Annotated in this window: 52 protein-coding genes and 1 tRNA gene (2 of these 53 cut by a window edge); 21 read left to right on the forward strand and 32 right to left on the reverse strand. The window is 58.8% G+C overall.

Annotated elements, in window-relative coordinates; all coding sequences use genetic code 11:
• From AC2FLZ_RS00280 to AC2FLZ_RS00295, 4 genes are all read left to right on the forward strand, one after another.
• On the forward strand, positions 1-225 hold the 3' portion of the coding sequence (locus tag AC2FLZ_RS00280; RefSeq protein ID WP_480516666.1) for an SCP2 sterol-binding domain-containing protein. The gene continues 66 nt to the left of window position 1, outside the view; the window shows 225 of its 291 coding nt (coding positions 67-291); the start codon falls outside the window, past its left edge; it ends in the stop codon at positions 223-225.
• Entirely contained in the window at positions 225-1,199 is a 975-nt protein-coding gene (locus tag AC2FLZ_RS00285; RefSeq protein ID WP_496715186.1) for an alpha/beta hydrolase, read from the forward strand. Before AC2FLZ_RS00280 ends, AC2FLZ_RS00285 begins: the two co-directional genes overlap by 1 nt.
• Positions 1,200-1,284: 85 nt before the next feature.
• A complete protein-coding gene (locus tag AC2FLZ_RS00290) occupies positions 1,285-3,105 on the forward strand; it encodes a M3 family oligoendopeptidase (protein WP_496881580.1) in 1,821 nt (606 codons plus the stop codon).
• Between the two features lie 186 nt (positions 3,106-3,291).
• Complete coding sequence (locus AC2FLZ_RS00295; RefSeq protein ID WP_496715183.1) at positions 3,292-4,104, forward strand: class I SAM-dependent methyltransferase; 813 nt, start codon at positions 3,292-3,294, stop codon at positions 4,102-4,104.
• Positions 4,105-4,147: 43 nt separating this feature from the next.
• Here the strand turns inward: AC2FLZ_RS00295 and AC2FLZ_RS00300 are convergent, their stop codons facing one another.
• From AC2FLZ_RS00300 to AC2FLZ_RS00315, 4 genes are all read right to left on the reverse strand, one after another.
• A complete protein-coding gene (locus tag AC2FLZ_RS00300) occupies positions 4,148-4,417 on the reverse strand; it encodes a DksA/TraR family C4-type zinc finger protein (protein WP_496881581.1) in 270 nt (89 codons plus the stop codon).
• Positions 4,418-4,474: 57 nt separating this feature from the next.
• A complete protein-coding gene (locus AC2FLZ_RS00305; protein ID WP_480554715.1) occupies positions 4,475-5,449 on the reverse strand; it encodes a Gfo/Idh/MocA family protein in 975 nt (324 codons plus the stop codon).
• Between the two features lie 277 nt (positions 5,450-5,726).
• Positions 5,727-6,623 (reverse strand): RNA polymerase sigma factor RpoH, encoded by an 897-nt coding sequence (rpoH, locus tag AC2FLZ_RS00310; RefSeq protein ID WP_480476596.1) that lies wholly within the window; start codon positions 6,621-6,623, stop codon positions 5,727-5,729.
• A gap of 142 nt (positions 6,624-6,765) precedes the next feature.
• Positions 6,766-7,803 carry an RluA family pseudouridine synthase gene (locus tag AC2FLZ_RS00315; protein ID WP_480624346.1) on the reverse strand — a complete coding sequence of 346 codons (1,038 nt, stop codon included), beginning with the start codon at positions 7,801-7,803 and terminating at the stop codon, positions 6,766-6,768.
• On the opposite strand from AC2FLZ_RS00315, the gene AC2FLZ_RS00320 reads away from it, so the two are divergent.
• The gene (locus AC2FLZ_RS00320; protein WP_480493405.1) at positions 7,802-8,104 is read left to right on the forward strand and encodes a DUF6476 family protein; all 303 of its coding nucleotides are present in this window, start codon (positions 7,802-7,804) and stop codon (positions 8,102-8,104) included. The genes AC2FLZ_RS00315 and AC2FLZ_RS00320 overlap by 2 nt on opposite strands.
• A 5-nt stretch (positions 8,105-8,109) precedes the next feature.
• Here AC2FLZ_RS00320 and AC2FLZ_RS00325 read toward each other — a convergent pair whose 3' ends face one another.
• From AC2FLZ_RS00325 to AC2FLZ_RS00345, 5 genes are all read right to left on the reverse strand, one after another.
• A complete protein-coding gene (locus AC2FLZ_RS00325; RefSeq protein WP_496881582.1) occupies positions 8,110-10,017 on the reverse strand; it encodes an ATP-grasp fold amidoligase family protein in 1,908 nt (635 codons plus the stop codon).
• A gap of 26 nt (positions 10,018-10,043) precedes the next feature.
• Positions 10,044-11,063 carry a glycosyltransferase family 2 protein gene (locus AC2FLZ_RS00330; protein WP_496881583.1) on the reverse strand — a complete coding sequence of 340 codons (1,020 nt, stop codon included), beginning with the start codon at positions 11,061-11,063 and terminating at the stop codon, positions 10,044-10,046.
• 55 nt (positions 11,064-11,118) lie between these two features.
• Positions 11,119-11,790, reverse strand: coding sequence for a class I SAM-dependent methyltransferase (locus tag AC2FLZ_RS00335; protein ID WP_480476586.1), 672 nt, complete (start codon positions 11,788-11,790; stop codon positions 11,119-11,121).
• Positions 11,791-11,884: 94 nt separating this feature from the next.
• Positions 11,885-13,765, reverse strand: coding sequence for a glycosyltransferase family 2 protein (locus AC2FLZ_RS00340; protein ID WP_496881584.1), 1,881 nt, complete (start codon positions 13,763-13,765; stop codon positions 11,885-11,887).
• A 190-nt stretch (positions 13,766-13,955) separates the two neighbouring features.
• Positions 13,956-14,042, reverse strand: a tRNA-Leu gene (locus AC2FLZ_RS00345).
• A 141-nt stretch (positions 14,043-14,183) separates the two neighbouring features.
• On the opposite strand from AC2FLZ_RS00345, the gene AC2FLZ_RS00350 reads away from it, so the two are divergent.
• Together AC2FLZ_RS00350 and lipB are read left to right on the forward strand one after the other, a co-directional pair.
• Positions 14,184-14,843 carry a DsbA family oxidoreductase gene (locus tag AC2FLZ_RS00350; protein WP_496811916.1) on the forward strand — a complete coding sequence of 220 codons (660 nt, stop codon included), beginning with the start codon at positions 14,184-14,186 and terminating at the stop codon, positions 14,841-14,843.
• 41 nt (positions 14,844-14,884) lie between these two features.
• Positions 14,885-15,541 carry a lipoyl(octanoyl) transferase LipB gene (gene lipB, locus AC2FLZ_RS00355; RefSeq protein WP_480554707.1) on the forward strand — a complete coding sequence of 219 codons (657 nt, stop codon included), beginning with the start codon at positions 14,885-14,887 and terminating at the stop codon, positions 15,539-15,541.
• A gap of 494 nt (positions 15,542-16,035) precedes the next feature.
• Here the strand turns inward: lipB and AC2FLZ_RS00360 are convergent, their stop codons facing one another.
• Positions 16,036-16,449 carry an HIT family protein gene (locus AC2FLZ_RS00360; protein ID WP_496881585.1) on the reverse strand — a complete coding sequence of 138 codons (414 nt, stop codon included), beginning with the start codon at positions 16,447-16,449 and terminating at the stop codon, positions 16,036-16,038.
• 469 nt (positions 16,450-16,918) lie between these two features.
• Here AC2FLZ_RS00360 and AC2FLZ_RS00365 point away from each other — a divergent pair, with 469 nt between their 5' ends.
• From AC2FLZ_RS00365 to AC2FLZ_RS00380, 4 genes are all read left to right on the forward strand, one after another.
• Positions 16,919-18,370 carry an amidase family protein gene (locus AC2FLZ_RS00365; RefSeq protein WP_480554704.1) on the forward strand — a complete coding sequence of 484 codons (1,452 nt, stop codon included), beginning with the start codon at positions 16,919-16,921 and terminating at the stop codon, positions 18,368-18,370.
• 386 nt (positions 18,371-18,756) lie between these two features.
• Positions 18,757-20,415 (forward strand): cytochrome c oxidase subunit I, encoded by a 1,659-nt coding sequence (gene ctaD, locus AC2FLZ_RS00370; RefSeq protein ID WP_267366169.1) that lies wholly within the window; start codon positions 18,757-18,759, stop codon positions 20,413-20,415.
• A 122-nt stretch (positions 20,416-20,537) separates the two neighbouring features.
• Positions 20,538-21,137 carry a 2-hydroxychromene-2-carboxylate isomerase gene (locus AC2FLZ_RS00375; RefSeq protein WP_480622418.1) on the forward strand — a complete coding sequence of 200 codons (600 nt, stop codon included), beginning with the start codon at positions 20,538-20,540 and terminating at the stop codon, positions 21,135-21,137.
• Positions 21,138-21,181: 44 nt separating this feature from the next.
• Positions 21,182-21,673 (forward strand): DUF2244 domain-containing protein, encoded by a 492-nt coding sequence (locus tag AC2FLZ_RS00380; protein WP_209504230.1) that lies wholly within the window; start codon positions 21,182-21,184, stop codon positions 21,671-21,673.
• A gap of 21 nt (positions 21,674-21,694) precedes the next feature.
• Here AC2FLZ_RS00380 and AC2FLZ_RS00385 read toward each other — a convergent pair whose 3' ends face one another.
• Positions 21,695-22,180, reverse strand: coding sequence for a GatB/YqeY domain-containing protein (locus tag AC2FLZ_RS00385; RefSeq protein ID WP_496881586.1), 486 nt, complete (start codon positions 22,178-22,180; stop codon positions 21,695-21,697).
• A gap of 183 nt (positions 22,181-22,363) precedes the next feature.
• Here AC2FLZ_RS00385 and carA point away from each other — a divergent pair, with 183 nt between their 5' ends.
• Together carA and AC2FLZ_RS00395 are read left to right on the forward strand one after the other, a co-directional pair.
• The gene (gene carA / locus AC2FLZ_RS00390) at positions 22,364-23,530 is read left to right on the forward strand and encodes a glutamine-hydrolyzing carbamoyl-phosphate synthase small subunit (protein WP_496881587.1); all 1,167 of its coding nucleotides are present in this window, start codon (positions 22,364-22,366) and stop codon (positions 23,528-23,530) included.
• Between the two features lie 81 nt (positions 23,531-23,611).
• Entirely contained in the window at positions 23,612-25,489 is a 1,878-nt protein-coding gene (locus AC2FLZ_RS00395; RefSeq protein WP_496881588.1) for a glycosyltransferase, read from the forward strand.
• A 3-nt stretch (positions 25,490-25,492) separates the two neighbouring features.
• On the opposite strand, the gene AC2FLZ_RS00400 is transcribed toward AC2FLZ_RS00395, so the two are convergent.
• A complete protein-coding gene (locus AC2FLZ_RS00400; protein WP_267363400.1) occupies positions 25,493-26,140 on the reverse strand; it encodes a GntR family transcriptional regulator in 648 nt (215 codons plus the stop codon).
• Positions 26,141-26,240: 100 nt separating this feature from the next.
• Here AC2FLZ_RS00400 and AC2FLZ_RS00405 point away from each other — a divergent pair, with 100 nt between their 5' ends.
• The 3 genes from AC2FLZ_RS00405 to AC2FLZ_RS00415 all read left to right on the forward strand — a co-directional run bounded on the left by AC2FLZ_RS00405 (position 26,241) and on the right by AC2FLZ_RS00415 (position 28,492).
• Positions 26,241-26,885: a pyrimidine 5'-nucleotidase gene (locus tag AC2FLZ_RS00405; protein WP_496881589.1), complete on the forward strand. Its 645-nt coding sequence runs from the start codon at positions 26,241-26,243 to the stop codon at positions 26,883-26,885.
• Positions 26,886-26,972: 87 nt separating this feature from the next.
• Positions 26,973-27,221 (forward strand): hypothetical protein, encoded by a 249-nt coding sequence (locus AC2FLZ_RS00410; protein WP_480554699.1) that lies wholly within the window; start codon positions 26,973-26,975, stop codon positions 27,219-27,221.
• Positions 27,222-27,295: 74 nt separating this feature from the next.
• A complete protein-coding gene (locus AC2FLZ_RS00415; RefSeq protein ID WP_480554698.1) occupies positions 27,296-28,492 on the forward strand; it encodes a UbiH/UbiF family hydroxylase in 1,197 nt (398 codons plus the stop codon).
• 12 nt (positions 28,493-28,504) lie between these two features.
• Here AC2FLZ_RS00415 and AC2FLZ_RS00420 read toward each other — a convergent pair whose 3' ends face one another.
• Positions 28,505-29,632 (reverse strand): aminotransferase class V-fold PLP-dependent enzyme, encoded by a 1,128-nt coding sequence (locus tag AC2FLZ_RS00420; protein ID WP_480624324.1) that lies wholly within the window; start codon positions 29,630-29,632, stop codon positions 28,505-28,507.
• A gap of 230 nt (positions 29,633-29,862) precedes the next feature.
• Between AC2FLZ_RS00420 and hutC the strand changes: the two genes are divergently transcribed.
• Positions 29,863-30,564, forward strand: a complete 702-nt coding sequence (gene hutC, locus AC2FLZ_RS00425) for a histidine utilization transcriptional repressor HutC (RefSeq protein WP_480493423.1) — start codon at positions 29,863-29,865, stop codon at positions 30,562-30,564.
• 6 nt (positions 30,565-30,570) lie between these two features.
• Here hutC and AC2FLZ_RS00430 read toward each other — a convergent pair whose 3' ends face one another.
• Together AC2FLZ_RS00430 and AC2FLZ_RS00435 are read right to left on the reverse strand one after the other, a co-directional pair.
• Positions 30,571-31,029 carry an Lrp/AsnC family transcriptional regulator gene (locus AC2FLZ_RS00430; RefSeq protein ID WP_209504239.1) on the reverse strand — a complete coding sequence of 153 codons (459 nt, stop codon included), beginning with the start codon at positions 31,027-31,029 and terminating at the stop codon, positions 30,571-30,573.
• A complete protein-coding gene (locus tag AC2FLZ_RS00435) occupies positions 31,026-31,481 on the reverse strand; it encodes an Lrp/AsnC family transcriptional regulator (RefSeq protein WP_480476554.1) in 456 nt (151 codons plus the stop codon). Before AC2FLZ_RS00435 ends, AC2FLZ_RS00430 begins: the two co-directional genes overlap by 4 nt.
• Before the next feature lie 131 nt (positions 31,482-31,612).
• On the opposite strand from AC2FLZ_RS00435, the gene ilvC reads away from it, so the two are divergent.
• Complete coding sequence (gene ilvC / locus AC2FLZ_RS00440) at positions 31,613-32,635, forward strand: ketol-acid reductoisomerase (RefSeq protein WP_480476552.1); 1,023 nt, start codon at positions 31,613-31,615, stop codon at positions 32,633-32,635.
• A gap of 46 nt (positions 32,636-32,681) precedes the next feature.
• Here the strand turns inward: ilvC and AC2FLZ_RS00445 are convergent, their stop codons facing one another.
• On the reverse strand, positions 32,682-33,137 hold the full coding sequence (locus AC2FLZ_RS00445) for an SRPBCC domain-containing protein (protein WP_496881590.1): 456 nt from the start codon (positions 33,135-33,137) through the stop codon (positions 32,682-32,684).
• Positions 33,134-33,445, reverse strand: a complete 312-nt coding sequence (locus AC2FLZ_RS00450) for an ArsR/SmtB family transcription factor (RefSeq protein WP_480476548.1) — start codon at positions 33,443-33,445, stop codon at positions 33,134-33,136. The genes AC2FLZ_RS00445 and AC2FLZ_RS00450 overlap by 4 nt, the downstream gene beginning before the upstream one ends.
• A 78-nt stretch (positions 33,446-33,523) precedes the next feature.
• Between AC2FLZ_RS00450 and AC2FLZ_RS00455 the strand changes: the two genes are divergently transcribed.
• Positions 33,524-34,426 (forward strand): DMT family transporter, encoded by a 903-nt coding sequence (locus tag AC2FLZ_RS00455; protein WP_480554694.1) that lies wholly within the window; start codon positions 33,524-33,526, stop codon positions 34,424-34,426.
• Here the strand turns inward: AC2FLZ_RS00455 and glmM are convergent.
• The 9 genes from glmM to AC2FLZ_RS00500 all read right to left on the reverse strand — a co-directional run bounded on the left by glmM (position 34,423) and on the right by AC2FLZ_RS00500 (position 46,695).
• Positions 34,423-35,766 (reverse strand): phosphoglucosamine mutase, encoded by a 1,344-nt coding sequence (gene glmM / locus AC2FLZ_RS00460; RefSeq protein ID WP_480554693.1) that lies wholly within the window; start codon positions 35,764-35,766, stop codon positions 34,423-34,425. The genes AC2FLZ_RS00455 and glmM overlap by 4 nt on opposite strands.
• 33 nt (positions 35,767-35,799) lie before the next feature.
• Positions 35,800-36,798, reverse strand: a complete 999-nt coding sequence (folP, locus tag AC2FLZ_RS00465; protein ID WP_496881591.1) for a dihydropteroate synthase — start codon at positions 36,796-36,798, stop codon at positions 35,800-35,802.
• Positions 36,795-37,715 carry a dihydroneopterin aldolase gene (locus tag AC2FLZ_RS00470; RefSeq protein WP_480476542.1) on the reverse strand — a complete coding sequence of 307 codons (921 nt, stop codon included), beginning with the start codon at positions 37,713-37,715 and terminating at the stop codon, positions 36,795-36,797. Before AC2FLZ_RS00470 ends, folP begins: the two co-directional genes overlap by 4 nt.
• Before the next feature lie 100 nt (positions 37,716-37,815).
• Positions 37,816-39,189: a multicopper oxidase family protein gene (locus AC2FLZ_RS00475; protein WP_480554688.1), complete on the reverse strand. Its 1,374-nt coding sequence runs from the start codon at positions 39,187-39,189 to the stop codon at positions 37,816-37,818.
• Positions 39,190-39,262: 73 nt separating this feature from the next.
• Positions 39,263-39,904: a cell wall hydrolase gene (locus AC2FLZ_RS00480; RefSeq protein ID WP_480476538.1), complete on the reverse strand. Its 642-nt coding sequence runs from the start codon at positions 39,902-39,904 to the stop codon at positions 39,263-39,265.
• 187 nt (positions 39,905-40,091) lie between these two features.
• Complete coding sequence (locus AC2FLZ_RS00485; RefSeq protein WP_496881612.1) at positions 40,092-42,632, reverse strand: putative PEP-binding protein; 2,541 nt, start codon at positions 42,630-42,632, stop codon at positions 40,092-40,094.
• A gap of 89 nt (positions 42,633-42,721) precedes the next feature.
• Positions 42,722-44,941: a glycine--tRNA ligase subunit beta gene (gene glyS / locus AC2FLZ_RS00490; protein ID WP_496881592.1), complete on the reverse strand. Its 2,220-nt coding sequence runs from the start codon at positions 44,939-44,941 to the stop codon at positions 42,722-42,724.
• A 9-nt stretch (positions 44,942-44,950) separates the two neighbouring features.
• Positions 44,951-46,198, reverse strand: a complete 1,248-nt coding sequence (gene gltS / locus AC2FLZ_RS00495; protein ID WP_480604170.1) for a sodium/glutamate symporter — start codon at positions 46,196-46,198, stop codon at positions 44,951-44,953.
• Positions 46,174-46,695: a DUF6446 family protein gene (locus AC2FLZ_RS00500; protein ID WP_480554683.1), complete on the reverse strand. Its 522-nt coding sequence runs from the start codon at positions 46,693-46,695 to the stop codon at positions 46,174-46,176. Before AC2FLZ_RS00500 ends, gltS begins: the two co-directional genes overlap by 25 nt.
• A gap of 78 nt (positions 46,696-46,773) precedes the next feature.
• Here AC2FLZ_RS00500 and AC2FLZ_RS00505 point away from each other — a divergent pair, with 78 nt between their 5' ends.
• Positions 46,774-47,406, forward strand: coding sequence for a MarC family protein (locus AC2FLZ_RS00505; RefSeq protein ID WP_480476530.1), 633 nt, complete (start codon positions 46,774-46,776; stop codon positions 47,404-47,406).
• A gap of 5 nt (positions 47,407-47,411) precedes the next feature.
• Here the strand turns inward: AC2FLZ_RS00505 and AC2FLZ_RS00510 are convergent, their stop codons facing one another.
• Positions 47,412-48,344: a glycine--tRNA ligase subunit alpha gene (locus tag AC2FLZ_RS00510; RefSeq protein WP_267363360.1), complete on the reverse strand. Its 933-nt coding sequence runs from the start codon at positions 48,342-48,344 to the stop codon at positions 47,412-47,414.
• A gap of 207 nt (positions 48,345-48,551) precedes the next feature.
• On the opposite strand from AC2FLZ_RS00510, the gene AC2FLZ_RS00515 reads away from it, so the two are divergent.
• Positions 48,552-50,291 (forward strand): serine protease, encoded by a 1,740-nt coding sequence (locus tag AC2FLZ_RS00515; protein ID WP_496808606.1) that lies wholly within the window; start codon positions 48,552-48,554, stop codon positions 50,289-50,291.
• A gap of 70 nt (positions 50,292-50,361) precedes the next feature.
• Here the strand turns inward: AC2FLZ_RS00515 and AC2FLZ_RS00520 are convergent, their stop codons facing one another.
• From AC2FLZ_RS00520 to metZ, 5 genes are all read right to left on the reverse strand, one after another.
• Positions 50,362-51,936, reverse strand: coding sequence for a 5-guanidino-2-oxopentanoate decarboxylase (locus AC2FLZ_RS00520; protein ID WP_480919427.1), 1,575 nt, complete (start codon positions 51,934-51,936; stop codon positions 50,362-50,364).
• Positions 51,936-53,384: a TrkH family potassium uptake protein gene (locus tag AC2FLZ_RS00525; RefSeq protein ID WP_480476522.1), complete on the reverse strand. Its 1,449-nt coding sequence runs from the start codon at positions 53,382-53,384 to the stop codon at positions 51,936-51,938. The genes AC2FLZ_RS00520 and AC2FLZ_RS00525 overlap by 1 nt, the downstream gene beginning before the upstream one ends.
• A 59-nt stretch (positions 53,385-53,443) precedes the next feature.
• Positions 53,444-54,082, reverse strand: a complete 639-nt coding sequence (locus AC2FLZ_RS00530) for a hypothetical protein (protein ID WP_480493441.1) — start codon at positions 54,080-54,082, stop codon at positions 53,444-53,446.
• A 283-nt stretch (positions 54,083-54,365) separates the two neighbouring features.
• Positions 54,366-55,469, reverse strand: coding sequence for a GTP cyclohydrolase FolE2 (gene folE2, locus AC2FLZ_RS00535; RefSeq protein ID WP_496808607.1), 1,104 nt, complete (start codon positions 55,467-55,469; stop codon positions 54,366-54,368).
• A gap of 247 nt (positions 55,470-55,716) precedes the next feature.
• Positions 55,717-56,884: the 3' portion of an O-succinylhomoserine sulfhydrylase gene (gene metZ / locus AC2FLZ_RS00540; protein ID WP_480476516.1), read on the reverse strand. 23 nt of this gene lie beyond the right edge of the window; 1,168 of the gene's 1,191 nt are visible here — the last part of the coding sequence; its start codon lies off the right edge, out of view; it ends in the stop codon at positions 55,717-55,719.

Below are 56,884 nucleotides of genomic sequence, written 5' to 3' on the forward strand. Positions count from 1 at the left end.
GCCTCGGCCAAGTTTGATATCGCCGATCTGGGTGCCATTGTCCTGGATTCCAACGGCGCGCGGGTCAGCGACGATGACGCTGATGTCACCCTAAGCGCTGATGCCGACACGTTCGAACAAATCCTCAGCGGTGAATTGAACCCGACAGGTGCGTTCATGTCCGGCAAGCTGAGCATTGATGGCGACATGGGTGTTGCCATGAAACTTGCATCGGTACTGGCCTGATGGAGTTCTCGCCGGCCCCTTTGTTTGAAGACGTGGCCGGCGGCCCCGCCGGTGGAAAGGCCCACTGGTTGATAACGTCGGATCAAAAACGCATTCGCGTTGCTCACTGGCTTCCGGACGGAAAGGTACATGGCACTGTCATGATGTTTCCTGGACGCACGGAATACATTGAGAAATACGGCACTACTGCCAGCGAATTCGTAGAGCGTGGGTTCGCCATGCTGGCCGTCGACTGGCGCGGTCAGGGTCTTGCAGATCGATTGCTGGACGATGCTCGGGTCGGACATGTCGATCAGTTCACCGATTACCAGCAGGACGTTCAGGTCACTCTGAAACTTGCAAGCGCGCTGGATCTGCCAAAACCATGGTACGTGGTCGGGCATTCGATGGGCGGTGCAATCGGGTTGCGTGCCGTCATCGAGAAAGGATGTTTTGCCGCTTGCGCGTTCACGGGCCCAATGTGGGGAATTTTCTTCACTCCGGTCATGAAACCCCTAAGCCGCGTTACGGCCTATTGGGGCACAGCGCTTGGCCTGGGCGAACGAACGCCCCCCACCACAACACTCAAAAGCTATGTCCTGTCGCAACCTTTCGAGGGAAACATGCTGACCCGCGACCCGGACATGTACCGGATGATGCAGGATCAGTTGAATGCACACCCAGAACTCGCGCTTGGTGCCCCTTCAAATCTGTGGCTGCGCGAGTCGCTGGATGAATGTGCTTGGTTAATGGAGCAGACCGCCCCTCAGACACCCTGCCTGACATTTCTGGGCAGCCATGAGCAAATCGTTGACCGCAAGGCAATTCGTGCGCGCATGGCCAATTGGCCCAACGGAACGCTGATCGAAATTCCGGATGGTGAACACGAGGTACTAATGGAAGCACCCGAGGTTCGGGGGCCGGTGCTGGACAAGATTGCGGCGCATTTTCTGGCCAATCAGGCCAATGGCGCACCCGAGCTGGTTTCCTCGTAAACCCTTTCACCTTTGGGATTGGCCGCTTGTGATCCGGGCGCGCCAGCCCTAGATGTTTGCAAAAGCAGTCTACTAAAGGTGATCCATGCGCGACCTTCCTTTCCCTGTCCGTGACGCGAACGCAATCGGTGGCTCCGGCAATCTGGGCAATCTTCCGGAATGGGATCTGAGCGATCTCTACACCTCGGAAAACGCACCCGAATTAGCGCGCGATCTGGATTGGCTGGAAGGCGAATGTGCCGCATTTGCTGCCGATTACGAAGGCAAGCTGGCCGATCTGGAGGCCGCAGACCTGCTGACCTGTGTGCATCGCAACGAAAAGATCAACGCCATCGCCGGGCGTGTCATGTCCTTTGCTGGTCTGCGCTATTACCAACTGACCACAGACGCAGAGCGCGCCAAATTCCTGTCGGATATGCAGGAAAAGATCACGATCTTCACCACTCCGCTTGTGTTCTTCACGCTCGAGATCAACCGGATCGAAGACGATGTTCTGAAAGCGCATTTTGCGGCCAACACGGATCTCGCCCGCTACGAACCTGTGTTCCGTCGCATCCGTGCAATGAAGCCCTACCAACTGTCTGACGAGCTGGAAAAGTTCCTTCATGATCTGGGGGTTGTCGGCGACGCGTGGGAACGTCTGTTCGACGAAACGATTGCCGGACTGGCATTTCATGTCGACGGTGAAGAACTGAACATCGAAGGCACCCTGAATCTGCTGACGGAACAGGACCGCGCGAAACGTGAGGCCGCGGCGCGTGAACTGGCATCGGTTTTTCAGGACAACATCAAAACCTTCGCCCGCGTTCACAACACGCAGGCCAAAGAGAAAGAAATCGTTGATCGCTGGCGCAAGATGCCGACCGCTCAGACCGGGCGTCACCTGTCGAACGACGTCGAACCCGAAGTGGTCGAGGCCCTGCGCGAGGCGGTCGTGGCCGCCTACCCCAAGCTGAGCCATCGCTATTATGAGCTGAAGCGCAAGTGGCTTGGACTGGACGTCATGCAGGTCTGGGACCGCAACGCGCCCCTGCCCATGGAAGACACGCGTATCGTGAATTGGGAAGAGGCCCAAAAGACGGTGATGAACGCGTATGATGCCTTTGATCCCCGCATGGGCGAAATCGCGGCGCCTTTCTTCTCAAAAGGATGGATAGACGCGGCGGTGAAACCGGGCAAAGCGCCGGGGGCCTTCGCCCATCCGACAGTTACGGATGTCCACCCCTACGTGATGCTCAACTATTTGGGCAAACCGCGCGATGTGATGACGCTTGCCCATGAACTGGGACACGGCGTCCATCAGGTGCTGGCCGCAGGCCAGGGCGAGATGCTGTCATCCACCCCGCTGACGCTGGCGGAAACTGCCTCGGTCTTTGGTGAGATGCTGACCTTCCGCAAGATGCTGGAACTGGCCGAAACCCCGGAGCTGCGCAAGGTTCTGCTGGCTGGCAAAGTCGAAGATATGATCAACACGGTGGTCCGACAAATCGCCTTCTACGACTTTGAATGCAAGCTGCACGCTGCCCGACGTGAGGGCGAGCTGACCCCGGATGACATCAACGCCCTTTGGATGAGTGTACAGGCCGAAAGCCTTGGCCCCGCATTTGAATTCATGGACGGGTACGAGACCTTCTGGGCATACATCCCGCACTTCGTTCACTCGCCCTTTTACGTCTATGCCTATGCCTTCGGCGACGGCCTCGTGAATGCGCTTTATTCCGTTTACGAAAGCGGCGCGGATGGGTTCGAGGACAAGTATTTCGACATGCTGCGCGCTGGTGGTTCGATGCACCACAAGGCACTGCTGGCCCCGTTCGGTCTGGACGCCAGCGACCCCAAGTTCTGGGACAAGGGCCTGTCGATGATCTCAGGCTTTATCGACGAGTTGGAGGCGATGGAGGGCTGAGACGCCCTCGACAGAAAGCGGCGACATCTGCCTTGCGGAAAAAACCTGCCATGCCCGGCAATGTCGCGCCCAAGGGGCTCCTGAATGCCCGCTACGCGGACAAAGCGGACAAAGTTAGGAGTTATTGTGGCGCTGTGCTACTAGTTGAGTGGGTGCACTTGGATGCCCGCAGCTGGGCAGGTTTTCATGATTGAAAAGACATCCGATTTCGCGGCGTCAACTGGTGCAGGCTACGAGTTGCAGATGGGTCGCTTTAGCAGGCTTCTAGCTCCTGGTTTTCTGGATTTTTCAGAAATTTCCGACAGCGGCCCGATACTCGATGCAGGTTGCGGCACCGGATCATTGACCGCGGAGATGCAGCGCAGAACCTCACGGGCACAAATCGTAGGGGTCGATATTTCCCCAGCCTACATCGCGCACGCCCAAAAAAGCATCTCGGACAGTCGCACGACATTCGGTGTCGCCGACCTGACAACACTTCCATTCCCGGACGCGCATTTCGGGCAGGCCTTTTCCCAGCTTGTGCTGGATTTCATCCCTGAGACCGATTTCGCATTCAAAGAGATTTTTCGAGTGCTCAAGCCCGGCGCTCAATTTTCTGCGGCTGTGTGGGACGCCAGAGGAGGTCTGGTATTCAATCGAATGTTTCTGGACACTGCTGCGGTGCTGGACGAAGGAGCTGAAGCACTCAGGAAAAAGAACTTCACGCGCCCACTCCGACAGCCAGGACAGCTAAAGCAAGTCGCCTTTTCGGCAGGCTTTACCGATGTTCGGGAGGGAGAAATCATGATCCGAACCGAATTCACTTCGTTCGACGATTACTGGGTTCCCTTTGATGGAGAGGATGGCCCAATTCCCGCCTATCTTTCAAAAAGGCCTGGCGATCTGAAGTCGAAAATCAAAGATGCTGTCCGGCTCGCATATCTTGACGGTGATGACGACGGACCGCGGTCATACGTGGCGGTGGCTTTGGCAATCTCGGCAGTACGAACAGCGTAGAACTTACATGTCTCCAATGGGCTCTTAGCAGCCGTACCTGAGATCACCTCAGCTGACTGTCCTTCGACCCCCGCCGGTTGATCCCGCCACGTGCCTTGAACGCGCCATCGCGTTCCTGCTGGCACTCAAGGCACAGCTTCACGCCCGGCAAAGCAACGCGGCGTTTTTCAGGGATCGGCTCTTCGCATTCGGCGCAATGAGTCAGGCTTTCATCTACAGGCCGCTTTTGCGCCTGCATCCGCGCCAGCTCATCCGAAATCGACGCTTCGATCTGTTCGTTTACTGCGCCGTCGCGCGCCCAGCCTCCGGCCATGGGTCATCTCCTGCTAAACGTACGCAAAAGGATAGCCGAGCCCGCGCAAAGGGCAAGTTACAGCGAAACTGCACCCGCGAACACACGATCAATCACCTCTTGCGTCCCCCGAGAAAACTCCAGCGGACAGGGATACTCTACCCCTTCCCTGACCGAGCGGCAGAAGGCCTCGACCTGAAGCTTGTAATGGTCCGCTCCGGGGAACCGGGTAACCAGTACCTCAAGCCCCGGGCGATGCAACTCGACCCGGGCTTCACCAAACACACGCGCATTAAACGGTGTTGTCAGGCGGATCAGGCCATTGTCCCCGTGAAACACCATTTCCTGATGGGGATGCATCCGAATGGACACGTAGCTTGAGTAGGTAAAACCGGGGAACTGCGCGCGAATTTCGGTGAAGATGTCGATTTCATCCTGCCAACGGATGGCTGACTGTATCGCCACAGGTTCCTGCCCCGTAGCAAACCGGGCGCCGCCGATCACGTAAACACCGATGTCACGCAATCCGCCGCCGCCCGTTTCAGCACGGTTTCGAATATTCTGGGTATCTGCCCGATTGTCGAAGCTGAACGCCCCGGTTACATGCACCAGATTTCCGATTGCGCCATCCGCAATCAGTTTGCGTGCCAATTGCCATTGGGGGTGGTGCACGATCATATACGCCTCGGCAGCAAGCAGGCCGCTTTCGTCGCGCTTTTGGATCAATGCGTCAAACTCATCCGCCTTCATTGTCATCGGCTTTTCGCAGAGCACATGTTTGCCGGCATCCAGCGCTTTCAGGCTCCATTCCACATGAAGGTGGTTCGGCAGTGGAATGTAGACCGCGTCGATACCGGGGTCTGCCAACAGCGCATCATAGCTGTCGAACATGTTCAGGTCGGGACAGAAAGACAAAAAAGGTTCAGCCTTTACCGCATCCGACGTCGCCAGCGCAGCCAATCGCGCCCCGTTGGAGGCATGTATCGCCGGTGCCATGTATTCACGCGCGAATTTCGCGGCTCCCAACACGCCAAACTGAACCGGTTTTTGCATAACGCTCTCCATAGATGTTCGAACCCCAAAGGGTTCGTTCCCCTGCGAGGTCCGCAGGATCGACCTGTCACACCGTCATCGAAATGAAACGCGTCTTTGCCCTACCATAGCTTTGACCCTGCGGCCATTCTTTTGGCTTCACAGTCAGGATAGCGGCCTCAGACGATCAACTGGTAATGAGTCGTCAGGATGCGCCGGGCATGTGCGCGTAGAGGAGGTTTCTTCGCACAAATGCAAAAAACCAGCCCGCAGCTATTGCAGCAGGCTGGTATCGTGGTCAGCTGACACCCAGCATCCCTTTTTCACGCGCAAGATCCCGCATTTTCCTTTGCAGTTTCTCGAACGCGCGAACTTCGATCTGTCGGATCCGCTCGCGGCTGACATTATATTGGGCGCTGAGGTCCTCCAGCGTCACCGGCTGATCCAGCAACCTGCGCTGAGTCAGGATATCCTTTTCACGGTCGTTCAACACGTCAAGCGCCGCAGCCAGCAACTCGCGACGCGCTTCCAGCTCATCGCGCGCCTCATAATCTCCGGCCTGGTCGGCATCTTCATCCTCAAGCCAATCCTGCCATTGCATCGTGCCTTCGCCTTCGGACCCGACCGTGGCGTTCAGAGACGCGTCCCCGCCGGACATGCGGCGGTTCATGCTGATCACTTCCTCTTCGGTCACACCCAGATCATTGGCGATTTGCGCGACATTTTCCGGACGCAAGTCGCCCTCTTCCAGGGCGCCGATGCGCGCTTTGGCTTTGCGCAGGTTAAAGAACAGCTTTTTCTGCGCCGAGGTTGTGCCCAGTTTAACCAGCGACCACGACCGCAGGATATATTCCTGAATCGAGGCGCGAATCCACCACATGGCATATGTGGCCAGACGGAAGCCTTTTTCAGGGTCAAAACGTTTGACCGCCTGCATCAGGCCCACATTGGCTTCGGAAATCACTTCGGCTTGCGGCAAACCGTAGCCGCGATATCCCATGGCAATCTTGGCCGCCAGCCGCAGGTGCGATGTCACCATCTTATGCGCGGCTTCTGTGTCCTGCTCTTCGACCCAGCGCTTGGCCAGCATATATTCTTCTTCCGGCTCAAGCAGGGGAAACTTGCGAATCTCCTGCATATAGCGGTTCAGGCCGCCCTCGGGCGTCGGCGCGGGGAGATTTGCGTAATTTGCCATTATGATGTCCCTCCGACAAATGTTTAAGTCTTTAACATAGGATATGGGTAAAGAACCCATCCTGTTCAAGAGGTGCTGCTAACAGTCTGAAATTAATCTTTCATGAAGGAAAGATAAGAAACTCTTACTCACAGGACTTTGCTTATTGTGTCAGCGGCGCGCGAAGCGCGGCAATCAGGTTCTCCATGTCTTGCGGCAGTTCGGCCTCAAACCGCAGGTGTTCGCCCGTCACCGGGTGCTCGAACCCCAATACGGCGGCGTGAAGCGCCTGCCGGGGAAAGTCGTACACGCATTCGGCAGCGGCGGGCGTAAACGCCCTGGTGGCCAGTTTCCGCTTGCCACCATAGATCGGATCCCCGACAAGCCCATGCCCGGCATGGGTCATATGAACACGGATCTGGTGCGTTCGCCCGGTCTCGAGCCAGCATTCGATCAGAGCAAGACCAGCAGGCGTGCCAAATGTTTCAACTACCCGCGTGCGTGTCACCGCGTGACGCCCGCCATGAAACAACACCGCCTGCCTTTGACGGTCGGTCTTGTGCCGCGCAAGCTGGGTGGTCACACGCATGATGTTTCCCGGCTCAAAGCTCACCCCTTTGACGCCTCGCAGACGGGGATCACTTGCATCCGGAACCCCGTAACACACAGCGCGGTAATAGCGTTCGACACTATGTGCTGCGAATTGTTCGGCCAGCCCGTGATGTGCGGCGTCTGATTTGGCGACCACCAGAAGACCGCTGGTTTCCTTGTCGATCCGGTGAACGATACCGGGGCGTTTCACCCCCCCAACACCTGACAAAGCCTCACCGCAATGGTGTAGCAAAGCGTTGACCAGCGTACCCCCGGGCGAGCCCGGCGCGGGGTGCACCACCATGCCTGCTGGCTTGTTGACGACGATCACGTCTGCGTCTTCGAAAACAACTTCAAGCGGGATGTCTTCTGCGCCGATGTGGCTGTCTTCAGCCTCGGCCACAGTTATGACGACCTGCGCCCCTTCGGACACTTTGGCCTTTGGGTCCTGCATCCGGGTTCCGTCGATCCGAACTGCGCCATCCTCGATCAGGCGCGCCAGCCGCGTGCGCGACAGGTTTTCACCGTCTGGCACATCCCGCGAAAGCGCCTTATCAAGGCGAGGCGGCGGATCGGCCGCGATCTGAAACTCAATCTGGCGGGTGCCCATGACTGTCCCTTCCGAACCCCAAGAACCGCAGGAAACCCCGCAGCTGCGATTGCTGCGGCGGATGGTCATGCTGCTGACCGCGGTGATGATTGGCGGGGTTCTAGTGACATTCGCCCTGATTGTCATCCGCCTATCGGACCGCACACCCACCTTGCCGGATCAGATCGACTTACCCGATGGTGCGCGGGCACAGGCCCTGACCATCGGGTCCAACTGGTATGCGGTCGTGACCGACGACAACCGCGTCCTGATCTTTGACAAGACGACAGGAAAGCTGCGTCAGGAAATCGCCGTCGAGTAACCGGATCAGTTCGGGAACAGACGGGTACCGACCCAGGCCTCACCCATCTGCACATCCAGTTCGGGCGTACGCATCTTACGTTTTCCGCCAAACGGGCAGAGCGTGATTTCGCCCAGATAAATCTTGTCGCCAATTACATAGAGGTCCACCCGCGCAAATTCGACACGTTGCCCGACGGCTTCGGCGATTGCGACCATATCGTCAAACACCTTTGGCTTGGGCTCGGTGTCATCGCTTGTCTGGAAATACAGCTCTTTCGGGATGAAGTTGAAATCCCGGTCGTGGATCATCTGCACATGTCCCCGAGAGCGGTCCCGGTCGACCTGAACAATCTGGACCTTTCCGGCGACAACCCAGAATTTCCAATCGATGTTGTCCTGACCTTCAGCCGCCAGATCCTCTTCAAGGAAATAGCGCGTTTCAATCGTGGAATACCACCATTCTGCCGCCCAAAACCCGTGGGGAATGGGTTTATTGTTCCAATTGGCAAGCTTTTCCTGGGCCAGGTTGCGGTCTTCTGTGTTCATGGGCCAGGTGACCCTATGGTTTTGCCCCTGCCCGTTATTGCATTTGAGCCAATAGCTGCCCGGCTCGAGGTCGAGGTCTTCCGGCAACTCAGGCGAAGATGAGACCCAATAGCGCTTCACCGGTGTAACAAGGTTCCTGGCTGGTTCCGGGATATAGTTCTCCGCCGTCAATCTGTCTGCCGGCGACACTTCAGGCATCTCGCCAAACATCTTCATGACCAGGAGTTTTTCTGTAAGCGTCTTCGGCGCACTCAAGTCTGGCAAACGGCGGTGCGCTTCAGAAAACTTAAAGATAGATAGCATCAGCGCATTCAGACGCGCCGGGTCGTTGGCAAAGTGGTCCCAACCACGCAGAAAGCCGTCGCGCGACTGATCCTGTGCTCTGTAAAGACCAAGATTTTGGATTTTATCCAACTCGAGCTGCGCGAATTTGAGGTACTCTTCGCGTTCGGATAACAAAGCAACGGACATCAATCCGCCAGTCGCTGCACTGATCTCTTCTTTCGTCGTCGTTAAGTCAGGAAGCACATCGGGGAAACTAACAGGCTTCGGCGCCCTTCTGCCGCCACGTGGCAGTGGTGCGTCGGTGGGTCTGATCCCCAAGCTGCGCAGCCTGCGGTCCAGAAATGAATAACGTTTTACACCCTTTGCAATCCACCAACGCATCCGCCGCCCCCATAGATGGACGGCTAGCGTTTCATCCTTGAGGTACTTATCGCGAAATTCCCGTGCATGAATGTCGTTCGCCTGACCCGTTTGCCGAAACGGCAAAGGGTAAAAGACCGGAGGTGGACTGGCATGCCCTATCTCGCCATGATGCTGTAAAAACCATGTCATGACCTCTGGTCCATAAACACTGTGCGCCTGATCCGAGGCATGAGGCAACTCACCAGCCTTTTTCAGGCGTTCCAGCTTTTCGCGTTCCTCACCTTCTACCCACGGGCGGATCGGGAATGGATCAAGGCTGTATTCCGTATATGCCTTCAAAGCAGGGCTATCGGATGGCAACCGCATGATCGCGTTGCAAATCGTGGTGCGATTGAAGAAACCAAACACGTGATCCGCTTTCGGGATAGGCTTCAAAGCAACGACATCTGTGTCGCACCAGAGGAAATCGGTTTTTTGCATCAGTTGCAGCCTGAATATGTCAGACTGCGGGACCGGTGTTTTGAACTGGTTGTTCATGATGAACTGCTGCGGTTCGTGAATCTCGTTCGCCGAAACCAGTTCGATACCTTCGGGTACGTTTTCGATCTCGCCATAGTGGAACAGCACGACCCTGTGTCCGTTCGCAACAAAGGACAAAAGGCACATCTGTTCCAGAAAACTGAGAGGACCTTCCAACCAGAGCATTCCGATTGTAGGAAGAGTGCTTTCCGCAGCCATATGCTGTTTCTCCGAAGGCAAGTCTTTCAGGACTCGGGCAGATTTTCGCTAGAGGACGGTTGAGTGTCCGCCGAAAGGCGCGCGTGCAATCCGCGGTCTTTTGCAACAAATTCTACAGCCGGCTTATTAACAAGCGTCTGGTAAAGCGCGTTGTATTCTGGCTGTTTGAGAAGGTCCTCGATCAACGCCTTGTGCCACAGGAATGCTTTTCGGTGCAGCCGTGCAAGCCGTTCGTCGGACTGAAATTCTGCCATCACCGCGTCAACGTCCTCCTTGTACCTGAGGATTGTCTCATCCGTCGCGCCACCCCTGTTCCAGCGGTCCCAGTATTCCGTTCCCAGCGTCTGCGAGGAGTGGTTGGCCCGCCCACGGCTGCGCTTGGCCAAATAGGCTTGTGTGGAGCGGACCGCGTAATGATTGATCTGTGCAATCTCAAATCCAAAAGGCGGTGCAACATGGTTCCCAAAGGGTGCGGGTTCTTTCGCGTGCCCTCCGGGAACAGACCGGAATACACCTGCCTGAAACTCGGACTTGGGATGCGGGTTGTGCATACCATAGCGGAGATAGACTTCACCCTGCCGGAAAAGCGATTTGACGAACCGGCGCCCCGCCCCGCCCTGCTCATACTTCAACTCACCATCGAAAAACTGCTGCGTCACTGGCGCGTCGCGCAACACATGGCGACCGCTGTTCGAGAATATCTTCCATGGAATGGAAATGACATCCACGCCCGGTGTGGCCTCGATCAGGTCGTCCACCTTATGGTTTCCGACATGAATATTCAGAAACTCATCCGCATCGCAGACATAGACCCATTTGGCTTCTTTCACGACGGGCAAACGGCGGGCCTGCCTCAGAGCTGATCTGTGAATCCCGCCCGTTCCAACGCGGTTCCTGTGAAACTCAACATGACCCAGGGCCTCAAGACGGCGCAAAATTCTGTTCGTACCGTCCGTGCAATCGTTGGTGTAAACAATGATCCTGTCGAAACCCAAAACTTTATGATGAGCCACCCATTCCAGAATGTACGGGCCCTCATTTTTCATCGCAGAGATGAGGATTTTTTCAGGCTTGTTCATCACTGCCATTCACCCCAGACGCTTAGTCGCCCTGTTTCTTGCTGTCATCTTGCGGGGTGATTTTTTCAATAGCGATCTGCGCACCAGCAATTGCCCGGATACGCAATTCACGGGGGTGTTTGCCCAGAAACTCGTTGACGGCCCGGATCACTCCGTCGCCCCACCACCCCCGGCGGTGGTAATCATCAAACGCCATGATCCCACCCGATTTGATCTTGGGAAACAACGCCTCTAGGTCCGCAGTAACACCTTCGTAAGAATGATCCCCATCGACATAGGCAAATGAAATGCTCTCATCGTCAAAAAGCTTTAATGCTGGCACCGAGAAATCGCGAATAATGCCAACCTTGCCCTCCTCGATCTCTTTTTCGAAAGACGTGACGACCTTCTGGAAGATGGCTTCCATCTTTTCGTCTTCGGTCCTGCCGACAAACGCCGTTGTATGCGATTCCTCGCCAATATGTTTCCAGGGGTCGATCAGAAACAACTGACTGGGTTCAAGCAACTTCAGGATTGTCGGAGAAAACTCGCCCTGCCAGACACCGATCTCAACAGCCACCCCACCCTTGGGAAGGCGCGTCAGGAACGTACGTCGGATCGCGTCTTTTGTATTCTTGCGTTTGGTTGCCTTGTCTGCGTTCGGTTTATTCTGGCTGCCGGGAACAGCACCGATCACTCTGGGTTCGTTTGACATCTCGACCTCACTTGCAGACGGGTATTGATTTCTCGCGAAACCCGTTTTGTTTATTGGGCAATGGCTAACATGTCGTTGCTTCAAGAACCAGAAGCTATGTCTCGTTTTTGGAAAGTGGTGGCAACTTGTCGATACCAAGCCACGGAGGCTCGAGGCTTGTAACCCGATAGTCACTCGCTTTACTCGCAAGAAAACGGTTGATAGCCGAAGACATGCCGGAATAAGACCCTTTGCCCCGCCTGTAGGATGTAAAGGCGATGCTTCCGCCCGGAGCCAGAACCCTGTCGATCCGGTTCAACAGCTGCAACATGACACGCTCGGCCCGAACCCCGCGTATGATCACGACACCAACGCTTTGATCTTCAAACAGCTTCAGCATCAAAGGCGGCAGCGCCCGGTAGACCCTCAGACGCCCAGCGACGATCGGTTCACGGAAGTACTCCAGCAATGCATAGAAGGTGCGATCCAGGGCCTGAAGTTTAGGATCTTGCGTTGTATCCTTGCAGGCGAACGTATCCCACGACAGCCCCCATGGCCCGATGATCGTCAATTGCGCAACTGCATCCAATGCAAGTATTTCTTCTACGATTTCGGTCTCGACATGCCCGATCAAAACCCAGTTCTTCTTGCCGCTGATTGACCTCAAGAACCGCTGTCGCTGCTCTTTCGTTCTTTCAACCTCCGGAGACACTGGCGGCAGGAAAGATGAGTCCTTCGGATCGAACGGCAAGTCCACCTGTTTTGCATCAGTGATTAATGCATGCTGCGCCGCCGCTTCTTCGTACTCCATGGCCGTTCCCAGGGAATCCAGCCGGGTAAACCAGGGGTAGTTATTGGGTCTTGAGTTTTCAGATTTGGACATCTTGCCCAAACGCGTCCATTTCGCAACTTGCGCGAAAGAAACTTCGGGGTCTTTGTAGGTCTCCGCAACAAAGGAAAGATCGCCTTCTTCCATCACGCCCAGATCCAGCGCCTTTATATATCGCCCCCCGGCAAAATTCTTGTACCGAGTTATGAATCCCTGTGCGGCCTCTGTTTCACGTATCTCCGAGATACGGCGCTTGTGATAAGCAACAGCTTTTTCGTGCAAGTCTCCCAGAACACGATCCGCACGTAGTTCATCATACGATTTTCCAAGGCGGTCCAATTTGGAAAGGATCGATAATTCTTCAACTTTGTTGAAGCAATGCATGTGCCAATAGGCTTGTCCCGTTGCCTCCATCTTGGGATGAAACGCGGTTGTGTTTACATCCCCCCGCAGCCGCTTCATCAGATAACTCTCGATGGATCGGACGGCATAGTGGTTCATCCTGAAAAACTGCTGCCCAAAGGCCGCGCCAGTAGTGGAATGGGACCAACCATTTCGCCGCATTGCAGGTGGCAAGGGATCTCCGTCACCATCAATCCATGCAAAGCTTTCGGCCTTACCGGCGATTGGGCCACGCGGACGGTGTGTGTTGATTGCCCGATAAGACCCGTTGTTTCTGACAAGCGATTTGAAGGCACGCACATTCTGCGGCGTCACCACCCCCAACTCTGCTGCAGATGTGAATTGTTCGATCACAAACTTGTCTTCAAACTCGACAATCCCATTGTGTCCGAACATCTGCCATATCGCGGCAAAGCCATCTGCATGTGGAAAGGTGCGAAACAGATCGTCCAGCGTACCGTCCCCAACACGGATATCGAGAAATTCGTCGACATCACAAACCAGAATCCACTCGGCTTCAGCGTACCAGGGATGTTCCATAGCGTTCGCATAGGCCGACGCCTGCGGCCCATGCTTCCAGGGACCGGGGTTATCGATATGCGCCAGAAAACCCAGTTCCTCGCATCTTTTCAAAATCGCGTCAGTGCCGTCGGAGCAGTCATTCGAGTTAACGATGAAATGCGTAAACCCGATCGAAAGGTAATACGCGATCCATTCAAGGATGAACGGCCCCTCGTCTTTCATCGTTGATATGACAAGTCTCATCGCACCTACCCGCAACCATGGCCCGCAAATTCAGGACGAAGGGAAAAATCGCATCATTGCAGAGGCATGGCGCGCTTCCCGACACATGGCTTAGTTACGGGCCACGGATTTGCAATGCAAGTGAACAGACAAGAACGGCAAAGTCAGCTTCGCATAAGCTGATCCGCACTTCACAGGATACGAAAAGATTTGGTGCGGTCGAGAAGACTCGAACTTCCACGGGTGTTACCCCACAGCGACCTCAACGCTGCGCGTCTACCAATTCCGCCACGACCGCACTGCCTGTGACTTGGTAGAGCGGCGTATAGACGTTGGCGCACGCGATGTGAAGAGGCAAAAACACACTGGTTTAAAAACCTTCGCAGCAGTCCTATCTAAGCCGGTGATCAACACAGTTTCGATCTGACAGGAGCCGCAGATGACCTCGCCCGATACCCGCGCCATCATCCAAATCGATATCGTGTCAGACGTCGTGTGCCCGTGGTGCATAGTCGGGTTTCGCCAGCTTGACGTGGCATTGAAACAGCAGGGCATCCAGGCCCAAATTCGCTGGCACCCGTTCGAATTGAACCCGAACATGCCGCCTGAAGGGCAGAACCTGCGGGAACACATCACGGAGAAATATGGCTCGACCCCCGAACAGAGCCAGCAGGCACGTGACAGGCTAACGGCGATCGGAGCAGAACTGGGGTTCACCTTCAACTTTCACGAAGACAGTCGGATCGTGAATACAATCAAGGCGCATCAGTTGCTGGATTGGGCCGAATGTCAGGGCCAGCAACACCAATTGAAGCTTGCGCTTTTCGACGCATATTTCACACGGCAACAGGATGTGTCCGACGTTGAGGCTCTGTTGCAGGCCGTCACGTCTGCCGGGCTGAACCCTGATGCCGCACGTCAGGTGCTTGAGACCGGCGAACACATCGCCTTGGTGCGAGAGAAACAGCAATTCTGGACCAGCAGGGGTATTTCAGGTGTGCCGTCCATGGTGTTTGGCGGAAAATACCTGCTGACCGGCGCGCAAGGGGTCGATACCTATTCCCGGGTGCTGCAACAGTGTTTGACCGAAGCGGCCTGACCCCTCTTCCCCTGCCCGCTACGGACGGATATGAGGCCGCCATGGAATGGAAAATCACCGATGGTCTGACCAGTTATGACGAAGCGACCGCCTTTATGGAGGCACGCGTCGCCGGGATTGCACGCGGCGACGCGGAGGAGTGCATCTGGTTACTGGAACACCCGCCGCTTTATACGGCAGGCACGTCAGCTAAGGTAGAAGACCTGACCGATCCTGACCGCTTTCCGGTTTATGCAAGCAAACGGGGCGGCGAGTACACCTATCACGGCCCCGGTCAGCGTGTGGCCTATGTCATGCTGGATCTGAACAAGCGCGGGCGCGACGTGCGCCAATTCGTGAAGCAGTTGGAAAACTGGGTGATATCGGCACTTGCCGAATTCAACGTGCATGGCGAAATACGCGACGGGCGCGTTGGTGTCTGGGTGCGGCGCGACGACAAACCGCTGACGGTGACCGGCAAACCGGCAGAGGACAAGATCGCGGCAATTGGCCTGCGTTTACGCAAATGGGTCAGCTTTCACGGTATTTCGATCAATGTCGAACCGGATCTGGAGCATTTCTCGGGCATTGTTCCCTGCGGGATCAGCGAATATGGCGTGACTTCATTGGTGGATCTGGGGCTTCCGGTCACCATGAATGATCTCGATGCGGCCTTGAAGAAAACCTTCGAGGGCGTGTTTGGTGCCTCTGATTTCTGATTCTGCCTTGGCAGAGAATCAGCTTCCGCTGCGCTTGGATACAACAATATGCATGTGCGGAAGGCTCTGTTTCCGAAACACGTCGCAATTTACCAAGAACCATTCAGTTTTACGTTATTCTTTAGGCAAGTTTTAATTCTCTAGGATACACCGGTGTTGTTAACGAGTAATATGAAACTGCCAATCAAGAGTGAGTGGTATGTTAAACCGGTGATCAAGGGCTCGCCCTCGAAATCCGAGAAGTGTTTGGTTACGAGTCTGCCGTTCCGACCCCAAATCGGAACGGCAATTCATTTCCCCCCTTCACGCTGAAACCCGTGCTCAAGCCGCAATGGTCGGGGGCAGGCGATTTCTGCGTTGTCCAGCTATGGATCCACATGGCCTGTCCCAAGGAGGGGTTTCGGGTTTTCTTGTCTCCGGTCGCGGCGACATGCACGGGCGGATGCGGGTAATTGTCCGGATTGACACCTCACAAAAAGACCAAAAGGTCTTGATTACAAAGCGATTTTTATCCTTTCCGCATGTTCAGCAATCAGGTCGAAATCACCCATTTTACCAGGTGGGCGCATCGACACCCCGTCATGACGCGGCAGGACGTGAAAATGCAGGTGGAAAACCTCCTGCCCGCCTGCGGTTTCGTTGAATTGTTGAATGGTTACACCGTCCGCGTCGAAGGCTTTCATCACTGCACGAGCCATCTTTTGAACGGTGTTCATGACCGCCGCCAGTTGGTCGGGCGTGGCATCCAGCACATTGCGGCAGGGTGTTTTGGGGATCACCAGCAAATGCCCATCAGCGCGCGGCATGATGTCCATGAAGGCCAATGTTTCGACGTCTTCGTAAACTTTTGACGAGGGTATCTCGCCGCGCAGAATTTTGGCGAAGATGTTGTCGGGATCATAATCCATGGTTGGCCATCCGTTCCTTGAGGGGCTTTTGACCGAGTTGTGGTCCACCCGCCCTGCGGGGTCAAGTCGGGGGATTGAAGGGGGAAATGTACAAATTGTACCGGGTTTTCAGAGGCCGTTGTTCGTTTTGTACAATTGGATTTGGCTTGAGATCGCATAGATCGAGACAGATGCAGGACGTTCCCGACAGGTGATGTCCGCCTACGCAGCAGAGTACAGGTTTCGCATTTCTTAATGAGACGAAAACTGGTTAAGTTCTTCAATACTTCATCAAGCTCAAGTCAAAGGTTCGCATTGCGAGTATTTGCGGTCAACTGAGTGTTCCCGAGTGTTGGTGTTTGCTGCCCGCTGACCGTTAGGCAAGACAGTGGTTTCGTCTCTGCATGATTGATATTCTAGGCGGGGTGAAAATTTGGAGAAGAACATGCTTTCCAGACGGGATTTTCTTGGCTCAACAGCGGCGAGCCTCATGTTCGCGACAGCCGGCAACCGAGCTGCGGCGCAGGTTTCGGAATTTCGGCAAGTTCTGTTGACTACGGACGGGCTCGGCCTTGCGGCACTGGTCAAGTCCGGAGACATAACGCCATCAGAGCTTTGCGACGCTGCCGTCGAAGCCGCCTTGGCGCTTGATCAGAGTCTCAATGCGATCACAACGCCGATGTACGAAGAGGCGAGAGACAAGGCCGTGGACATGCGACGGCAAGGACCGTTTGCCGGGGTTCCGTTTGTGGTGAAGGATAACCTCGATATTGCAGGGCAATACACGACCCATGGCTCGCGCGTATATCGCGACAATCACCGACCAAGGTCCGCGCCGCTGGCACTGGCCCAAGAGGCAGCCGGGCTGAACCTGATCGGAAAGAGCAATATGCCAGAGGTCGGAGCACTTCCGGTCACGGAAGGTCAACTGCTCGGACCGTGCCGCAACCCGTGGAACCTCGATCACTCCTCCGGAGGCTCAAGCGGAGGGTCCGCGGCTGCGGTCGCGGCAGGTATCGTACCGCTCGCCCATGCCAGCGACGGCGGCGGGTCCATCCGTATTCCTGCATCCTGTTGTGGTGTCTTCGGATTGAAGCCAAGCCGTCACCGTATGTTGTGGGGATCGAGTGATCAGACCACCTATGCTGCCGACAATTGCGTCAGCCGCTCCGTGCGAGACAGCGCGGTGCTTTTCGCCTTGGGGCAGGACCGGTCACCGAATGCACCGCACAGACCAATCCCGTTGATTTCTGGCCCGTCCACCAACCGGCTGAAAATCGGATTTGACCTCCGCAATTATTACGGCGACCTGCCAGATCCCGAGGTGCAGCGCGTCATCGAAGAAATGGCGCAACTCTGCGAAGACCTTGGTCATAGCGTGATTGAAACGCAAAGCCCGGTGGACGATGAGTTCGAGCTTCGCTTCAACCAGATCTTCGGGTTCCGCATGGTGGGCCTCGCCGACGCGGCGACGGCCAAGGCGGGCCGACCGCCGGAGGAAACGGGACTGCTTGACGCGTTCGTCCGCGACTGGGCCGCCTTCGCGCGCAACTTCACTCATGAAGATCAGGAAGCAGCCAGCGCATATATGCTGGATCTGGGCACCAGATATGGCGCATGGCTGTCCGCGTTTGATGTGTTTCTGTCACCGGTTACCCCGGGCACAGCACCGGTGATTGGCACGCTATTCGATGAAAGTGTCCCATTCGAGGAGATGTTCGCGCGTGTTGCGAGGTTCACGTCCTACACCCCGATTCAGAACGCGCTTGGATTGCCAGGAATGTCCGTGCCCGCAGGCCTGACCCGTGAAGGTCTGCCTATTGGCAGCCATTTCGTTGCACCCGCCGGTCGCGAAGACACACTTTTCGAACTGGCCTACGAAATCGAACAGGCGAAACCATGGTGGGCCGACTGGGCGCCTGTGTCGGTGGCCAGTCTCTAGAGCTCCATGCAATAGCAATAAGTACGTTGAAATCGAGAACGCCCAAGGAGGCAGCGACCCCTTTGTGTTCTTAAGCTACCCTTCCCTGTCCTCGATCCTGCGGAGTGGGCCGACGGCAGGCGTTCACTCCTTTCCGGTCGGCTTTGAGCGCCGGTCCCATTGCGGGCGGCATGATGACAGGTACCAGATCCGCTGTATCGCCACCCCCCGAACGCTCAGATCCCGGCCTCTTGATCGTTCCTTTTCAAGGGGGGTGCGGCCATTTATCTTGATCCAGATCAAACTCGGCCATTGAAGGTCGCCCCTACGCATTCTAAAACCAGCAGGAATCCCGCGCGTTGGAGAGGTCCGGCTGCGCGGTGTAGTTGCAACAGGAGGCACCTATAATGGCAGACGCAGCCATTCATGGTCACGACCATGAAGACCAGCGCAGCTTTTTCCAGCGCTGGTTCATGTCGACCAACCACAAGGACATCGGGATTCTGTACCTGATCGTTTCGGCTCTGGCCGGTCTGATCTCGGTTCTGATGACCGTTTACATGCGGCTCGAGCTGATGCACCCCGGTGTTCAGTACATGTGCCTTGAAGGCTTCATGGCCGACCCGTGTACGCCCAACGGGCATTTGTGGAACGTGATGATCACCTATCACGGTGTTCTGATGATGTTCTTTGTTGTCATCCCTGCCCTGTTCGGCGGATTTGGCAACTATTTCATGCCGTTGCAGATCGGCGCGCCGGATATGGCGTTCCCGCGGATGAACAACCTGTCCTTCTGGCTTTATGTTGCCGGTACCTCGCTGGGCGTCGCCTCGCTGCTGAGCCCGGGTGGGAACGATCAGATGGGTTCGGGCGTGGGCTGGGTTCTGTACCCGCCGCTGTCCACGACCGAGGGCGGCATGTCCATGGACCTTGCGATCTTTGCCGTACACGTATCGGGCGCCTCCTCGATCCTCGGCGCGATCAACATGATCACCACCTTCCTGAACATGCGTGCCCCCGGCATGACCCTGTTCAAGGTGCCGCTGTTCAGCTGGTCGATCTTCGTCACCTCGTGGCTGATTCTGCTGTCGCTGCCGGTTCTGGCGGGCGCAATCACCATGTTGCTGATGGACCGCAACTTTGGCTTTACCTTCTTTGATCCGGCCGGTGGCGGCGATCCGATCCTGTATCAGCACATCCTGTGGTTCTTTGGCCACCCGGAAGTGTATATCGTGATCCTGCCCGGTTTCGGCATCATCAGCCATGTCATCGCGACCTTCTCGCGCAAGCCGATCTTTGGCTATCTGCCGATGGTCTGGGCGATTATCGCGATCGGTGTTCTGGGCTTTGTCGTGTGGGCGCACCACATGTACACCGTCGGCATGTCGCTGCGTCAGCAGGCCTATTTCATGCTGGCCACGATGGTCATCGCGGTTCCGACGGGCGTTAAGGTCTTCTCGTGGATCGCGACCATGTGGGGCGGTTCCATCGAGTTCAAGACACCGATGCTGTTTGCCTTCGGCTTCCTGTTCCTGTTCACCGTTGGCGGTGTGACCGGTGTGGTTCTGTCGCAGGCAGGCGTGGACCGTGCCTATCACGACACCTACTATGTGGTTGCGCATTTCCACTATGTGATGAGCTTGGGTGCCGTCTTTGCGATCTTTGCGGGGATGTATTTCTACTTCGCGAAAATGACCGGTCGCCAATATTCCGAGTTCTGGGGCAAGGTTCACTTCTGGATGTTCTTCATCGGCGCCAACCTGACCTTCTTCCCGCAGCACTTCCTGGGTCGTCAGGGCATGCCGCGCCGCTACATCGACTATCCCGAGGCGTTCGCGCAGTGGAACTATGTTTCGTCGATTGGTGCGTTCATCTCGTTCGCTTCGTTCCTGCTGTTCTTCGGCATCGTGATCTACGCCCTGCTGCGTGGCGCACGCGAGACCCGGCCCAACTACTGGAACGAGTATGCGGATACGCTGGAATGGACCCTGCCCACGCCGCCGCCCGAGCACACGTTCGAGCAGCTGCCCAAGCAGGAAGACTGGGACAAGGGCCACGCGCACTGATCCCGATCTGATCCAAAGAAACCCCGCCCAGGTGGCGGGGTTTTTCTTTGCCCTCACCTCGCGTTCGCCAAGTGCCCCGAAATCAGCTATGATGTGCGGACGGAACAGTCGGAGGGTCGGCAATGCCCGAGATCGACTTTTGGTATTCCATTGGCAGCACGTACAGCTTCCTGACCGTGATGCGTCTGGACGAATGGTGCGCCGAGCATGACGCCACGGTGAACTGGCGCCCGTTCAACGTGCGTACGGTGATGTCGGCCCAGCAGAATATTCCTTTTGCCGGAAAGCCTGTGAAATCGGCTTATATGTGGCGCGACATCGAACGCCGCTGTGCCAAGTACCACATCCACGCCAACCTGCCCGCGCCCTATCCGATTTCCAATCTGCCGCTGGCCAATCAGGTTGCGGTGCTTGGAATGATGGACGGCTGGGGCGTGACGTTCACCCAGACGCTTTATCGCATCTGGTTCGAAGAAGGGGTGGAAGCCGGTAGCGAAAGTGCACTGTCCGAGGCGCTTTTGCGGTGTCAGCAGGACCCCCGACTGACCCTGGCGCGCGCGCAAGGCGACGACATCGTCGCGGCCCTTGAGGCCGAGACGGAAACCGCCGTCAAACTGGGTGTTTTCGGCGCCCCCAGCTTTGTTGTCCGGCAAGAGGTGTTCTGGGGTGACGATCGTCTGGATGACGCCCTATCCTGGTCTCGGGTCGGCCACGTCGTCTGATCAAAACCCGTCGACATGAGGCCGCGCTGCGCTATGTTCGCGGTATGCCCTACACGTGGAATCAGACCTCGGAAACCGAACAGGAACTGCGGCTTTGGCCGCATAACTCGCTGCCTCCGCGAGGGGCGATGATCACGATATTGTCGGTGTTCCTGTTTGGCCTGATCCCACTGCTGGCCACGCTTGGTTCCGTGATCCTGTGGGGGCTGCTGCCGTTTCTGCTGATCACTGTGCTGGGGCTGTGGCTGGCCATCAAGACCAACTACCGCGCCCGCAGTGTTTTCGAGGTTCTGACCCTGTCGGGCACACATGCGCGGCTGGTGCACCACACCCCCGGCAAAGAGCAGCACGAATGGTCTTGCAACCGCTATTGGGCGCGACCGGCGATGCACGAGAAAGGCGGCCCGGTGCCGCATTATGTCACCCTTGTCGGAGACGGGCGCGAGGTCGAAATCGGGGCGTTTCTGTCCGAAGATGAACGGATCACGCTTTATGACGAGCTGGTCCTAAGACTGCGCGAGCCGGTCGCGCAGTAGCAATTCACAGGGCCTAGTGCCTCAGCAATCGCCGTTTGAGGCTGCGCACAGTTGATCCTTGACCATCGGGCCGACCTTGCCGAAATCCATCCGGCCGGTATAGCGCGTCTTCAACTCGCCCATCACCTTGCCCATATCGCGGATCGAACCCGCGCCGGTTGCCGTGATGGCGGTTTGAATGGCCCTGCTGACCTCATCGTCATCCAGCTGTTTGGGTAGAAATTCCTCGATCACCTCGACTTCGCGAATCTCGCGTTCGGCCAGATCCAGGCGACCGCCCTCTTCGTAGGCGCGTGCGCTTTCCTTGCGCTGCTTGGTCATTTTTCCAAGGATTTCAAGAACCTCTGCGTCACTGCATCCCTTTGCTTCTTCATTGTCGGACGCACGTGCCGCGATGTCGCGGTCTTTGATGGCGGCGTTGATCAACCGCAGCGTCGACAGACGCTCGGCTGCTTTGTCTTTCATTGCTTGCTTCAGGGCTGCATTCACCCGTGATCGCATATCCATTTGGCTTGTCCATCCCCATGACAAAGGAACCCCGACCATATCGAAACAAAAAGCCTGACACAACCGGGGGTGAATACAGTTAACCCATTGAAAAACAACAATAGCCTAAAAATTGAACAGACTTGACCCAGACGCGCAACCCCCTTAGGTATGCGCCGATTTACCCTACAGGAGAGTCGCGCCATGGCCCCGAATGCCCCGTCCAAGCCCACCGCATGTCTGGCTTTGGCCGATGGAACCCTGTTTTACGGCGCAGGCTTCGGTGCGACCGGGCAAACTGTGGCCGAGCTGTGCTTTAACACGGCGATGACCGGATATCAGGAGATCATGACCGACCCGTCTTATGCCGGGCAGATCGTGACCTTTACATTCCCTCATATCGGCAATGTCGGTGTGAACCCCGAGGATGACGAAACCAGTGATCCGGTCGCGGCAGGCATGGTTGTGAAATGGGATCCGACCGAGCCATCAAACTGGCGCTCGACCGAGGAACTCAAGGGCTGGCTGGCGCGCCGAGGGCGCATCGCCATCGGTGGTGTCGATACCCGCCGCCTGACCCGTGCCATCCGGCAGCAGGGCGCCCCGCATGTGGCGCTGGCCCATGATCCCGAGGGAAACTTCGACATTGGGGCGCTGGTGGCTGCCGCGCGCGGCTTTGCCGGGCTGGAGGGCATGGACCTGGCCAAGGATGTCACCTGCGCACAAAGCTATCGCTGGGATGAGATGCGGTGGGCCTGGCCGGATGGGTACCAGCGTCAGAAGGCCCCCGCCCACAAGGTTGTTGCCATTGACTATGGCGCCAAGCGCAACATCCTGCGCTGCCTTGCATCCGCTGGATGTGACGTTACCGTTCTGCCCGCGACTGCGACCGCAGCCGACGTGCTGGCACATCAGCCTGACGGTGTGTTCCTGTCGAACGGTCCCGGCGATCCGGCAGCAACAGGCGAATACGCTGTTCCAATGATCAAAGAGATTCTGGAGACGACAGACCTGCCTGTGTTCGGCATCTGCCTTGGACACCAGATGCTGGCGCTGGCGCTGGGTGGTCAGACGGTCAAGATGAACCACGGCCACCATGGCGCGAACCACCCGGTCAAGGATCTGGACACCGGCAGGGTCGAGATCACCTCGATGAACCACGGTTTTGCCGTCGATGCGCAATCCCTGCCCGATGGCGTCGTGGAAACTCACCGGTCGCTGTTTGACGGCTCAAACTGCGGTATCCGCATGGCGGACCGGCCGGTCTATTCGGTGCAGTACCACCCCGAGGCATCGCCCGGACCGCAGGACAGTTTCTATCTGTTCGAGCGCTTCGCCGAGGCGATGGAAAAGAAAAAAATACAGGCATAACTGCTTGTCTGTGAAGTGTTAACCGGGCGTTAACCTTGTTCGAACAACCCTGAGCGCAGGTAACTGCGCCAGGGTTTTGTTATGGCTGAGCTTGATCTTCTGGATTTCACGTCCGCCGCACCGATCCCTGCGCCCGGGTATCGGAAACCACTGGGCACCTGCCTGCTGGAAACCGGAACCATCACCCGATCCCAGCTGGACCATGCGCTAAGCCAGCAAACCAGACAGAACGCTCCGCTGGGAGAGATACTGGTCGGCGAAGGCTATGCCACCCGGCAGGACGTGTTGAGCGCGCTGTCCGCGCAATCCGGCTGGCAGATTGCAGATCTTGAACAAATCCCGCCGATGCCGGAACTGAGCGGGCTGATGCCGGTCGACTTCTGGCTGCAACACAATGTCATCCCCTGGATGCGGATTGGCCCCCTTGTTCTGGTGGCCACGGCCCGGCCCGACCGGTTCGCAACCGTGACCGCCGAAATGCGCGAATGCGATTATGCCGTGATCCCGGTGCTGGCGGCCCCTGATCAGATCGACCGCACGATTGCGCGGCAGTTTTCGGGGTCTTTGGCCAGATCGGCGGAAACGCGGGTTGATCCCGCGCAAAGCTGCCGCAACTGGACCCTTAGGTCGCGCGTAGGGCCGTCGGTGGCCCTGTTGTGTGTGCTGGGGCTGTTTGCCTTGTTCCCGGCGTTTGGCCTGCTGGCGATGCTGGGCATGGCTGTGGGAACTCTGGTGCTTTTTGCAGTCTTTCGGACGGTTGGCACGCTGGCTTATCTTTGGCATCGTCTGAGAACGCAGCCGGACCACACCGAAGCTGCCATCACATTGCGGCAGCCCTGCGTGTCGATCATGGTGCCATTGTACAAGGAGCGCGAGATTGCAAACGCTCTGGTGCACAGGCTACAGCGGCTGACCTATCCCAAGGCGTTTCTGGATGTCATCCTTGTGCTTGAGGAAAAGGATGACGTGACGCGCAATGCCCTTGCGCAGGTGAGCCTGCCCAGTTGGATGCGCATCGTCGAGGCGCCCGAGCTGAACGGGCTGACCACCAAGCCGCGCGCCATGAATTACACGCTGGATTTCTGCCGGGGCGACTTCGTCGGCGTCTGGGACGCGGAAGACGCCCCACAACCGGATCAGATTGAGCGTGTGGTGGCGCATTTCACCCAGGCCGCGCCGGATGTTGTGTGCCTGCAAGGGGTTCTGGATTACTACAACCCGCGCAGCAACTGGCGGTCGCGCTGCTTTACCATCGAATACAACAGCTGGTTCCGCGTGATCCTGCCGGGGATCGCCCGCATGCGGCTGGTGGTGCCGCTTGGGGGCACCACGTTCTTTTTCCGTCGCGACAAACTGTTGGAACTGGGCGGCTGGGATGCCCACAATGTCACCGAGGACGCTGATCTGGGCGTAAGGCTGTGCCGGGCCGGGTACCGGACCGAAATGGTGGATACCACAACATATGAGGAGGCGAATTTCCGGGCCTGGCCCTGGGTCAAACAGCGCTCGCGCTGGCTCAAGGGGTTCATGGTCACGTATCTGGTGCATATGCGCAGCCCGCGAAAACTGTGGCGTGACCTTGGTGCCGTTAAATTTCTGGGCCTTCAGGCGTTCTTTTTGGGCACGTTGGGGCAATTTCTGCTGGCACCCATTCTCTGGGTATTCTGGCTGTCAAGCCTGGGGTTGGCCAATCCGATGGGGAATATTCTGCCGCATTCCATCTCAACCGCGCTGATCGGGCTGTTTCTGGTGGCAGAGGGGCTGAGTATCGGTGTTGGTCTGATCGCCGTATCCGCGCGTGAGCGGCGGTTTCTTTTGCCTTGGGTTCCGACGATGTTTCTGTATTTCCCGCTAGGCGTGATTGCCGGTTACAAGGCGTTGTGGGAATTGGCGACCAACCCGTTTTTCTGGGACAAGACCCAGCACGGACAGGCCAGCGAAGACGAGCCGCTGACCTGATAATCACTTGTCGCGGCGACTTGCGTCCTGTTTCAGGCGCGTCATGAACGCGATCGAGATATGATCCTTGAGCGCCCGCCCCGCCGCCTCTTCATCGCGCGCGGCAATGGCTTCGACGATGCCTTTATGTTCGCTCTGGGCAATCTCTCCGCGCCCCTGCACGGCCAGCGACGTGGTCGCCATCAAGGCCATAGTCCGGTGCACCAGATCAAGCTGCTGGACAAGGTAGCGGTTGTGCGAGGCCAGATGGATCTGTTCGTGAAAGCGCCGGTTGGCACGTGACAGCGCCATCGGATCGCCCACCAGCTTGTCATCTTCGAGAACCATGTCCTGAAGAACCCTGATCTCTTCTTCGGTGGCGTGTTTGGCAGCCAGCCGCGCGGCGAGCCCTTCCAGTTCGCGGCGCACGATATAAAGCTCGGCCATCTGGTTGTGGTCCAGCGACGCCACGATCAGTGACCGACCGTCCCGTTCCAGCAGAGACTGGGTTTCCAGGCGTTGCAACGCTTCGCGGATCGGGGTGCGCGACACCCCGAACCGTTCTGCCAGCTCGCTTTCCACCAGACGATCGCCGGGCTTGTAGACGCCGACATCAATGGCTTCGAGTATCAGGCTATAGGCATCCTTGGTGGGGGATCGGGTCTGGCTCATGGGGTATTCTGTCTCCTCGTTCGGACATGTCTATCCGTCTCTGGGGGCAGCAATCAAGTACGGCATTGAAATCACCCGGCCCGCGCCCTAAACCCAAGCCATGGTCAAACCGTCCTTCAGTCATGTCACGCAATGGGTGTTCGATCTGGACAACACCCTGTATCCGCCGCATATGCAGCTGTTCGATCAGATTGAAGTTCTGATGACGGATTATGTGGTGCAAGCCATCGGCGTGGACCGGGCCGAGGCCGACAGGCTGCGCGGGCAATACTGGCGCAAATACGGCACCACGCTGGCCGGGTTGATGGCCGAACATGATCTGGACCCCGAGCCCTATCTGCACGCGGTGCATCAGGTGGACATGAGCCATATGGACCCGGATGCAGAGCTGGCCGATCACATTCGCGCCCTGCCCGGACGGCGCATCGTCTACACCAATGGCAGCGCGCCCTACGCCGAGCGGGTCTTGCAGGCGCGCGGGCTTTCGGGGCTGTTTGATGCAATCTATGGCGTCGAACATGCCGGGTATCGGCCCAAGCCCGAGAAAGCCGCCTTTGAAGCCATCTTTGCACAGGATGGCATTCAGGCTGACAAGGCCGCGATGTTCGAGGACGACCCGCGTAATCTGGCCGCCCCGCATGAGATGGGAATGCGCACGGTTCATGTCGCCCCGGACCCGCATGAGGCCGATCACATCCACCATCACACGGACGATCTGACCGCATTTCTGGCCCGCCTGCGGTAGCCTGTCACACTGCGACGATCCGTACGTTCTGCACCCGCATGCGCAGCCCTATATGCGCTGGAGCGACGAACAGAACGGAGAAGCCCCATGAGCGCGATCGATATGCCCGGACGCCTGCCGGTTTGGCAGCGCCTTTTCTTTGCAATTCCGGTTTTCGGGTGGCTGGCCCGCGACGCGGCCAACGGCAAGGCGGAGGACCTGTATTACACCGTCGGCGCGGTCCTCAGCATGTGGGGCTGTTCCGCCATGGTGTTTGGTCTTCCCGGCCTTTACATCCCTGCCCTGATGATGGTGCCGGTGATGTTCCTGGTCCTGATCCTGATCTCGCGCGGCTGAGATACGGGACAGGATGTCACTTGGCGCAGGGGGTGGAACCGAACTAGGGTCTGCCCGAGATGATGAGAGGCGCCATGACTGACAGTTGTGACATCCTGATTTCCGGCGGTGGAATCGCCGGTCTGACCGCAGCGGCGGCGTTTGGAACCGCCGGGTTTGACGTGGTGTGCGTAGATCCCGCGCCACCGATCACCGAACGGGATGTGGACGGGTCCGACCTGCGCACCACCGCCTTTCTGCAACCTGCGCGCGGCCTGCTGGAGCAATGCGGCCTGTGGGCGCGGCTGGATGCCCATGCGGCCCCCTTGCAGATCATGCGTATTGTCGATGCCGGGGGGGACGTGCCCGAACCCCGCGTCGTACGCGATTTCAACGCCGCTGACATTTCCGAGCAACCGTTTGGCTGGAACCTGCCCAACTGGCTGTTGCGCCGGGAAATGGTCGCGCGGCTGGCAGAGCTGCCGAATGTCGATTTCCGCCCCGGCACCGGCACCGTCAGCCTGTTCACCCGCACTGCCGAAGCCCGCGTTGGCCTGAGCGACGGCAGCCGCATCCGCTGCAAGCTGGTGCTGGCCGCAGATGGGTGCAACTCTCCCATGCGCGCGGCCGCCGGTATCAAAGTGCATACAACGCGGTATGGGCAGAAAGCGCTGGCGTTCGCGGTGACGCATCCCGTACCGCACGAGAATGTCTCGACCGAGATACACAGGTCTGGCGGGCCGTTCACATTGGTTCCGCTGCCCGATTGGCAGGGGCAGCCCTCGTCCGCCATTGTCTGGATGGAACGCGGGCCAAATGCCGTTGACCTTTTGACCCTTGATGCCGAAGCGTTTGAGACTGCGATGACAGAACGGTCCTGTGGCCTGTTTGGCCCCTTGAAGCTGGCATCGCGCCGGACCATCTGGCCGATCATCAGCCAGTCCGCGGAACGGCTGGCGGGTGAGCGCATTGCCCTGATGGCCGAGGCCGCGCATGTGGTGCCGCCGATCGGCGCGCAGGGGCTGAACATGTCATTGGGCGATCTGCGCTGCCTGCTGGATCTGGCGCAATCCCAGCCCGAAGGTCTGGGCGACGCGCAGATGCTGGACGCATATCACAAGGCGCGCCACACCGAGATCGAGATGCGGGTCAAAGGGATCGACCTGCTGAACCGCGCCTCGATGATCGAGGCGCGCCCGCTGCGGGATGCGCGCGCAATGGGGCTGAGCGCGCTTTATTCTCTGCCCCCTGTGCGCAAGACGCTGATGCAGATGGGCCTTGGCGTTCGCTAAGGCCCGGCCTGTTTACAGAACCTGATCCAGCACGCGTTTCAGGCGCGCGATGGTGGCGTCTACATCATAAAGCTTGTCCAATCCGAACAGGCCCAGACGGAAGGTGCTGAAGCCTTCGGGTTCGTCACATTGCAGCGGCACCCCGGCGGCAATCTGCATCCCCAGAGCGGCAAATTTCTTGCCGTTCTGGATTTCGGGGTCCGAGGTGTAGCTGACCACAACGCCGGGTGCGCCGAAACCGTCAGCCGCCACCGAGACAATGCCATACTCCTTCAACATCGCCCGCACGCCGTCGCCCAATGCCCATTGCGCCTTGCGCAGCTTTTCGAACCCGTATCCCCTGGTTTCTGCCATGGTGTCGCGGAAAGCCAGCAGCGCATCGGTGGGCATCGTGGCGTGATAGGCGTGACCGCCATTTTCATAGGCCTGCATGATCTGGCGCCACTTCTTCAGGTCGATGGCGAAACTGTCCGAGCTTGTCTGTTCCAGACGCGCCTCGCCCCGTTCGGACAGCATGACCAGACCGGCACAAGGCGATGCGCTCCAGCCCTTTTGCGGGGCCGAGATCAGGACGTCGACGCCGGTGGCTTTCATATCCACCCAGGCACACCCGGATGCGATGCAATCCAGTACCATCAACGCACCCACCTCATGCGCCGCGCTGGCCAGGGCGGTCACATAGTCATCCGGCAGGATGACACCTGCCGCCGTTTCAACATGCGGTGCGAACACAACACCGGGTTTCTGTTCGCGAATCGTTGCGACGACCTCGTCAATCGGTGCGGGCGCAAAGGGGGACGGGCTGGTATTGCCGGTCTCGCGCGCCTTCATCACGGTGGTCGAGCTGGTCAGGGCGCCGCTTTCGATGATCTGGCTCCAGCGGTATGAAAACCACCCGTTCCGAACCACAAGGACTTCCGCCCCGCGCGCGAATTGCCGGGCGACCGCTTCCATCGCATAGGTGCCACCGCCCGGAATGACGGCCACCCCGTCTGCCTTGTACACCTCTTTCAGCATGGCAGAGATGTCGCGCATTACCCCCTGAAACTTTTGGGACATATGGTTCAGCGAGCGATCGGTGAATACGACCGAGAATTCTTCGAGCCCGTTCGGGTCAACGTTTTTCAGCAAGGCAGGCATATGGCGTCCTTTCAATATCGTGAGTGCAGTCTTGGTCTCTTTACCTTGGCCAGTAAAGCCATTTCGCGACAAATAGTGACGCCACGGAATGCGGGTAAAATCGGCCTGTTTGGTGCTGTAGGACGCTGGGAACACAAGAAAATGACGCCAACCAGTGTCACTTCCCCTTTACACTTCTGCTTGCTTCTGAACAGATGCGCACACTTTTTACTTGAAGGGATATTTTTCCTGTGACGATTCATAAGCGTATTAACTTCCAGTCCGTTCGAGATGAAGTAAAACGACGTATTGAAAGCCGCGTGTGGCCTCAGGGATCTTTGCTACCGACCGAAACGCAACTGGCGGAAGAATTCAATTGCGCCCGCGCGACGGTGAACCGCGCCCTCAGGGAACTGGCCGATCAGGGTTTCATCGAACGCAAGCGCAAAAGCGGTACGCGGGTCAAGAAAGAACCCAGCAAACACGCCAAGCTGGAATTCTCGCTGGCGCGACAGATGGTCGAAAGCCAGAATGCCGCCTATCGCTATGCGCTGGTGGAACGGACTGTCGAGGCCTGCCCCCGCTGGCTGTCCTCTCAGCTTGATGTCCCCGCCGAGACGCGGGTTCTGCATGTCGTTTGCATGCATTACGCGGACAACCGCCCGTTCCAGCTTGAAGAGCGCTGGATCAATATCGGAACCGTCCCCGATGTGGAAAAGGCCGACCTGACCCAGCAAGGACCGCATGAGTGGCTGTTGAATGCCGCTCCGTTCAACGATGCCGAGGTTGCGTTCTGCGCGATTTCCGCTGATGCAAGGCTGGCGGAATTCATGGGAACCACGGCGGGCGCGCCGATGATCCAGATGGAGCGCACCACATGGAAAGAAGACAAACCGATTACGTTTGCCCGCCTGACCCATCATCCCGGATATTACATCCGCACCAGATACTAAGGCAGGTCACCCAATCGGTCCCGGCAGCCGTTCCTCGCTCAGCAGAACATTCGCTTCGACATCGCCTGCGCCGGGCAGCGTCATGATCCGGCGCCGCAACACGCGTTCGAAATCGGACAGGTCCCGCGCCACGACGCGCAAACGGTAGTCGTACAGACCCAGAACATGCTCGACAGTCTGAACTTCAGGGATGGCGCTGACGGCGCGTTCGAAATCCTCAAGGCTGATCTGGCCCTTGCGCGCCAGCTTGACCCCCAGAAACACGGTCACGCCAAAGCCGAGCGCCTCGGCATTCAGGCGCAACCTTCGGCCCTTGATGATCCCGGCGTCCTCCAACCTGCGGATACGCCGCCAGGTGGCGGGTTGAGACAGATTGAACCTCCGACCCAGGGCACCCGCGCTTTGGGTGGCGTCCTGTTGCAGCGCACGCAGCAGACGGCGGTCAATCTCGTCCAACTCGATCATACCGGCAACACCTCGTCCCGCTTGACTCGCGCGATATGCATCAGCGCTTCGATATCGGCGATATGCGGCAGGGTCAGGATCCGGTCCCGATAAAGCTGCTGATAGTGCTTCATATCCCGCGCTATGACCGACAGGCGGACATCCACCCGGCCCAGAAAGGTCTGGATTTCGATCACCTCGGCCACGTTGCGGGCCTCTTCCATAAACTCGTCAAAGGCGCGGGCCTGTGTCTTGTCCAAGGTGATCCGAAGCGACACTTCGACAGCATAGCCCATTGCGGCCCAGTCGATCACCGCCTCCTGCCCTTCGATGATCCCGGCCGCCTGCATCTTTTCCAGCCTGCGCCAACAGACGCCAGCGCTGATCCGGCACAGATCGGCAAGTTCCGCGGTGGTCAGGCTTGGGTTGGCCTGAAAATGGCGCAAAATGCGCCGGTCGATATCGTCAAGCATGATTTTTTCGGTATTTCCCGTTTCCAAGAATTATTCTTCATCTTTTTCACAAATACTCAAGCCCAACCCTATCGCCAATCGGACGCCCGGCAGGTAGAACCGCCCCAACCAAACCAGAAAGGACCGGCAAAATGCGCGTCTATTACGATCGCGATTGCGACATCAACCTGATCAAAGACAAGAAAGTGGCTATCCTGGGCTATGGCAGCCAGGGTCACGCCCACGCGCTGAACCTGCGCGACTCGGGCGCCAAGAACCTGGTCATCGCCCTGCGCGAAGGCTCGCCCTCGGCCAAGAAAGCCGAAGCAGAAGGTCTGGAAGTGATGGGCATTGCCGAAGCGGCTGCCTGGTGCGACGTCATCATGTTCACCATGCCCGACGAATTGCAGGCCGAAACCTACAAGAAATACGTTCATGACAACATCAAGCCGGGCGCGGCCATCGCCTTTGCCCACGGCCTGAACGTCCATTTCGGCCTGATCGAGCCGAAGGACGGCGTTGACGTCATCATGATGGCCCCCAAAGGCCCCGGTCACACCGTGCGTGGCGAATACACCAAAGGCGGCGGCGTGCCCTGCCTGGTCGCGGTTCACAACGATGCAACCGGCAAGGCGCTGGAAATCGGCCTGTCCTACTGCTCGGCCATCGGTGGCGGCCGTTCGGGCATCATCGAGACCAACTTCCGCGAAGAATGTGAAACCGACCTGTTCGGCGAACAGGCCGTTCTGTGCGGTGGTCTGGTCGAACTGATCCGCTGCGGCTTTGAAACTCTGGTCGAGGCCGGTTACGCACCCGAGATGGCCTATTTCGAATGTCTGCACGAAGTGAAGCTGATCGTTGACCTGATCTATGAAGGCGGCATCGCCAACATGGATTACTCGATCTCGAACACGGCCGAGTATGGCCAGTATGTCACCGGTCCGCGCATCCTGAAATACGACGAGACCAAAGCCCGCATGAAAGCGGTTCTGGACGACATCCAGCAGGGCAAATTCGTCCGTGACTTCATGCTGGAAAACGCCGTTGGCCAGCCGACCATCAAAGCGTCGCGCCGCGCCAATGACGAGCATATGATCGAAGAGACCGGCGCCAAGCTGCGCGGCATGATGCCGTGGATCTCGGCCGGCAAGATGGTCGACAAAGAAAAGAACTAAACCTGACCGATGTCAGGCAAAGGGCGGCCCAAGCGGTCGCCCTTTTTCATTTTAAGACCGCTTTGGCAAAGCATTCGCCCAGCACGAAATCCCATCCCGTATCGTAGCCGCCGCGCTTTTCGGGCGCTTCCCCTGCCCAGACGTCCCAGCCGGAATGCATCAGGGTGACTTTGGCCTGTCCCGAACCGCAATCCTCAAAACGCACATCGACGCGCGTTGGAGACACCCTGCTGGTGCCCGGATGCCAGGTGAATGCCACGGATTGGCCGGGATCAATTGCCAGCACCTGACCCCAGTCGGCACGGGTTCCGTCGAACATGACCTCATAGACCGCGCCACCGATCCGGGGTTCAATAACCACGTCCCTTGCCGGTTGCGCCTGCGATGCGGAAACCGCGTGGCTGTCCAGCGGCCACCATGTCCCGATGCGGTTGACGAAGATGTCGAAAGCGCGCGCAGCAGAGGCACTTACGACAATTGTCTTGACTATCGGGTCTGTCATGGCCTCTCTCCCGCTCTGTTCACCTCATCTGCAAAGCTGTTCATCACGTCGCTCCAGTAACGGTCGAGCCATCTGCGCAGCTCTGCCAGCCCCTCGGGGCGCACCGCATAGATCCGGCGCGTCCCTTTCGCGTGGCATGTCACCAGCCCAGCATCAGACAGCACCTTGAGATGTTGTGAGACGGCCGGTCGGCTTACCGGCAGCTTTGACGCAAGTTCGCCCACTGCCTGAGGCTGGCTGGCAACGGCTTCGAACACCTGCCTGCGGGTCGCATCGCCCAAAGCTGAAAATGTCATATCGTAAGTCATTGCTTACGGTAAGCAGAAACTAACATAAAGTCAAGATCGACCCGTGACACCGGCGCGCACGCGGGATAAGGGGATGGAATGGTTGAACAACCCACGAAACAGGACTGGAGCGGCGTTTTCACGCTGGGGCTTATTTGGGGCGGCACATTCATGGTCGTCGCGATGGCTTTGGAAGGCTATGGCCCGATTACCGTGGCGACATCGCGCACCACTTTGGGTGCGATGACATTGCTTGTCCTGATGCGGATCACCGGGCGCCGTATGCCGGTTTTGACACCCGCGCTGACAACATCAATCCTGCTGATTGGCGTGTTGTCGACTGCGGTGCCTTTCATGCTGCTCAGCTGGGGGCAGCAATATGTACCCTCGGCCTTTGCAGGGCTGTCCATGGCCGCAATTCCGCTGATGGTGCTGCCGCTGGCGCATTTCTTTTCCGATGAGCCGCTGAACCTGCGTCGGTTTCTGGGCGTATGCCTTGGGTTTTCCGGCGCATTGGTCCTGATCGGACCCGGTCTGGCAAAGCTGGGTCAAGGGACCGAGCCGCTGGCGCAGCTGGCCTGTATCTCTGCCGCCCTCTGCTATGCCTCGACATCGATTCTGACACGACGCTGCCCGCCGGTCGAGCCGCTGGCGCTGGCCGCGCTGACCCTGCTGGTCGGCGCTGTTCTGCTGGTGCCCATCATGCTGCTGGTCGAAGGTGTCCCTACTTGGCAGGGCAACCGCCCATCGCTGGCCCTGATTGTCCTTGGGCTGATCCCCACAGCTTTCGCCAATTTGCTGCGGGTTTCGATCACCCGCAGCGCCGGATCGGTGTTTTTGACGCTGGTGAATTATCAGGTGCCGATCTGGTCGATGGTGTTCGGGGCCTGGATCCTGTCCGAGGCCCTGCCCCTGCGGTTCTACGTCGCCCTGGCCCTGATCTTGACGGGCATGGCCATCAGCCAATGGTTCAGCCTGCGCAGGGTTCTGTTCGGGCGCTAGCCTGCGGCGGCTTCGACCTCGGCCACGATACTGTCGACGACCTGTACCAGCAGCGCGTCATCCTCGCATTCGGCCATAACGCGGATCAGCGGCTCGGTGCCGGATTTGCGGATCAGCAACCGGCCCTGCCCGTTCAGCCGCGCCTCGGCATCGGCAATGGCAGCTTTAACGCTTTGAACTTCAAGCGGAGTTTGACCGTTGGCATAGCGGACGTTCTTCAACAGCTGCGGCACGGTTTCGAACTGCTTGGACAGGTCCGAGGCTTTGCGACCAGACAGAACCATCTCGGCCAGGAAATGCAGGCCGGCCATCAGGCCGTCACCGGTGGTGGCATAATCGCTCATCACGATATGACCGGATTGTTCACCGCCCAGGTTGAAGCCGCCTTCGCGCATGCGCTCGACCACATAGCGGTCGCCGACAGCCGTGCGTTCCAGTCGCATGCCGTGTGACGAGAGGTGCCGTTCGAGCCCCAGATTGGACATCACCGTGGCCACAAGGGCATCGCCTTTCAACTGCCCGGATTTTTTCCAGGCCGTCGCTAGCAGCGCCATAAGCTGATCGCCATCGGCGATCTGACCGGTCTCGTCGACGATAACAACCCGATCCGCGTCGCCGTCCAGACAGACACCAACGTCAGCGCCATGCGCCACGACGGTTTCGGCGGCCAGTTGCGGCTTGGTCGATCCGCAGTTGAGGTTGATGTTCTTCCCATTGGGCGAAATCCCGATCGGGATCACGTCTGCACCCAGTTCCCAAAGAACCTCGGGCGCGGTGCGGTGGGCGGCGCCATTGGCACAGTCGATCACCACCTTGAGACCATCCAGACGCACATCGCGCGGCAGCGAGGATTTTACACGCTCGCCATATCTGAACCGGGCGTCATCAACACGACGCGCCCGTCCGATATTCTGGGCCTGAGCAGGCCGGACACCTTCGTCGATCAGCTTTTCGATGTCGATCTCGGCCTGATCGGACAGTTTATAACCGTCGGGGCCAAAGAACTTGATGCCGTTGTCCTCTGCCGGGTTGTGGCTGGCCGAGATCATGACACCCAGATCGGCCCGCATCGACCGCGTCATCAGGCCCACCGCAGGCGTCGGAACCGGTCCTAACAACAGCACATTCATTCCCGTTGACGTCAGACCGGCGGTCAGCGCGTTTTCCAGCATATAGCCGGACAGGCGTGTGTCCTTGCCGATGACGACCCGGTGCACACCGGTCGCATCACGCCGGAAATAGCGCCCCACCGCAGCCCCGATGCGCAACGCCATTTCCGCCGTCATCGGATGCGTGTTGGCCGTGCCCCGCACCCCGTCGGTTCCGAACAGCTTGCGCATTGGTGTCACTCCGTGATTTTCCGTGAGACCGGATTACCGGACAGCGGCCCATAGACGCAAGGCCTGAGCGGTCTCGGCGACGTCGTGAACGCGAATGATCTGCACGCCCTGAGACAATCCGGCCAAAGCCACAGCAATTGAACCCGGCGCGCGGGCAGTCTTGTCAGGCTCCCGTCCAATTGTTCCGATAAAGCCCTTGCGGGACACGCCCAGCAGGATCGGGCAGCCAAGCCCGTGAAACAGGCTGAGATTGCGCAGCAAGGTCAGGTTGTGATCCTCGGTCTTGCCGAAACCGATACCTGGATCGACGATGATCAGGTCGCGCCGAAGCCCCAAGTTTTCCAGCAGAGCGATCTGGGTTTCGAGGAAGTCATAAACATCCAGCAACACGTTGTCGTAGCTGGGGTTTTCCTGCATCGTGGCTGGATCACCCTGCATATGCATGACGCAGACCGGTGTGCCCTTGTCGGCGCAAAACGGTGCCAATTCGGGATCGAAAGTGAACCCCGAGACATCGTTGACCAGCCCCGCGCCCGCCGCACACGCCGCTTTGGCGACGCTGGCTTTGCGGGTGTCGATTGAAATCAGGGCATCCGTTTGTGCGCGAATCGGCTCGATCACCGGGCGGGTGCGGGCAATTTCCTGATCTGCCGGAATGAAATCCGCGCCCGGGCGCGTTGATTCCCCGCCAATATCCAGAATGGTGGCCCCATGCGCCACCATCCTTGCAGCGGTATCGCGGGCGGCCTCGACGGAACTGTGAACACCCCCGTCCGAGAAACTGTCAGGCGTGGTGTTGAGAATGCCCATGATGTGCGGCACCTGCATATCCAGCCCGGCGATGGGTGCGCGCGGGCGGGTCAACCGCTCCAGCGCCCCACCGGGAATATCCGATGCTGCCATGATCTGCGGTGCGGTATCGCGCCCAAGCGCTTCGACATGTGTAAACCACAGGGGCTGACCGGCCAAAGAATACGCGCCAGCGGGCCGGGTCTGGCCGTGCTGAACCAGCGGTCTGAAATAGATGCTCACAATTCGGCCTGATCCACGGCCACAGCCCGCAGGGGGGTTTTGGGCGTTTTCGGCAATTCGCCGCCGATGACCATCATTTCGCTGGCTTCAAAGGTCGCCGCAAACCATGCAGCCAAAGCCACGGCGTCGGAGGGCGCGGCGGACGGACCATCCACCGCGTCCAGCACGATCTTGGACGGGGCCCAGACACAGATCTGGCCGTTCTTCATGGCCCAGTCCAGTTCCGTCCGGGTTGAAACCACCTTGCAGCGGTGATCGCGCGCGGCCAGAACCCACGCGTTCTGCTCGATCGCCAGCAGGTCAATCCGGCGCTGTGTCATTGCGTGGCCGGTTTGCGGCGCAGCCAGGTCTGACGCCCCCACACACAGGATCAGCGGGCGCTGTCGGTTCTGCAACTGGTCGATCCACCCGGTCAGATTGTCCGACGCGATAGCGTCATTCGACAAGTAGACCAGACGGGGATGCGGGCGATCTTCCTCGGTCACGTCGTGATGAACCGAGTCTTTCCCCCGCACGATCTCGACCCCGAGAGCGCCTGGGCCGCGATCCAGTTTTTCGATGCGAACAAAGACCCTTACAGCCTGTGGTTCATGCAAGATACGTTCGGCTACACGCTCGGCCAGGGTTTCAAGCAGGTTCAGACGCTCGGCCGCGAGTTCATAGGCAATGGATTCCGTCACCCGGTCATAAGACAGGATGCGATCCACATCGTCGTCAATCGGGTCGGTCAGAGGCCGGACTTCGACCACGATATTGAAACAGATCCGCTGGGTTGTTCCCCGCTCGGCCTGAAACGCACCGATTTCAACCTCGACAATATGGTCGCGCAGGGAAATGCGGTCCAGCGGCCCTCGGGGCGAGGTCGCCTCGGACCGTTCGGTCGGGTGCGCAAATGCCAGTCGGATTTCAGAACTCATGGGTCCGGCCTTTTCGGCTTGTTGCAGGGCTTGCCCTCTATAGGCGTTGCAAGGGCCTATAACATTCAAACAAACGCCATTCCAACCGCCGAATGCGGCGTCAGGTAACGCGAAACCAGCTCATCATACCCGAAGCGGCATGTCCCAGCATATGGCAATGCAACAGCCAGTCCCCCGGATTATCCGCGACCAGAGCGATCTGGCGGGTTTGTCCGCGATCAACCAAAACAGTATCGCGCCACGGGCCAAGCGATCCGTCCGGCTGGATCAGTCGGAAGTGGTGACCGTGCAAATGCATGGCATGTGGAAAGACTGTTTCATTGACGAACTCGATCCTGTGAAGACCCCCGGTCCGGGCATCCAGAAACGGGTCGGACGGGCGTTCCGCATAACCGTTCAGGGCCCAGAACCGGCCCAACTGCGCCAGTTCCTGGCCTGGCAATTCTGTGTCCCCGATCCGGGCGCTATCCAGCCAGCGCATCGCCCCGCCTTGCAGGGACATCCGGTGCAATGGTGCGGATGAGACATCCTCGATGACTGGCAAAGGGTTGGGCGGCAACGCTGACACGCCTTGTCGCGGCGCAGGTGCGAGAGGTTCGTCAACATCAAACCGAACGATGCCAAAGGCACCATCGCGCTCAACACTCACCAGACTTGCCGTATCGCCCGCAGCCACGACATCCACAACAAGATCGATGCGTTGTGCGGGGGCGATTGGGAAAGCCCCAGACAATGGGATCGGCTTTTCCAGTGGCATACCGTCAAGAGCGACGATCCAACCAGACAACCCGTCAAGATTCAGGTCAAAAATCCGCGCGTTGGAGGCGTTGATCAGGCGTAGCCGGAGACGGTCGTTCTGTCGCGCCTCAACGCGCGGGTCAAGGGATCCGTTGACAGTGATGATATTCCCCAGCCGACCAGCATGGCTGAGATCATGGCCATTGTCGAAATCATCCGTGATCTGAGCGGTTTCCGGATCAAGCCGCCAGTCGTCCAGCATCAATACCAGATCCTGATCCACATCAGGGGCAGCAGTTTCTTCGACGATCAGCGGCCCGTAAAGCCCGCGCGCAACCTGTTCCATCGACTGGTTATGCGCATGGTACCAATAAGTCCCTGCGTCTGGAACGACGAAGGAGTAATCAAAGCTTGCGCCCGTCTCGACTGCGTCCTGCGTCAGGCCGGGCACGCCGTCCATGGCGTTTTCGATGCGAATTCCGTGCCAATGGACCGACGTGGCTTGCGGAAGCTGGTTCATCAGGGTGCGCTGGATGCGGTCGCCCTGCCTGACACGCAGTTCAACGCCCGGGACAGACCCGTCATATGTCCAGACTTCCGTTTCAGGATAACTTGCTGGCGCGATCGGGTGTTTGGCTACACGCGCATTAAGCGGTGCAAAACCCGCGCTGGCCACACGCGGCATCAGCAATGCTGCGGCGGCGGATTGCAAAAGGTGTCTGCGGTTTAAAATCATCACGGGCCTCCTGGCCCGCAATATAGGGTGCAACCTGCCCCACGCCAGCAAGCTTCCAGCGCGGGTGCGTCAATCAGTTGCTCGCTGTCCGGTAGTTGTGACGGTAAAAAACATGCACGCCGATTTTCGCGGTCTGTTTATAGACCCGCGACCAGGACGGGCGCACCGACGTCGTGTGATAGTGTGTTGCCCCTTCGGTCAACTCATCCGCCACGCCATCAATGGCTGCCCGCGCGACTTTCGCCACACGCTCATACGCCTTTTTCTCGTGGATGACTTCCTTGCGGCCATCGCAGGTATACGTGAACTGGCACTGGTATTTCTTGCCGGTCCCCTGATGGATCACCCCGCACAGGGAATCCGGGAAACGGCTGCTTTTGACCCGGTTCAGGATCACCTCGGCAACCGCGAACTGGCCGCGCACGCTTTCGCCGCGCGCCTCGAAGTACAGGGCTTCGGACAGGCATTTCCAGTTTTCACCACCGGAGGCCTTTGGTTGCTGGTCAAGCCAGTCTTTGGAGAAGGACACTTCGACAGGTTCAGCCGCCTTGCGGGGCTGGAACAGCTTGAAATAGTCCCGAAAACTTTGCGCTGGCAGCTCGCTGCGGGCGACAAGTTCTTGTTTTGCAGTATCAGTCGCTTCCTTCTCAGCGAAGGATGCACTCGGCAGAACGGTTGCCGCCACTGCGGCAACAGCCAATATGTAACGTAGCATCAGATAACCTCGCACAGGCACATCACGCGCCTTACCCTCCCCCGGCGGGCGCGACGAGGCTGATACCCCAGACTGACGCAAAGGTCCAGTATCTTGAAAAAAGCAAGTGGAAAATCGCCCGTAGCGAAAATATTTTTCGCCTACGAGTGACCGTATAACCCACTATTCCTTGGGGTTCGGCGCGGTGTCAACCCCCAAGTCTGGAGGAAATCGCCAGTTGAGCGGCAGCCAGCCGAGCGACCGGAACCCGGAACGGTGAGCATGACACATAGTCGAACCCAAGATCGCGGCAAATGGCGATTGATTCGGGGTTCCCGCCGTGTTCGCCACAGACCGAAAGGGTCACATCCGGCTTCGCGGCACGCCCGCGTTCCGCCCCGAGTTTCAGCAGCTCGCCCACCCCGTCCGGATCAAGGACATGGAACGGATCTTCGGTAAAGACCCCCTGCCGCACGTAAGCGGACATGAAACGACCGGCATCGTCGCGGGACAGGCCGTAGGTCATCTGCGTCAGGTCGTTCGTTCCAAAACTCATGAAAGCAGTCTGTGGCGCGATCTCTTCCGCGCGCAGACAGGCGCGTGGCGTTTCGACCATGACGCCCAGCCGATATTCGAACTTCTGCCCGCGTTCCGATTCAACGGCGGCGGCGACCGAGTCGATGCGGGATTTGACCAGTTCAACCTCGCGCTTGGCGGATACCAGCGGGATCATCACTTCGGGCACCACCGGAGCACCGTTTTTTCGGGCGTCAAGCGTGGCTTCAAAAATCGCGCGCGCCTGCATGTCGTAGATCTCGGGTACGGTGACACCCAGACGAACGCCGCGCAGGCCCAGCATGGGGTTGTATTCGGTCATCGCCTCAACCCGGCGTTCGACGTCGGACACGGGCAGGTCCAGCGCCTCGGCCAACTCCCGTTGCCCGGTGCGCGTTGTCGGCAGAAATTCATGCAAGGGTGGATCGAACAGGCGGATGCAGACAGGCTGACCTTCCATGATCCTGAACAGCTGAACGAAATCCTCGCGCTGCATCGGAAGCAGGCGTTCCAGCACCGCCGCCCTGCCCGCCGAGGTTTGCGCAAAGATCATTTCGCGCATCACGATCAGACGGCCGGGGTCAAAGAACATGTGTTCGGTCCGGCACAGACCGATCCCCTGGGCCTGAAAGTTCCGGGCCGTCTGCGCATCAGCCGGTGTGTCGGCATTGGCGCGGATTTCGATGTCACGCTCGGCATCGGCCCAGCCCATCAGTGTCTGGAAACAGTCATCCAACGCGGCCTCGAGCATGGCGGGCTGACCGGCCAGCACCTGACCCGAGCTGCCATCAATGGTGACAATATCGCCGGTTTTGAATACCCGGCCATCCGGTGCGGTCAGCATCTTGTCTTTCGTCTGAAACCGCATTTCCGAGGCCCCGACGATACAGGGCAGACCCAATCCGCGCCCGATCACGGCCGCGTGGCTGGTCATGCCGCCTTTTTCCGTCAGAACCGCAACGGCGGCGTGCATCCCGCGCACATCCTCGGGCGAGGTTTCCCGGCGCACCAGAACACATGCCTCGCCACGGGCGGCACTGGCCTGTGCTTCGGCCGAAGTAAACACGATCTTGCCGGTCGAGGCACCGGGGCTGGCACCAATGGCCGTGGTCAGCACATCGCGTTGCGCATCGGGGTGGACCTGACGGTGCAGTAGTTCGTTCAGCGCGTGCGGGTCGACACGCATCACCGCCTCTTGCGGCGGTATGATACCGTCTTCGGCAAGACGTACGGCAATGCGCATGGCCGCGCGGGCCGATCGCTGCACCCGGACACCATCGAGAATATGCACGGTGCCGTCCTGAATGACGAATTCGACCTGCATCTCTTCGCGCAGTTTCTCGCGCATCAGCGCGGCCTGAGCCTTGACCTCGGCGAAAGCATCTGGTGCGACCTCTTCCAGCGAGGGGCCGCGCGGGTCTTTTTCCAGAAACAGGGCTGCCACATCTTCACCCAGCGCATCGCGCCCCTGACTCTGGCTTAGATAGCGGCCGGTGATTTGTGGCATTCCGGTTGTGGAATCAACCAGTTGCAGAACGCCAGATCCGCATTCGCCTTTCCCGACGCCGGGGATCATCTCTTGGATGACCAACCCAAGCCCGGCATCTGCGGGTGCCCCCTTGGCCTGCCGCAGCAAGCGCGCGGACGTCCCGTCCCATGCACGCGCCATCGAGCGCAGAACACCGATCAGCTGTTCGCCCCTGTCCTGCGGAAAGACCTCGTCGGTTTCATCCTCGTAGGCGCGCAGCGAGTGGCGCAACCCCTCGCGGCCATCAGCTTCGATGTCATCGAACACATCCGCATCCAGCCGTGCCACGTGGATCGCATAGCTTTGAACGAACCGCAGATACAGAGCTGCGGCGGCCTCGGCGCCCATGGTGTCGGACAGGTCGACATAGCGCGCGTCGTTCATTCCGATATTGAGAACCGCGCCGGGGCCGCCCCAATCGGGGTCTTCGGAACTGGGTCGGACGCATAGCAAAGAGGTCGGCTCGAACTGTTCGAGGATCGCCGCAATATCCGGGATCGCCCCTTCTGCAATCTGGTGAACGGCATCAAATGACAGCGCAACGGTTCGGGGCACCGGCAGGTCCAGCCGGACCAGACGTTGCAGACATTTGGCCCGCCCGCCATGTGTATGGGCGGTGACAGGCGCGTCGGATGTAATGAGCGTTGTATTCGGATTATTCTGCACTGCAGCACCTTTTGGTTTGTCTGCAGCATAGGCGCTTGCGCCCTTCACGCAAGTGCGTTGTGGGCGCGCCTGCCAGTGCGCCCAGTCGTTTACCCTTCGATCCGGGTCAGATCGGCCACGCTGGAGCAGATCTGCCGGATCTGGCTGAGAAGGTTCAGCCGGTTGCGGCGAACAATGTCATTGTCGGTGTTGACCTGCACATCCTCAAAGAACGCATCCACCGGCCCGCGCAGCCCGGCCATGGCGGCCATGGCCGTGGGGAAATCTTCTGATTTCAGCGCGGGCTCGATTTGCGCCTGTGCTGCATCCAAAGCGGCAAACAATGCCTTTTCGCTGTCGGTTTCGGCGAATTTCACATCCGCACCGTAGGAATATTCCACCCCGTCCTTTTCTTCGGCCTGGGTCAGGATGTTGTTGGCGCGCTTGAAGCCCTGCACGAGGTTCTCGCCATCCTCGGTCGCGATCACCGCGTTCAGCGCGCGGGCGCGTTTGACCAGCAGATTGAGGTCATCATTGCCGTCCATCGCGATACAGGCATCGATGACGTCGTGACGGATGCCTTCGTCGCGGAGGAAGACCTTGAGGCGGTCGTGGAAGAAGGAAAGGAGATCGTCGGATGCGTCGGGGATCTTCTTTTCAAGGCTCAGGAAATCAGCGCCCGACACTTCGCCCAGCCTTTCCTTGACAGTCTGGAAGGCTGCGCCAAACACGCCGTGATCTGCGATTTCATCCAAAAGTTCGTCAACGTTTTCCGCCGCCAGCGCCTCGTTTGCAGCGCTTTCAGCACGCAGCAGCTGTCTGTCGAAAAACTGATCCAGATGCAGACGCAGGTCATTGTCGAGCACCAACCGGATAACCCCCAGCGCCGCACGGCGCAGGGCAAACGGGTCTTTCGAGCCAGTAGGCTTTTCATCAATCGCCCAGAACCCGGTCAGTGTATCCAGCTTGTCGGCCAATGCGACGGTCACCGACAGCGGAGCAGTGGGGACATCATCCGACGGCCCCAAAGGCGAGTAGTGCTCTTGCGCGACGGCGGCCACGGCGACATCTTCACCCGCCGCTTCGATGTAATACCGCCCCATAAGGCCCTGAAGTTCGGGGAATTCGTAGACCATTTCCGAGCTGAGGTCGGCCTTGGCCAGGCGCGCGGCTTTTTCGGCCTGATCGGCATCGGCTCCGGTCACAGGCGCCAGTTCGCGAGCCAGCGCGGCGATACGACCGATCCGGTCGGCCTGCGTTCCCAGTTTGTTGTGGAACGTGACGTTTCCCAGCGCGCGGGTCCATTGTGCAATGTCCGATTTGGCGATGCGCAGGTCGTTTTCCCAAAAGAACTTGGCATCTGCCAGACGGGCCGACAGCACTTTCTGATTGCCCGCTAGAATGGTCGCGCCATTGTCCGCGGTTTCGCGGTTCGCAACAGTGACGAACCGTTCAATCCGGCCCGTTTTGGGATTACGGACCGAGAAGAACTTTTGGTGTTCTTTCATCGAGGTTTGCAGCACCTCGGGCGGCAGGTCGAGGAATTCGTCGTCGATCCGCCCCATCAGGACAACCGGCCATTCGACCAGCCCGGCGACCTCGGCCAGCAGGCCCTTGTCTTCGACCAGTTCAAGACCGGCGGCAAAGGCCATGTTCTGGGCGTCGTTCCAGATGTGCCGGGCGCGTTCCTCGGGGGACAGGACGACAAAAGCCCGCTTCAGCTTGGCCGCGTAATCGTCGAAAGACGTGACCGAAAAGCGGTTGGGCGCCATAAAGCGGTGGCCTGCTGTGGTGTCGCCGGACGAAATGCCGTCGACATCCATTGGAACCACCTGCGCCCCGGCCTCATCCGTCAGAATGCACAGGATCGAATGCAGCGGACGCACCCAGCGCAAGCTGCCACTGCCCCAGCGCATGGACTTCGGCCAAGGGAAATTGCGGATGGTGGTTTCGAGCACTTCGGCAATGATCTCTGCCGCGGGGCGACCCGCCCTTTCGATGGTGGCGAAATAGATGGCCCCCTTGGGCGTTTTGCGTTCTTCCAGCTGATCACGGGTCAGGCCCGCGCCGCGCAGGAACCCTTCGATTGCCTTGTCGGGTGCGCCGACCTTTGGGCCCTTGCGTTCTTCCCGGATGGTGGGGCTTTTCGCCAGCAGCCCCTCGACCGCCAGCGTCAGGCGGCGGGGCGTGGTCAGGGCGGCTGCGCTTGCATAGGTCAGACCGGCCTCGACCAGACCATCGGTAATCCGCTTTTTCAGATCCTCGCCGGCACGGGCTTGCATCCGTGCGGGGATCTCTTCGGAGAACAGTTCGATCAGCAGGTCGGGCATTGTCGGTCCTTAGAAATTGACGATCGTCTGAATGACGATGGCATTGGCGATATCCACAAAAAAGGCGGATACAAGGGGCAGCACGATAAAGGCAATAGGCGATGGGCCATATCGCTTGGTCACGGCTGTCATATTTGCGATAGCGGTGGGTGTGGCCCCCAACGCAAAGCCGCCAAACCCGGCGGCCAGTACAGCAGCGCGATAGTTGGACCCCATGACCGGGAACAGCACCCAGAGGACGAAGAGCACCGCGAACACCGTCTGCGCTGTCATGATCACTGCAATGGCCATGCCCAGCTGCGCGATGGTCCAGAGTTGCAAGCTCATCAGCGACATTGCAAGAAACGCGCCCAGCGCAAATTCCGAAATCAGCGCCAGCGACGGTGTGCGCGACACTTTCGGAGCGCCGGGAAACAGCGCGTCCCGCAGATTGGCGATCACGATGCCCATGATCAGGCAGGGCACGAACAGCGGCAGCTTCAGCCCGGCGGCGGCAATTGATTCATTCAGCGCATACCCCGAGATGATCGCCAGGTTCAGGTGCAGCAGGACGCGCATGACGGTCAGATGATCGATGCTTGCGGAGTGCCCGTCATGCTCATCCGGCAATCCGACGCTGGGTTCTTCGTCAGGGCGGTCAGGCGTCAGGCCGCGCCGTTCGACCAACAGGCGCGCAATCGGTCCGCCAACCAGCGCAGCAAGGACCAATCCAAGGGTGGCGACTGCCACACCCAGTTCGGTCGCGCCGTCAAGGCCCGTTGCCTGCGCCACATCCGGCGCCCATGCAATTGCCGTTCCGTGCCCACCGATCAGGGCAGCCGATCCGAACAACACACCGGCCTGTGCTGGATAGCCGAAGATCGCCGCCCCAGCCGCGCCGATCACATTCTGAAAGACAATCGTCGCCAGAGTAAGAATCAAAAGCAAGATTAACGGCTTACCACCCGCAATGAGGTCAGACAGGCGGGCGTTCAGGCCGATCCCGGCAAAAAACAGGACCAGCAGGAAATCGCGGGCTGTCAGGCCAAAGGACAGTTCGATCCCGAATACCAGATAGAGCATCAGAACCACCAGCGAGGCCAGCAGGCCTCCTGTTACGGGTTCGGGGATGTTGAAATTGCGCAGGGTTGTCACACGTGCGTTGATCTCGGCCCCGATCAGATAGACCGCAAACCCCAGAGTGGCCGTCAGGAAATCGGGGATTTCTATGACATGGCCCACGATCTGCTCCTTCAGTTTTCCGGGCGCGGCGGGCATTCCTCGCCCACGACGGTACCGTCATAGGCTTTTTCACCACAATTGTTCAACGCGTGCCAGACATAGCCCTTGCCATCCGCGGTGATCGCCACAATCCGGTCGACGCCGAAATGGATGTTCTTCACCCCCATGAACGCCCGCGCCTGCCCGGATTCAAGCGCATCCGCCAAAGACACCGCATCGTAGCATTCAAACCATCCCGGTGCGGTCAGGGGTTCGGAGTTTTCGACAGGCACGTATCCAGCCATCTGGTCCGGCGACAATTCGGTTTCGAAGCAGGCACGATACCGGATCGGCGAACTGTCGGCGTCGATTGCCTGAAACCCGGAATAGGCGATGGGCTCGGGCACACCGCCCGAATCCGTAATCAGGGCAACGTCCTGCCCCGGTTGCGGTTCGACCTCATAATAATAGCCGTAGACCTGTAGATAATACATGCCGACGCCTGCCACGATGGCCGACAGCAGCAGAAGAATTGTCAGCAGTTTTCCCGTCATCTTTCAGGCCGCCTCTTTCAAGTTCTTGTAAAATAGGACAGGTTTCATCCGGGGACAGGCAGAAACGAGGTCAACACGATGGAATCCACCCTTGCCGTCGGATTTTTCGGCGCATTGTTTGCGATCATGAACCCGGTCACCAACCTGCCGGTGTTTCTGAGCGTCACTCAGGACCTGTCCGCCGCCGAACAACGCAAGATTGCGGTCAAAACAGCGGTTTACTGCCTGATCCTTGGCGGCGCCTTTGCCTTGGTCGGTAGTCAGGCGCTTGGCCTTTTTGGCATTAGTGTCAATCATCTGCGCGTCGCCGGTGGTCTGGTTGTCATGATGATCGGCCTTAACATGCTGAACGGACACGAAAGCACCTCTCATCACGGGACGAAGGGGGAAAAGGACGCTTACCCCGAACCGGATACCGTCGCCTTTTATCCGCTGGCCTTTCCCGTTTTGGTCGGCCCCGGCACGATCACCACGCTGATCCTGTATGCACACCAGATCAAGAAGCCCGTAGAAGCCATTGTTTATGCTGGTGTATTCCTTGCCATTGTTGGCCTGCTTCTGATCACGTTCTGGAACGCGGCCTGGCTGGCCCAACGCCTGTCCGACACCGCGCGCGTGATCATGAGCCGCTTTATGGGGATGATTCTGGCGGCTATCGCCGTCAGCATGATCGCGGACGGCCTGAAAGCCCTGTTGCCGGGGCTGGCCTGATCGCCTCATCCGGCGCTGAACCCGGCGGCCTCGGTCTGCACAAAGGCATCCGCGCATTGCTTGGCCAGCGCCCGCACGCGCCCGATATAGGCCTGCCGTTCGGTGACCGAGATCACGCCCCGTGCATCCAGCAGATTGAAGATGTGTGACGCCTTGATGCATTGGTCATAGGCCGGATGCGCCATGATAATACGCTTGCCGGTTTTCGGGTCGTCATGTGCCTGCGCCAGGATAGTGGCGCATTCAGCCTCGGCCTCTTCGAAATGGCGCAGCAGAACCTCGGTATTGGCCACGTCAAAGTTCCAGCGGGCGTATTCCTCTTCCGTCTGTTTGAAGATGTCGCCGTATTTCAGCGGGCTGGGCGATTGCGGATCGTTGAACGGCATGTCCATCACGTGGTCGATGCCCAGCACATACATCGCCAGACGCTCGAGCCCATAGGTCAGCTCGCCCGAGACAGGCGTGCAGTCATGGCCGCCGACCTGCTGGAAATAGGTGAACTGGCTGACTTCCATTCCGTCACACCAGACTTCCCAGCCAAGCCCCCAAGCGCCCAGCGTGGGGCTTTCCCAGTCGTCTTCGACAAAGCGGATATCATGCAGGTCCATGTCGATGCCGATGGCCTGAAGGCTGCCCAGATACAGCTCCTGCAAATCCGGCGGGCTGGGTTTGATCAGCACCTGATACTGGTAGTAATGCTGAAGCCGGTTGGGGTTTTCGCCATAGCGCCCATCCGTGGGACGGCGCGACGGTTGAACATAGGCTGCGGCCCATGCCTTGGACCCCAGCGCCCGCAAAGTGGTAGCGGGATGGAACGTCCCTGCCCCGACCTCCATGTCATAGGGTTGCAGAATCGCGCAGCCTTTCGAGGCCCAGTAGGACTGAAGCCTAAGGATGATTTCCTGAAATGAACGCGGTGCGCTGGTCGGTTCGGTCATGACATTCCCTCTGGGCGCCCCGTGCGCCCGGTTCCGGTCGGTTTGGCCCTTCCTATGCAAGGGGTCGAGGGGCGTCAACGGGGCTTTGGGCTGTGGCTGTATCTGCGCGGCCACACCACAAATTCCCCGCATTCACAGCATGGTATTTGGCAAATGAAATCGCGTATTCTGCACCTCAGTACAAACACCGCATAACACGGGCAGACTATGACACGCGTATTTTCAGCAATTCTTTTGTTTCTTCTGGTCGGCCTGCGCGCCGCGACCGCACAACAAGATCCCGGCGTCTGGGTTCAGGTCGAGGCGCAGCCCTCGCTGCGCGAAGCGCAGGACCGGGCGCAAGCCTATGCCAGCACCTTGCCCGACGTGAACGGGTTTCGGCTGAACAGCGGCTGGTATGCCATAGTCATTGGCCCCTATTCGCGCGGCGATGCCGAGCAGGTTTTGCGCGTATACCGGGCCGAGGGGCAGATCCCGCGTGACAGCTTTGTCGCGTTTTCAAGCGCGCTGGGGCAGCAATTCTGGCCGGTCGGCGAAAACGCGGTGAACCGCGACGTTGTTAGCGTGCTGACAGAACCGGCAGCACAGGCGGAAGAACCCGTGGCGGTTACGACCCCGCAGGATTCGGATGAAACCCGCGAACAGGCGTTGCAATCCGAGCGCCTTTTGACGGCGCTGGAACGGAAAGACCTACAAACAGCCCTGCAAGCGGCGGGTTTCTATAATTCGACTATCGATGGCGCTTTCGGTCAGGGAACCCGCCGGTCGATGGGCGATTGGCAGCGCTTCAATGGTTATGAGGCGACGGGCATTCTGACCACGGTGCAACGCAAGGCCCTGATAGATGAATACAACGCGCCGCTGATCTCGGCCGGGATAGAACGGTATTCCGATGACGCAGCCGGAATTGCGCTGGACATGCCGTTAGGTACAGTCAGCTTTGATCGCTATGAGGCGCCGTTCGTGCATTTCAAAAGCGCCTCGGACCTGAACGCCCAGGCCCTTTTGATCAGTCAGGAGGGTGACAAGAACACGCTGCGCGCCCTTTACGAGGTGATGCAGTCGCTTGAGATTGTTCCGCTGAACGGCCCGCGCGAGCTGGGTCGCGACCAGTTTACCCTTGAAGGGCGCGGCAATGGGATCGTGTCATTCACGCAGGCGCGGCTGGATGATGGAAAGATCAAGGGCTTTACACTCGTCTGGCCCGAAGGGGACGAAGCGCGCCGCCTGCGTGTTCTGGCTGCGATGGCGACCAGCCTGAGCACAACCGGCGCGGTTCTGGATGCCGCCGCCGGTGCGGATGCGGAACAGCGCATCGATCTGGTCTCGGGTCTTCAGATCCGCAAGCCCCGGTTGTCGCGGTCGGGCTTTTTCGCTGGTGCGGACGGCACGGTTCTGACGGTGTCCGAAGCCGCCGAAAGCTGCACCCGGATCACTCTGGAAGGGGATCAGGAGGTTCAGCTGGCGCTGACGGACCCGGAGCTTGGTGTTTCGGTTCTGCGTCCTGCAAAAGCTCTTGCCCCTATGAGTGTTGCTGCTTTCAGCACCACCCAACCGCGCATCCAGTCCGAAGTGGCCGTATCCGGCTTTTCCTACCAGGGGGCTTTGGGCGCACCGACGCTGACCTACGGCCAAATCGCGGATATCCGTGGCCTGAACGGCGAGACGGGTGTCAAACGGCTGGCGCTGAACGCACAGCCCGGCGATGCGGGCGGGCCGGTCTTCAACGACAGCGGCAACGTGGTTGGCATGCTGCTGCCCACACCGTCCGAGGGGCGCACCCTGCCCGCGTCAGTCAGCCTTGCGGCAACGGTCGAGCGGTTGACAGAAATCCTGACGAAAGCCGGTGTTTCCGGTCAGTCGAGCGAGGAAACCACCCGGATTTCCCCCAACGAGCTGAACCGGCGCGCGACCGGAATGACGGTTCTGGTGCATTGCTGGGATTGAACGCGCGCAGATATTGAAACCAGACATTGAAACATCAAAGCGCCGCATGAACCTGCGGCGCTTTTATTTGTTACAGAATGTCCGGGGTCACGTGGATCAAGGTCGGGACAGGTGCATCGAAAGCCGCGCGAACCGCGCTCTGCATCTCAGCCAGAGATGAAGGGGCTGAGGCGCGCGCGCCAAAAGCTTCGGCCAGCTTGCAGAAGTCCGGGTTATGCGCCACCACTGCATTGGGCGCGATCTGGCTGCGGACCATGCTGTCTTCGATTTCTTTCAGTTTGCCATTGTCCCACAGGATGATCGGCAGCGACAAACCCAGTTCGACCGCAACACCCAGTTCCTGCATCGTATAGTGGAACCCGTAATCCCCGGCGATAACCGCCGTTGGTTTGCCGCGCCGCGCCACCGCGCCGCCAATTCCGGCCGGTAGACCATAGCCCAGCGTTCCGAACCCGGTCGGATGGTGCCAGTGATGCGGATAGGCCATGTCCCACACCTCTTTCGCGACATAGGCGAATTGGGTCATGTCGGAATAGATCATGGTATCAGCGGGCATCGCGGCGCGCAGCGCATCGGCCACTGCTGCAATTCCGGGCCGTTCGGCATCCACCTCGGCCCGCCACCGGGCGCGGGTTTCGGATATTTCGTCGGGCGACCAGCCGGTTGCCGGTTTCAGGTTTTCGGTCGCCTGCCACAAGGCGCGGGCAAAGCTTTCGCTGTCGGTTTGCAGTTTGATCGCGGCGCGATGGTGGTCCGACAGGACTTCGGGATCAAGGTCAACGCGGATCAGCGTTGACGAATGCCCAAGGTCGCTGCGCCACAGATCGACCTCGCCCAATTCGGCGCCGACCGCGATGACCAGATCCGCCGAGGCGATAACCTCGGCGCTGCCGGGGCGCGGCAGCGACGCGCCGAAATCCAGCGGATAGTTTGCGCCCGGCAGCCCGCGCCCTGCGTATGTAGTAAAGCATGCAGCCCCAAGCTGTGTCAGAATCTGCCGCCAGTCGTTGGACTTGCAACCGCCCCCAAGAATGAACAGCGGCCTGCGCGCAAGGTTCAGCATCGAGACAACCGGCGATACGTCAGGCGGCAACGCCTTGGTGCGCAACGCAGGCTGGTTGGGGAAAGGTGCCGGATCAGCCTCGGCCTGCAACTGCGCGATTGGCACCTGAATGTGCTTGGGGCGCGGGCGCGACAGCTCGAATTCTTCAAAGGCGCGTTCGACCAGCGCATAGGCGGCCTCGGCCGTGTTGGCCTGTGCCGACCAGTGTGCAACGGTTCCGGCCGCAAGGCGCTGGTCCTTCATCTGGTGCAACTGGCCGCGCAGCGCCTGTGTTTCATCAAGGCAGGACGACACCACCAGCATCGGCACCGAGTCGCTGTAGGCCTGCCCGATCGGCGTCATGATGTTGCACAAGCCGGGCCCGGTGATCACATAGGCAACCCCCGGCTTGCCGGTTGCGCGGGCATACCCATCGGCCATAAACCCCGCCCCCTGTTCGTGACGGGCCAGAACATGTTGGATGCCAGCCTCTTCCATGCCGCGATACATTTCCTGATTGTGAACGCCGGGTATACCAAAAATCACGTCCACGCCACGATCCTTGAGCATATGCGAAATCTGCGCGCCAAGGGGTCTTTTCATCAGCCTCTCCAGAATTGAACAGTGAAGATCGCGTAAACGGCCAACAGCTCGAGCCGCCCGACCAGCATCCCGATTGTCAGCAACCATTTAGCCGTGTCGTTGAGATTTGCGAAATTGCCCGCTGGTCCGATCTGATCGCCCAGACCGGGACCGACATTGGCCAGCGCGGTCGCTGCCCCGGAAACGGCTGTGATAAAGTCCAGACCGGTCAGCGCCAGCGCCCAGGACAGCACGCCCATCGATAGGACAAAGAACATGAAGAAGCTCATCACCGAGGTCAGAATACCCTGCCCCACAGGCCGCCCATCATAGAGCGGCACGAACACGCCATGCGGAGACCTGATCCGTTTGATCTGACTTTTGATCGAGGCAAACAGCAGCTGATAGCGGAATATCTTGATCGAACATGCGGTCGATCCCGCGCAGCCGCCAATCAGGCCGATCAGGAAGAACATCATGATCGGAAAGCTGCCCCAGCCCATGTAATCGACACTGGCATAGCCGGTGCCCGAGATGATCGAGGTGATGTTGAACAAAGATTCCCGAAACGCCTGTTCCCAGTGATGCGGAAAGACCGATGTCAGGAAAATCGACATGATGATGACCAGAACCAGAATGGTCGCCAGAAACACGCGAACTTGACTGTCTTTCCACAAGGACGCTGTATGGCCGTTTGCCAGCTGGACGTAGCGCACAAAAGGAAGCGCCGCCAAAATCATGAAGACCGACGCCGCATATTCGGCGGGCCCCGAGAAGGTTCCGAACGAGGCGTCATAATTCGAGAACCCGCCGGTCGAAAGCGTTGTCAACGCATGTACCAGGGCGTCGAAAAAGTTCATTCCCAAACCGGCGTAAACCAGCGCGCAGACAAGTGTCAGGAAGACATAGATGAGCGAAATCTGACCCGCGATCTCTTGCGCGCGAGGCAGGATTTTTCCCATTGTTTCAAAGCCTTCCGAGCGGAAGATTTGCATGCCACCAACGCGCAGCTCGGGCAGGAATACCATGGCGACAACGATGATCCCGATGCCCCCCAGCCATTGCAGGATACCGCGCCACAGCAAAAGCCCCTGCGGCAGGGTGTCCAACCCGGAAATCACTGTTGAACCTGTTGTTGTCAGGCCGGACATCGCCTCGAAATACGCATCGACAAAGCGCAGCTCGGTTTCACCGAACAGAAACGGAATTGCGCCAAACAGGGGCAGCGCCGCCCAAACACCGGTTGTCAACAGGAAGGTCTGGCGGATGGTCAGCCCTTCGCCCACACCGTTCGAGCAGCTCATCGCCAGAACGGACCCGGTCAGCGTCGTGATAATCGCGCTTTCCAGAAACACGTGCCATTCCCCGCGCCCCTCGATCAGGTCCGCGAGCATAGGCAGCAGCATGGTCGCCCCAAGAATGGCGACCAGCAAGCCAATCACATATCCGACCGGGCGAAGATCCATCATGACGCGCAGGGTTGGCGTGCCAACCCGACCGTGTCAAGCAGATGATCCCGGTTTACCCGTCAGTTTTTGGCATCTGCTCCGGGCATCACGGGTGGTTTGGACGGGGCACGAGTTTTTCGCGCCTGCGGTTTGCGCGGCTCTGTGGCCGGGGCAGATTTCGCCTGCACCTCAGCCGGGGCAGGATCGGCCGGTGTCGGCTTAACCTGCGTTGCCTGAACAGGCGCCGGTTTTGCAGGGGCGGGCTTGGGCGTTACGGGCGACACGGTTGCGGTCGCAGGTGTCACCGTAGATTCAACAGGTTTTACTGCTATTTCATCACTAACCGCTGGTGTCGGTTTGGCTGCCGCCGGGGGTGCTGCCGTGGGCCGCGGACTGGCTGAGAACTCAACCGGTGTGGCCGCCGGCTTGGACGGTGCAGGTTTGCGGGCCAGCTTTTTCTTGGGCGTTGACGATTTCACCGGTACGCGTTTCGCACGGGTCGCGGCGGGTTTGGGATTGGCCACCGGTTTTTCCGCCGGTGTTTCCACCGCAGGAACCGGTGCTGATGCTGCCAGGTGCAGGGCGTGGACCGGCACCATCGGCAGTTCAAGTGCCGAACGGGTCATGATCTGTGCGATCTTGATCTGGTTGACGATCGCATAGCCAGCCATGCGTATAGCTGCGGCCTGAAGCTCTAGCGGTTGGGTAATCGGATTCATTCCATAGATCTCCTCTGAAAACGATGCAGCCCGAAGAGTGAGGGTAAAGCGCCCTGCCCGCTCGGAGGGTCCGGGCGGAGGTAGGGGTCTTGCAGTCCAAGGCGTCTCACGTCTCGGCTTCCTTTCGGGTGACACACCATTGAGCGCGCCGGTGTGCCGAAGCTGCATTCCCCGTCAGGATACAGGAAGTCTTCACGCAATTGCAGCATTTTTGCTGCACTGCGGCGAATGAGCGCCGATCAGATAAATCTCTAATTAAATTCTAGCCACTTACCCGAGACGTTCAGCCAACGTGAAACAGGGTCGTAAACAGTTTCGGGTCCAGGCTGGACGCGGTGAAGGTTGGGCCTTCGGTCAGAATCGACACGGCGTCATGGCTGTGCAGGCTCTCTTGATGGCTTGCGACAACGCGAAAATCGCCAACGTGATGATCTGCCAAAAGCTCGGCGCAGAACAGGCGCGCGGCATCTTCGACAAAGATCGGATTGGCTGCGTTCAGCTCGGCAAATGCCTGTTCATCTTCGCGTTTCACCATGACCTGCGTTTCCGTCGGAACCGCACGGCGGCACAGCGCAATCAGGTCTTCAAACCACAGGCAATCCGCATCACAGTCCACGACAACCGAGATCCGCGCGACGGAGCGCTGCGAATGCGGCGTCGCCAGCTGACCACGCATCGACCGGGCATGTTCGCTGAGTTCCAAAGAACATGGGCAGGTCGAGGAATAGACATAGTCAAGGTGCATGATCTTTAGACGCACACCGTTCTGTTCGACCAGTTCCAGCGCTATATCGTAATACTGGTACCCTTCAAGGCCCGAGCGCAGGCTTTTGATCCTGTCCGGGTAGGAAAAGCGCATCTGGATACGGGCGTCGAAGCTGTCCAGATCGGACATGTAATCGTCCAGAGCGGATTCCATGACCTCAAAGCTGAACGTCCGTTCCGCATGTTTGTAGAAAGATCGCATTATCCGGGACATATTGATGCCCTTTTTCTCGGCCTCGAGGCTGACCGTGCCGGTGATCGAGGTTTCCAGCGTCAGGTCTTCGCCCTCTTTCCGGTGGAAGCGGATCGGCAGGCGGAAGTTCGAAATACCCACATGTTGAATCTGCTGTTTGGCCCCACGGATCAGGCTGGACGGGCCGTTCTGCAAATCCGGCAAGGATGCGCGGTACGCCGCATCGACAGTAAAGTCATCGGGGTAAGCGCGCGAAAAGGGCGGATAGTTGCCCGCCGCCAAACCGGGCAGCAGCCGGGCCACAGCCGGGTCAAGCTGGTTTATCTCGGCTTCCGAGGCGGACTTTGCCCATTGCCGCAAAACGTTCAAAGCCTCGGCAGCCTTGTCCCGATTCGGTTTTTCATCAATGTCGCGCGGGTGAACGTTCATCAGCGGCAGTTCCTTGGTTGGTCGTCGGACTATATATGACTGATGGTCTAATACCAGTCTAACCCGATACGTCGGCAATAGCAGCCCGGATTGAAAAATCCGGCGCAAAACCGTCATCTCGCAACAGTTAGCGCCTTTTGAAGGCGGGAACAGCGGGTGGTGCGCCTGGCTGCCGCCCGAAACAGAGTGGCCGCATGGGCAGGCAGCCAGCCCCCACGCACGAAAAGGGCGCGCGGGGGGCTTTGGTTTATTTCTGCGAGGCTTCCAACGCTTGCTGAAGGTCGGCCAGCAAGTCACCGGCATCCTCAAGCCCGACGGAAAAGCGGATCAGACCTGGTGTAATGCCCAGCTGGTCCTTCTGCACGTCACTGAGACGCTGGTGTGTTGTTGTCGCCGGGTGCGTCGCGATGGATTTGGCATCGCCCAGGTTGTTCGAGATCACCGGGATAGTCATCGCATTCAGGAAGGCAAACGCTGCATCCTTGCCGCCCTTGATGTCCAGCGACAGCACGGTTCCGCCCTTGCCGCCAAGTTGGGTCTGAACCAGCGCGTTCTGGGCATGGGTTTTCAGACCGGGGTAAAGTGTACGTTCCAGCGCCGGGTGCCCTTCCAGCGCCTCGGCAATCTTTTGCGCGCTTTCGGCTTGAGCATTGACCCGCAGCGCCATCGTCTCAAGACCCTTGAGCATGATCCACGCATTGAACGGGCTCAGCGCGCCGCCGGTATGCTTAAGATAGGGTTCAACTGTTCCTCGGATGAAGTCCTTGGTTCCGATGATCACACCGCCCAGCGCACGGCCCTGCCCATCGATATGCTTGGTCGCTGAATAGACGACCACATCCGCACCCTGCTGGATCGCGCGCGAGAACACCGGGGTCGAGAACACGTTGTCCACCACGACAACGGCTCCGACCGCATGGGCCAGATCGGCCACGGCGGCGATATCGATCACCTCAAGCGTGGGGTTCGACATGGATTCAAAGAAAACGGCCTTGGTGTCCGGGCGGATCGCAGCCTTCCACTGTTCCAGATCGGTGCCGTCAACAAAGGTCACGTCCACGCCATAGCGGCTCAGGATGTTTTCAAGGATATAGAGGCACGAGCCGAACAGCGCCTTGGCCGAAACGACATGGTCCCCGGCCTTCAGCATCGAGGTCAGCGCGCCGTTGACGGCGGCCATACCCGAGGCCGTCGCAAACGCATCTTCGCCGCCTTCCAGCGCCGCGATGCGCTGCTCGAACATGGACACGGTCGGGTTGCCGTAACGGGCATAGATGAACTCGTCCGGGCCACATTCCAGAAACCGGGCCTCGGCCTGTTCAGCGTTTTCGTAGACGAAACCCTGCGTCAGAAAAATCGCCTCGCTCACCTCGTTATACTGGCTGCGACGGATGCCGCCATGGACGGCTTGGGTG

The organism is Ruegeria sp. YKSF131 (genome assembly GCF_059612645.1).

Coding starts and splice junctions, on each gene's coding strand:
- AC2FLZ_RS00285 (WP_496715186.1), top strand. CDS start 225: ATGGAGTTCTCGCCGGCCCCTTTGTTTGAAGACGTGGCCGGCGGCCCC.
- AC2FLZ_RS00290 (WP_496881580.1), top strand. CDS start 1,285: ATGCGCGACCTTCCTTTCCCTGTCCGTGACGCGAACGCAATCGGTGGC.
- AC2FLZ_RS00295 (WP_496715183.1), top strand. CDS start 3,292: ATGATTGAAAAGACATCCGATTTCGCGGCGTCAACTGGTGCAGGCTAC.
- AC2FLZ_RS00300 (WP_496881581.1), bottom strand. CDS start 4,417: ATGGCCGGAGGCTGGGCGCGCGACGGCGCAGTAAACGAACAGATCGAA.
- AC2FLZ_RS00305 (WP_480554715.1), bottom strand. CDS start 5,449: ATGCAAAAACCGGTTCAGTTTGGCGTGTTGGGAGCCGCGAAATTCGCG.
- rpoH (WP_480476596.1), bottom strand. CDS start 6,623: ATGGCAAATTACGCAAATCTCCCCGCGCCGACGCCCGAGGGCGGCCTG.
- AC2FLZ_RS00320 (WP_480493405.1), top strand. CDS start 7,802: ATGACTGTCCCTTCCGAACCCCAAGAACCGCAGGAAACCCCGCAGCTG.
- AC2FLZ_RS00315 (WP_480624346.1), bottom strand. CDS start 7,803: ATGGGCACCCGCCAGATTGAGTTTCAGATCGCGGCCGATCCGCCGCCT.
- AC2FLZ_RS00325 (WP_496881582.1), bottom strand. CDS start 10,017: ATGGCTGCGGAAAGCACTCTTCCTACAATCGGAATGCTCTGGTTGGAA.
- AC2FLZ_RS00330 (WP_496881583.1), bottom strand. CDS start 11,063: ATGAAAAATGAGGGCCCGTACATTCTGGAATGGGTGGCTCATCATAAA.
- AC2FLZ_RS00335 (WP_480476586.1), bottom strand. CDS start 11,790: ATGTCAAACGAACCCAGAGTGATCGGTGCTGTTCCCGGCAGCCAGAAT.
- AC2FLZ_RS00340 (WP_496881584.1), bottom strand. CDS start 13,765: ATGAGACTTGTCATATCAACGATGAAAGACGAGGGGCCGTTCATCCTT.
- AC2FLZ_RS00350 (WP_496811916.1), top strand. CDS start 14,184: ATGACCTCGCCCGATACCCGCGCCATCATCCAAATCGATATCGTGTCA.
- lipB (WP_480554707.1), top strand. CDS start 14,885: ATGGAATGGAAAATCACCGATGGTCTGACCAGTTATGACGAAGCGACC.
- AC2FLZ_RS00360 (WP_496881585.1), bottom strand. CDS start 16,449: ATGGATTATGATCCCGACAACATCTTCGCCAAAATTCTGCGCGGCGAG.
- AC2FLZ_RS00365 (WP_480554704.1), top strand. CDS start 16,919: ATGTTCGCGACAGCCGGCAACCGAGCTGCGGCGCAGGTTTCGGAATTT.
- ctaD (WP_267366169.1), top strand. CDS start 18,757: ATGGCAGACGCAGCCATTCATGGTCACGACCATGAAGACCAGCGCAGC.
- AC2FLZ_RS00375 (WP_480622418.1), top strand. CDS start 20,538: ATGCCCGAGATCGACTTTTGGTATTCCATTGGCAGCACGTACAGCTTC.
- AC2FLZ_RS00380 (WP_209504230.1), top strand. CDS start 21,182: ATGCCCTACACGTGGAATCAGACCTCGGAAACCGAACAGGAACTGCGG.
- AC2FLZ_RS00385 (WP_496881586.1), bottom strand. CDS start 22,180: ATGGATATGCGATCACGGGTGAATGCAGCCCTGAAGCAAGCAATGAAA.
- carA (WP_496881587.1), top strand. CDS start 22,364: ATGGCCCCGAATGCCCCGTCCAAGCCCACCGCATGTCTGGCTTTGGCC.
- AC2FLZ_RS00395 (WP_496881588.1), top strand. CDS start 23,612: ATGGCTGAGCTTGATCTTCTGGATTTCACGTCCGCCGCACCGATCCCT.
- AC2FLZ_RS00400 (WP_267363400.1), bottom strand. CDS start 26,140: ATGAGCCAGACCCGATCCCCCACCAAGGATGCCTATAGCCTGATACTC.
- AC2FLZ_RS00405 (WP_496881589.1), top strand. CDS start 26,241: ATGGTCAAACCGTCCTTCAGTCATGTCACGCAATGGGTGTTCGATCTG.
- AC2FLZ_RS00410 (WP_480554699.1), top strand. CDS start 26,973: ATGAGCGCGATCGATATGCCCGGACGCCTGCCGGTTTGGCAGCGCCTT.
- AC2FLZ_RS00415 (WP_480554698.1), top strand. CDS start 27,296: ATGACTGACAGTTGTGACATCCTGATTTCCGGCGGTGGAATCGCCGGT.
- AC2FLZ_RS00420 (WP_480624324.1), bottom strand. CDS start 29,632: ATGCCTGCCTTGCTGAAAAACGTTGACCCGAACGGGCTCGAAGAATTC.
- AC2FLZ_RS00430 (WP_209504239.1), bottom strand. CDS start 31,029: ATGATCGAGTTGGACGAGATTGACCGCCGTCTGCTGCGTGCGCTGCAA.
- AC2FLZ_RS00435 (WP_480476554.1), bottom strand. CDS start 31,481: ATGCTTGACGATATCGACCGGCGCATTTTGCGCCATTTTCAGGCCAAC.
- ilvC (WP_480476552.1), top strand. CDS start 31,613: ATGCGCGTCTATTACGATCGCGATTGCGACATCAACCTGATCAAAGAC.
- AC2FLZ_RS00445 (WP_496881590.1), bottom strand. CDS start 33,137: ATGACAGACCCGATAGTCAAGACAATTGTCGTAAGTGCCTCTGCTGCG.
- AC2FLZ_RS00450 (WP_480476548.1), bottom strand. CDS start 33,445: ATGACTTACGATATGACATTTTCAGCTTTGGGCGATGCGACCCGCAGG.
- AC2FLZ_RS00455 (WP_480554694.1), top strand. CDS start 33,524: ATGGTTGAACAACCCACGAAACAGGACTGGAGCGGCGTTTTCACGCTG.
- glmM (WP_480554693.1), bottom strand. CDS start 35,766: ATGCGCAAGCTGTTCGGAACCGACGGGGTGCGGGGCACGGCCAACACG.
- AC2FLZ_RS00470 (WP_480476542.1), bottom strand. CDS start 37,715: ATGAGTTCTGAAATCCGACTGGCATTTGCGCACCCGACCGAACGGTCC.
- AC2FLZ_RS00475 (WP_480554688.1), bottom strand. CDS start 39,189: ATGATTTTAAACCGCAGACACCTTTTGCAATCCGCCGCCGCAGCATTG.
- AC2FLZ_RS00480 (WP_480476538.1), bottom strand. CDS start 39,904: ATGCTACGTTACATATTGGCTGTTGCCGCAGTGGCGGCAACCGTTCTG.
- glyS (WP_496881592.1), bottom strand. CDS start 44,941: ATGCCCGACCTGCTGATCGAACTGTTCTCCGAAGAGATCCCCGCACGG.
- gltS (WP_480604170.1), bottom strand. CDS start 46,198: ATGCCCGCCGCGCCCGGAAAACTGAAGGAGCAGATCGTGGGCCATGTC.
- AC2FLZ_RS00500 (WP_480554683.1), bottom strand. CDS start 46,695: ATGACGGGAAAACTGCTGACAATTCTTCTGCTGCTGTCGGCCATCGTG.
- AC2FLZ_RS00505 (WP_480476530.1), top strand. CDS start 46,774: ATGGAATCCACCCTTGCCGTCGGATTTTTCGGCGCATTGTTTGCGATC.
- AC2FLZ_RS00510 (WP_267363360.1), bottom strand. CDS start 48,344: ATGACCGAACCGACCAGCGCACCGCGTTCATTTCAGGAAATCATCCTT.
- AC2FLZ_RS00515 (WP_496808606.1), top strand. CDS start 48,552: ATGACACGCGTATTTTCAGCAATTCTTTTGTTTCTTCTGGTCGGCCTG.
- AC2FLZ_RS00520 (WP_480919427.1), bottom strand. CDS start 51,936: ATGAAAAGACCCCTTGGCGCGCAGATTTCGCATATGCTCAAGGATCGT.
- AC2FLZ_RS00525 (WP_480476522.1), bottom strand. CDS start 53,384: ATGATGGATCTTCGCCCGGTCGGATATGTGATTGGCTTGCTGGTCGCC.
- AC2FLZ_RS00530 (WP_480493441.1), bottom strand. CDS start 54,082: ATGAATCCGATTACCCAACCGCTAGAGCTTCAGGCCGCAGCTATACGC.
- folE2 (WP_496808607.1), bottom strand. CDS start 55,469: ATGAACGTTCACCCGCGCGACATTGATGAAAAACCGAATCGGGACAAG.